Source organism: Brevibacillus sp. RS1.1, assembly GCF_013284365.1.
Lineage (GTDB): Bacteria > Bacillota > Bacilli > Brevibacillales > Brevibacillaceae > Brevibacillus > Brevibacillus brevis_D.
The window spans coordinates 576,715-625,602 of record NZ_JABSVA010000004.1; the positions used below are offsets into that span (position 1 = coordinate 576,715).

Below are 48,888 nucleotides of genomic sequence, written 5' to 3' on the forward strand. Positions count from 1 at the left end.
CCCTGGATTTCTTTTTCTTTGCGCGTGATAATCTCGAGAACCTGTTCCTTGGTTTCTGCGCGCGTCAGCTCCTGACGAAATGCTTCATCCATGAGCATCTGAGAAAGCAATGCCAATGTTTCGAGATGGGCCTGGTTGGCGTTCTCAGTAGCCGCAATCATGAAGAAAAGATGTGCTTTTTGGTTATCCAACGAGTCAAAATCAACGCCCTCTTTGGAAAAACCGTACGCAATGCTAGGTGTTTTGACCGCTGCTGTCTTGGCATGCGGGATGGCGATTCCTTCTCCAATTCCGGTGGAGCCTTGTGCCTCGCGGGCGAGAATGGCCTGCTTCATCTCTTCCTTGCTGTTGAGCCGTCCAGCTTCGTCCAATTTTTCAATCAACTCATCTAAGACCGCTTCCTTGGAGGAAGCAGACAGAGGGAAAAGAATCGTTTCAGCTTTTAGCAAATCGACAATGCGAATCTCGTTATTCATCGTTGAACCCCCTTTATCAAATGGCGGTTATTGTGATTTCCGGAAGAAATGCTTTTATCTTTTCATGTGTACAGAAGTCTTCCGACAGGGCAGTCGTGCTCCCCGCGGCGACGGCAAAACGAAACGACGCTTCCGTATCCATTCCCTGCCTATAGCCATAAAGGAATCCGGCAACCATCGAGTCTCCGGCACCGATCGAATTGACTGGTTTGCGCTGCGGAATCTGGGCGACATAGGCCGCTTGCCGATTGACAAATACAGCACCCTGACCAGCCATCGACACGATGACGTTCTGTGCGCCCATTTGCAAAGACTTACGCGCCATCTCGATCGCCTCTGCTGGTGTGGCAATCGTCACCCCAAACAGTTCCCCCAGCTCATGATGATTGGGCTTGATGAGAAACGGCTCTTCCGACAAACCGGTTTCAAGCGCTTTTCCCTTTGCGTCGAGGAAAATACGGACGCCCTTGCCACGCAGCCGCTTCATGATCGTCTGATACATGTCAGACGGCAAGCTTTTCGGCACGCTTCCCGCGAGTACCAGATAATCGCCGCTCTGCAAGCTGTCGATCTGTTGCATCAGCCTTTGGAGCGCTTCCTCCGGGATGTCCGGTGAGACTCCGCTGATATCCGTTTCGGTCTGCGCCTTTATTTTTAAATTGATTCTGGAATCCTGTCCGATTTGAATCAAGTCATGAGAGATGTCGGCTTGCTCGATCTGCTGTTGAATAAACGCTCCCGTAAACCCACCGACAAACCCCAGCGCCGTGCTGTTTTCCCCGAGTATGCGGAGAACCTTTGATACATTTATGCCTTTTCCGCCAGCGACCTTCCACTCTTTTTGGGCCTGATGAATAGTTCCTTGCGACAGAGCAGTAATCCACAAGTGGTAGTCAATCGATGGGTTCAGGGTTACTGTGTAAATCATGCTTTCACCACTTTAAGAGTTGATAATCTGCCGTAAACTTGTTGTTCCTCTTCGCTCAAACCGTCATCCGTGATTACCGTGATGCCTTGCAGGTCTCCCACTTTGGCAAAGGTGACCCTGGAAAACTTGTCAGAGTCGGTCAAGACAAATCGCTCGTCAGAAAATTGCAAGGCCAGTTGCTTGACGTATGCCTCATCCGGGTCAGGTGTGGTCAGACCGTGATGTTGGTCAATGCCGTTGGTCCCGAGAAAGCATTTGTCGAATCGGTATTGACTGAGCGCAGTGATCGCATCACGCCCCACCATCGACAGTGTAGCCGCTTTCAATTCTCCGCCCAGCAGGATCGTCCTGATGTTTCGCTTGATAAGCTGAAGGGCAATGTCCACCCCGTTGGTAACGACCATGATATTTTCGTAAGGTAAATAGGGCAGCATCTGATACGTCGTAGTTCCCGCATCGATGAAAATAGAGTCGTGTGGTTTTATCAAACTGGCGGCATATTTGGCGATCGCCAGTTTCTCCCGCTCATGTTTGACCGACTTTTCCAGAATCGTCGGCTCTTCGATTTTGCTCTGTAGCACAGACGCCCCTCCGTGCACGCGTTTAAGCAAGCGCTGTTCTTCCAATTCGCTTAAATCTCGCCGAATCGTCGATTCCGATGCCCCAGTCGCTTCCACAAGCTCATGAATGCGCACAATATCTTTTTCTTTCACTAAAGCTACTATCAGTTGATGACGTTCAGGGGTTAGCATCGTGATCCTCCCTTCTCCTAGTTGCACCAGGATTGATTTTGATTATACATTCAAACTCAATCAAAAACAATCATTAATAGTCATAATCAGTCAGTGATCGTTCACTCCTTCGGATAACAGACAAAGCCACCCCAACTCATCGGAGTGGCTTCCATATGAATCTATGCCTAAACTTAGCTTGCCGAATGAACGCGGCCGCGACTTACTCTGCCTTCATTTTTTCAAGGACAGGCGCTATCGATTTCTCCTTGATGTGGGGGAAATCACTGATGATCCAGTGAGGAACGACATATACATGATTGTTTTTGACTGCTTTTAACTGCTGCCATAAAGTGCTGTTAGTTAACTCTTGGAATCTCTTATCGGATTCTTCGTTTGGACCCTTGGCTGGATTTCCAACCTGAATGAAAATATGATCTGGATTCAACTCCGGCAATTTTTCCATAGAAATAACTTCAAACTTTTTCATAGCTTCCACTTGAGGGAGCGGCTTCAATCCCAAATCGCGGGCAATCGTCGCGGCAAACAGCTGATTCGGACCATGAACCCGATATTCTTTTGCCATGGCATAGGGCTTGATGCCAAGAGAGTAACGTGAGTCAGCCAGCCGATAATCAAGCACTGCAATTTTCTTCGGCTCCCCTTTTATGGTGGTTTTTCCGGAATAGTGTTCAATGACCCGCTGTGCGGATGATTGATTGTTACCGGCAGTAGACATTTGTTCCTGGCTAGCACCGCAGCCGATGAGGAACAAGCAGTTTACCAGAATGAAAGAAAGAACCTCCAATCCAAAAACGGATCGAAGGTTCACTGTAAGATTGCCATTAACTAATTAACTATAAGCCAGTTCCTTCTCGCTTAGACCCAGCGCCTCGTCAGTCGAACGTTGAATCTCGTGGAGAAGCTCTTGGTTTTGCATGAGTGACACGCCATAAGAAGGAATCATTTCTTTGATTTTCGGTTCCCACTCTGCCATACGTTGTGGGAAGCATTTTTCTAATACCTCAAGCATAACCTGAACAGCTGTAGAAGCACCTGGAGATGCGCCGAGCAATGCAGCTACGGAGCCATCAGCAGCACTAACCACTTCTGTACCAAATTGAAGGGTACCTTTTCCTGCTGGTGTATCCTTGATAACTTGCACGCGTTGGCCCGCTACCACGATACCCCAATCCTCGCTTTTCGCATTCGGAATGAACTCCCGTAGTTCTTCCATACGTTTTTCATGCGATAGCATAACTTGCTCGATCAGGTATTTGGTCAATGCCATTTCTTTTACGCCTGCCGCCAACATCGTGATGACGTTGTTCGGCTTTACGGAAGTGATCAAATCCATATTGGACCCTGTTTTTAAGAACTTTGGAGAGAATCCCGCAAAAGGTCCAAACAGCAAGGATTTTTTGTTGTCGATGTATCTGGTATCCAGATGCGGTACCGACATTGGAGGAGCGCCGACCTTTGCTTTACCGTACACTTTTGCATGGTGCTGCTCAACCACTTCCTGATTTTTACAAACCATGAACAATCCACTTACCGGGAAACCACCGATATGTTTGGACTCTGGAATACCGGTTTTTTGGAGCAGATGCAAGCTTCCGCCGCCACCGCCGATAAAGACGAATTTGGCAATATGCTCTTCGATGTTACCAGTGCCCATATTGTACACTTTCAATTTCCACATGCCGTCGCTCGTACGTTTGATATCCTCAACAGCATGATTGTAGTTAATCGCGACGTCTTTCGTCTTCAAGTATTCAAACAACATACGTGTCAAAGCACCAAAATTGACATCCGTACCAGAGTCGATTTTGGTTGCAGCTATTGGTTCATTCGATGCGCGGCCTTCCATGATAAGCGGAATCCATTCCTTCAGTTTTTCAGGGTCATCGGAGTATTCCATACCTTGAAAGAGAGGATTGTTTGCCAGCGCTTCAAAACGCTTCTTCAAAAAGCTTACATTCTTTTCACCTTGCACCATACTCATATGAGGTATTGGCATGATGAAGTCTTGCGGATTTTGGATGAGATTGTTTTTTACAAGGTAAGCCCAGAATTGTCTGGACAGCTGAAAATGTTCATTGATTTTAATCGCTTTGCTAATATCTATAGACCCGTCAGCTTTCTCGGATGTATAGTTCAGCTCACAGAGTGCCGCGTGGCCAGTACCCGCATTATTCCATTCGTTCGAGCTTTCTTCGCCTGCTTTTGCGAGTTTCTCAAAAACTTTGATTTCCAACTCCGGTGCCAATTCTTTTAGTAATGCTCCCAGAGTTGCGCTCATGACACCTGCACCAATCAAAATAACGTCTGTTTTTTGCTGTATGGAGCTCATATTACCCTTCCTTATCTACTGTTTTTGTAAAAAAGAAGTAGTAGCTCCTTGCCCCGTTGCAAGACGCTACGAAAACATCTTACCTTTCACAACTATAACTATATCATAGAAATTATTTATTGATTCAATTATCTATTATAATTAGAGGATTAATAACTATTTAATGTTGGTAAAACAGGGAGGATTCCGCAAACGGTACCTGACGAACCCATAAAAACCATTGTCTTATCTCAATTTCTTGCAGGGATGAAGGGTTTGGTTTGTTATTACCAGTGAGGAGATTAGCATATAAATTCCGTTGTGACCATGGTATATACTGGAAATATCTCATATCTAAGGAGAGATGGAGATGAACTCTTTGACCCACCTGACAAACAACATTCCGTGGCAGCGTCTGACGACAGCCTATGGCAGAGGAACGGACATTCCGCAGCTTATACAGACCGGGCAATATGAGGAATTGGCCAATCTAATCGAGCACCAAAGCACCTTGTGGCAGACCACACCGTGGGTGCTGCTGATACTCCTGCAGAAGCTTTCCAAACAAAAACCAGAGCAAGTCTCTTTGCAGGAAATTCAGTTGTACATGGCTGTAGCTTCTGCTATAAACGTGGACGAAATGGATTTACAAAATGCGGTTGAGACCATGAACGAGCTATTGGACGAAAAGTACTTATGGCCAGAGGACGAGGAAGACGATGAATTATGGTGGGAAGAAGAGGAGCCGCGGGGCTACGAGCAGGAAGCATTTTTCAGCTATTATTCCTTCAGTTATTTGCTGCTAAAAGACGCCATTCCCGTTTTCACTGCGATTATGGAAGAGAATGAGAAGCTCGCTCCCGCTATTCAAGAGCTGCTGCTTATGCTCCAGTCAGAAGGGGAACGTGCTGTCGAATAGGCATCGGTGTCTCCTATGATAGTCCGTACCCACCCACGTCTCCTTATGACGGGGTGGGTATTCCCAACTGCTGTACGTAATATCGATGGGCAACTTCTGCAATGCGATCCTGGTCTTCCCAGAAGCTCTGATCAAGCTTATCCAGCCGTTCTGCCTCTTCCTCGGTAAGAAACTGTGGAATGTCCCAGAGTTGGGTGAGGCGGTTGTCTTCTGACAAATGCTCGATGCAGGCATATCCAGACTGGACGATTTCGAGTGCATGGACTGCCCCGATGGCTTGTAAAGCCCGTACTGCGTAGATATATGCCTCTTCTCCCCAGTTGCAAAAAAACTGCAAAAACCCGCCGTTATATACATCAGCTTCCAACAACCATAAGGCGGCAATCTCTTGTTCCTGTGAGGTCAGTGTGTTCCAGCCAGAAGCATTCTTTTTCTGTACAAAGGCTGCAGCAAAATCGAACCATACATCATGGATATCCATCTTACTCAATCCCCTTCTAGATCAGCTATGCACAAACAACACGAAATAAATTAATCTTATATGAATATATAATCGTTTGGTAGATGGTGGTAGCTCCGCGTGGCTGGCATCTAAGAAAAAGAATCGTTTAGGAGGTTTGCAATGGATCAGGTACTTATCGAACAATTGAATCGCTGGCATGAAGAAGACGAACAGCAGCGAATTGTGGACTTGCTGTTAACCGTTCCCGAGGAGGAACGAGAGTATGAGGCAATCAGCCGACTGGGCAGAGCTTATAACAACCTGGGGCTATATGAAGAAGCGCTCAACCAATTGAAGAAAATTGCTGAAGCAGGTCAACAAGACCCAGTCTGGCACTTTCGAGTAGGTTATGCCCTCTATTATTTGAAAAGATATGAAGAGGCGACTCAGGCATTCCGCACCTCAGACAAATTAGAAACCGGCAATCAGAATACTGAATCATGGCTAAAGTGGAGCTTGCAAAAAGCGGAAAAGCAGCAAAGACAGGAGCTTCGGATGGCAGCCAAAAGGGCAGCGGCTGTTGAGGGTTCAGCATCGGAGGAAGTCCCTTTTTCGAACATGTCACTTGAAGACTTTTGGGACGACAGCGAGTACGCGAAAAAGTCATATCAATCCGCGCCACCCACGGATGAACTGATCGCATCGATCGAGGAAGAGCTAGGATACAAGCTCCCTGCCTCCTATCTCGCACTCATGAAGCAGCAGAATGGCGGCATTCCGAAGAACACGTGCTTCCCAACAGAGGACCCTACCTCCTGGGCTGAGGATCACATTGCCATTACGGGTATTTTAGGCATTGGCCGTGAGAAAAGCTATTCGCTCTGCGGGGATCTCGGCAGTCAATTTATGATTGAAGACTGGGGCTATCCCGACATTGGAGTGGTCATCTGCGACTGTCCTTCAGCAGGTCATGACGTAGTGATGCTAGATTATCGGGCATGCGGGAGAGATGGTGAACCCGAAGTCATTCACGTCGATCAGGAAAGCGATTATGAAATTACTTTCCTGGCTGAAAATTTCGAGGAGTTTATCAGAGGCTTGGTGAGCGAAGAAGAATACGATACCTCCGAGGAGGACAAGGAAGTGGCGCTTTATAAAGTAGCCCACGGGAAATTCTCTTCCTTGCTGGAGGAGCTGTGCACGCCCGTATCGGAAGTGGAACAAATCGATCAGAAAATACGCAGCATTTGTACACGGATTGTAGAGGAAAAAGGCTTTTTTTCTTTCCATGCGGATGAACTCTCGTATCTGATGTATGATGTGCAGTTTTGGCTTTACACGAAGTCATATCCCGATACCACTCGCGAACAGTACCTGGCTGTCTATGAGAAAATGATCGCCTTTGGCGGAGAATTCGGGCAAGGCGGATATGCTCCAGGATGGATCAGCGAATGGCTGGATCGTCGCAAGGAGGAAGGTCGGATCGTACAGGAAAATGGACACATCCGGTTTACAGATCAGTTCGCAGCACAAGTGATTCAACAGCTTCGAGAAGCCTAAAAAGCATGCAAGCAACAAAGAGCCCACGTCGTCGCGGGCTCTTCTTTTATTCAATTGACTGCTAGGCCTTACTACTCATGGAAATCGAGTCCCGATCTGACTTCTTTCACATACTCTGCCCGAATGACGAAATCTCCGAAGTGTTCGCCTTCTTCGCGTTCCTTCGCATACCGATTTAAAATTGGCCGCAGTTCATTCAGTATTTCTGCTTCTCCGATGTTTTCACGATACAGCTTGTTCAATCGATTGCCGGAGAAACCGCCGCCCAAATACATGTTGTATTTACCGACAGCCTTCCCAATAAAAGAAATTTCTGCGAGTGCAGGTCTTGCGCATCCATTTGGGCACCCTGTCATGCGAATGACGATCTCCTCATCGCGCAAACCCGCCTCATCCAAGATCAACTCGATCTCATCCAGCAGTGTAGGCAAATAGCGTTCTGCCTCAGCCATCGCGAGTCCGCAAGTCGGCAACGAAACACAAGCCATGGAGTTTCTCCGGAGTGCAGAATAGGTAGCTCCATCGGTGAGCCCGTATGCTTGAATGATCTGTTCAATTTCTGGCTTCCTTTCACTGGTGACATTCCCAATGAGGAGATTTTGATTCGGCGTCAGGCGGAAGTCACCTGTATGCACCTTGGCAATCTCCCGCAGGCCGGACTTCAGGAGGTAGTTGTCCTCGTCTTTTACACGGCCATTCTGAATGAAAAGGGTAAAATGCCAGTTATCGTCGCTCCCTTTTACCCAACCGTAGCGATCGCCATTATGCTCAAAGTGATAAGGTCGTACCTGCTCCAATTCCCAGCCCAGTCGCTGCTCCAGTTCATGGATAAACCATTCGATTCCGCGGTCGTCGATCGTATATTTGAAGCGAGCATGCTTCCGCACCGCACGATCTCCATAATCTCTCTGGATCATGACCGTTTTCTCGGCGACTTCCAGTACTTGTTCCGGTGTAACGAAGCCGATCACCCGCGCCACCTGCGGATACGTCTTCGGATCACCGTGGGTCATTCCCATTCCACCCCCGACCGCTACGTTGAAGCCCAGCAGTCGACCTTCCTCATGAATGGCGATAAAGCCCAAATCCTGCGAAAAAACGTCAACATCGTTGGCAGGCGGGACGGCGATGCCGATTTTAAACTTGCGCGGCAAATAGACAGGCCCATAGATCGGTTCTTGCTCTACCCCATCCCGACTGTCGACGACTTTTTCTTCATCCAACCAGATTTCATGATAGGCGCGAGTCCGGGGATCCAGATGATTGCTTATTTTTTTGGCCCATTCGTACACCTCTTGATGAACTTCCGACTCGTACGGGTTCGGGTTGCACATGACGTTGCGGTTGACGTCCCCACAAGCAGCTAGTGTACTTAGCAAGGCTTCGTTTACTTCTTGAATCACCTGCTTCATATTCCACTTAATCACGCCATGCAGTTGAAAAGACTGACGAGTCGTCAGGCGAATCGTTCCATTCGCAAACTGCTGGGCGATATCGTCCATCATCAGCCATTGTTCTGGTGTGACAACGCCACCAGCGGCACGCACGCGGACCATGAATTGATAGGCCGGCTCCAGCTTCTGTTTGCTCCGTTCGTTGCGAAGATCCCGATCGTCCTGCATGTAGCTGCCATGAAATTTCATCAGGCGGTTATCATCCTCAGGAATGGACCCAGAGATCCTGTCTTCCAGCGTTTCCGCCAGGCTTCCCCGCAAATAATCGCTTTTGCGTTTAATATCCTCTACGTCGCTGTGAGGAGCACTGTTTGGCGAAAGCAAATGATTTTCTGACATGGTTCCTATCTCCCCTCTCATTCTTTCACGAAAATCAGTAGACATCTCGCTGATAGCGTTTTTCCTGCTGCAACCGTTTCAAGTACGCAACGGCCTCCTCTGAATCAAGTCCACCCTCTTGTTGGAGAATGGTGACCAGAGCTGCGTGAACGTCATGCGCCATCTTCTTCTCATCTCCGCATACGTATACGTGCGCCCCATCCTGTAGCCATTGATAAAGCTCCTTACTCTTCTCAAGCATCCGGTGCTGAACATACACTTTTTCGCTCGTATCTCGAGAGAACGCGACATCCATATGCGTCAGTACGCCCTGTTTGAGCCAACGCTGCCATTCGAGCTGATAGAGAAAATCTGTGGAGAAATGCTGGTCGCCAAAGAAAAGCCATGTCTTGCCCGTCGCCCCAAGCTCCTCCCGTTCTCCCAAAAACGCACGGAATGGAGCGACACCCGTTCCGGGACCAATCATGATCAACGGGGTGTCCGGGTTGGCTGGAAGCTTAAAGTTGGGGTTATGCTGCACAAATACTGGCAGCGTACCCCCCGCCTCCAAACGATCCGCGATATAGCCCGAACAAACGCCGTATCGATCTCGACCATGAGCCTGATAGTGAACATTGCGAATTGTCAGATGAACTTCGTCTGGGTAGGACTTCAAACTGCTTGAGATCGAATAGAGACGAGGCGGCAGCTTTCTAAGGATGGAAACAAATTCTTTGGAAGACACGCCCTTCAAATCGTAGTCCTCCACCAGGTCTAGCAAATCCCGATTTCGAACATACTCGCGAAGCTTTTGCTCCTGTCCTTCCGCAAGCAGTTCCCGCAACCCGTTTCCTGATGATAGCTTTACGGCTTGTTCCAAGAGAGGCTTGGTGAGAACCGTGATTTCAAAATGACTGGATAAGGCCTCTTCCAACGTGCGCTCTTCCCCGCTTTTATGAATGGGAACGAATTCTTCCGGCTTCCAGCCCATCGCGTCTATCAGCTCACGGACAAGGTCAGGATGATTTTTAGGATAGATCCCCAAACAGTCACCCGGTTCATACTCGAGACTGGAACCCTCAAGGGAGATTTCCAGGTGGCGAGTTTCCTTATCTGATCCCCGTCCGTTCAGATTCAAGTTCTCCAAGACCACAGCCTGAAAGGGATTCGACCGTGAATATTCGGTCTGTGACGCTGACCCGATCACTGGGCCGTCCACGATTGCGCTTGCCGCAGCAACCTGAGTTGCCGAAGTTTCACTGAGAGAAGCCAGGACCTGATTCATCCATTCGGAGGCGTGCTCGTCGTAATCCACATCGCAATCAACCCGGGGAGTAAGACGCTTGCCGCCTAGCTCTTCCAACCGCTTGTCGAACTCCTTGCCAGTTTGGCAGAACCATTCATAAGAGGTATCGCCTAATGCCAGCACGGAAAAACGCAGGCCCTCCAATTGCGGTGCTCTTTTGCTGTGTAAGAATTCGTGGAAGGAAATGGCGTTGTCCGGTGGTTCACCATCCCCGTGTGTGCTTACCACAACAAGCAGGTTTTCAACCTTTTTCAACGCATTCGTCTTGAAGTCGCTCATAGAAGAAAGAGTTACGTGGAAGCCGTGCTCCTGAAGCTTTCCGGTCAGCACCTTGGCAAGCTTTTGGCTGTTCCCGGACTGAGACCCGAAAAGCACTGTCACCTCTTTGGAAATGACTGGCCCATTCGTAGCTGAAGTGGCTTGAAACCCAGCAGCTATCGGTGCTTCCACTTTGTGAAGAGCTGCAAGATATCCGCTCAGCCAAACCTTTTGCACCTCCGAAAGCGTGGGCAGCAACTGATTTAGGAGCTCTACTTGTTCCTGACTAAAAGGACTGTCTGTCACCTTAAGTACCAACGATATGCACCTCACACGAGAAAAAATTAATTCCGAGTAATCTTATATGATTATTTACTTTAAGCTACCACAGTGAGTAGAACCCGAGCAATTGGAATTCGTTATTGTCATCATAAGTTTTACTAATCGTTGAAAAACAACAAAGAACCCCGATCCTACGATAAGGAATCGGGGTATTTTTCACTCAAATTCTTGCTATTCAACTTGTTGCGTACATGAAAAGTTACCTTTGTCCCTGTACCTAGCGTACTTTCGATATGAAGCCCTGTTCCAAAGTGCCGTTTTAACCGCTGATCGGTATTGATCAACCCGACTCCTGACCTGCTATCTGCTTTTCTTTCTAACAGTCGTTGTATTTGATCTTCGTCCATTCCGATCCCATCGTCTTCAACGGTTATTTCCACATGCGTTTCCTGAACAGAAATCCGAATCGTAATTTCCCCCCCACGAATGCGGTTCATCACACCATGTTTGATCGCATTTTCAACGAGAGGCTGGATCGTAAGAAAGGGGATTTTTACATCCTCACAGTCATCTATCTCCCAAACAACTTGCAGTCTTTCTTCAAACCGAACCTTTTCAATATACAAGTAAGAGCGCACCAGACTTAGCTCCGTTTCGATCGGAACAAGCCCGTCCATATCTTCAAATTTGAATTTATTCCTCAAAAAATTGCTAAACTCGTAAAGCAAATCGCGCATCTTATCCAAATTAATGTCACTTAAAGCTGTTACCGCGCTCAACGCATTAAATAAAAAATGAGGCTGGATTTGCGCTTGCAGCCATGCAGCTTCTAATCGCAGTTGTTCCCGGACGGAATGTTTAATCGTAGTGAGCGCCTCGATCCGCGATTTTATTTCCATTCCCTCTATTGGTTTGGTCACGTAATCGTTTGCTCCCGCTAAAAAACCACTTTGAATATCTTTTGGTTGGCTTCTCGCAGTAAGGAGCAAAACAGGGAGCTCTGTGAGTGTAAACCGCTCGCGGATCATTCTTGTCAGCTCATAACCGGACATCTGCGGCATCATAATATCGGAGATGAGCAGATCCCATTCCCCTGTATCCAATATGGCTAATGCTTCCTTCCCACTGGTCACCATTGTTACCTCATATTCGTCTGGAGGTAGTATGGCTTCCAGCACCTGAAGGTTAACAGGGTCATCATCCACAATTAACAGGCGCGGACGATCGCGATTTACTTCCAATAAAGTTGTTGGTTTCGTAGCCCAAGAGCTCTCCGCTTTTTCCTGAATCGGCATAGGTTGTACGACTGACGGTTCGAATGACCGAGAAACAGCTACCTCTTCCTCCGCTTCCATATGTGCCAATTGTAACGAAAAGGTAAATGTCGAGCCTTCCCCTAAAACGGAGGACACATCCAACGTACCTCCATGGAGCTCAACCAGCTGCTTGCTTATACTAAGACCCAACCCAAAGCCACCTTCAATCATGGTCTCGCTCGTGCTGGCTTGTTCATACGGGTGGAACAGGCGCTTTTTCATGTCCTCGTCCATTCCGATTCCTGTATCATGAATCTCAATAAAAGCTCTTCCGTCCTTGGCAAACGCTTGAATGGAAACGATCCCTTCATTCGTATATTTCATAGCATTGTGAAGTAAATTGAAAACGATTTGAATCACCCGGTTCTCATCCGCGTGTACGGGCGGAAAATCTTCTGGGATTTGATTTACGATTTTTACAGACTTCACGTCTGCGTTAAATTGCAGCATATCAAGTACCCCGGTCACGATGGGCTGAATCCATATGGCTTTTTTCTGTAAGCGCGGGTTGCCTTCCTGTAAACTCATCACATCAATCAAATCATTTAATATCAAGGTCAGCCGTCTTCCTACAGATAAAACCGTTTCAAGCTCTTTGATACTCCTTTCCTGCAACAAATGTCGCTCCCGATTCAAAACGGATTGTGACATGTTCAGAATGCTATGGAGTGGATTTTTAAATTCATGTGAAGTGTTGGCCAGAAATTGATCCTTATGGTCATTCATTCTTTGCAAGGTTGCAGCAATTTCTTTTGTGTTGGCATGCATGATGAAATAACCCTTAAACCATACCGTTGCTAAGCACCCCATCGAAATAATCAGATCAAATGGATAGTAGACAAGACTCATACCGCTTTCCCGCCAGATTAACGACCAAACAAAATGGTGAAGCAACGCAAGAAATGAAAAAAGCAGTAAAAGATTGCCCTTGATGTCTTTGATCAATTTCCTAAGGATGGTTATCAACGTGATCACTGCAGCAATACCGGCCACCAGAAAATAAACTGGAAATAACATCGTCACCTGATCAGGGTCTAAAAACAACGTAATGCCAGCAATCCCAAAATTCATCACCCTGTATACAGGATACACCCTGCTCCAATAAGGAAGTTCGCGATGATTCATACACTCCAACAAAGCATAGGCCCCAATGACGAGGGCGAAATTCGCTAATCGAAAATCCCACTCAATGCCGATGTAAAATAATTGGTGGAACAGCTTCTCATCATTGCTTAACACGCTAGTAAGCGCTATACAAAATGTCAGCAAAGAAAAATACAGCAGATTCTTTTTCTTATCTCCCAGTAAAAATAAAATAAACGCATAAGCAGAATGTATGAGAAATATCATGGCTGCCAGAAGCTGGGTAGAAACGGAGACTTTTATTTCCTTTGCTATGGCTTCTTCTGAACCAAATTTAATGGATCGAACAATGCCGCTGCTTCGACCATCCACATAATTTGCCGCCTGAATGACGATGTCGATTACGCCGTTTTCGTCTGCCGTAAAGGTTGAAGAATAAGGAAGATTCTTCGCAATATATTCATCCTCCGACTCCCCCACCTGCCCGGATTTCGCAAGCAAACGACCGTTTACATATAATTCCGATGCCGTGCGCACGCTGGGTACACGAAGGCTATAATTCAGGTCCTTGTCTGGATTTACATACAGCCGCAAGCGATAAGAACCAAATCCATAGGGAGTTGACTTGTCTGTATGTAAAGCTTCATTCCATCTTCCCGGAACCTGAATAAGCGATGGCCCCTTCTCGTTTACACCTTGTTGCCGTCTGCCATCCATCAGCCATTGAGAGGGATAAAACTCCCACTCTCCATCTAGCAAGAGAGTGTCGCCACTTTCTGCATTCCAATCACGCAAATCGAATTGCCCATTCTTAATGTCCGCTTGTTGATCACGAAACGATTCCATCCACAAAATCCGCGCACCGGATAGGATGATAAGTAATAACCCGAGTAATAGTAGGATATGGCTCTTTTTTATTTGGTATTTGGGTGAATGATTTGCCAAGAAGTATTCCTCTCCTAGTCAGTTTCTTCTCTGACATTCAAATAGAATCTTTCCATAATTTAGCATACAGATTATGACCGAGAAATACAGTTGCCATAGAAAAAGCTACGTTTATCTGAAAGACAACGTAGCTTATCAATAGAAGATATCACTCTATGTAGTGGCTATCAGGAATTCTTCTCCGCTTGGCAACGAAAGACCATCGGTGCGGCCGTTAAAGTAGCGCTGGTTAAGTTCTGCCGAGGATACATGCTGGACTTTTCGGAAACCAGCTTCGCGGGCCAATGACAGCATCTCCGGCGGTGTGAAAAAGCTGATGAAAGGCGTGCCGCTTGACCTCGCTCCCTTTTCTGCCTCTTCAACTTCGGGACGTTTCTTCGTTTCTGTAAAGGTAAAGGGCAGCAAAAACGTCATAGCCAGCGTGGAGCCTGGAGCAAGCGTCGCTACTTGGCGCAGCGTAGCCAAAATCGCATCCTTCGTAAGGTACTGGGTGACGCCAGTGGATGCTACCACCGCTGGACGGCTAGCATCAAAACCGGAGTCCTTTAGTTGCTCCCACCAGGACCAGCCTGCCTCGAAGTCAACAGGTACGAGTCGTAACCACTCGGGGATGCCAAAGCCCAGCTCGTTCAAGCGTTGCTTCTTCCAACCCTGCGTGTCTGGCTGATCGACCTCGAAAATCCGCATCTGAGAGGCGATTTCCGGTCGTCGCTGAGCAAAGGTGTCGAGGCCAGCGCCGAGGATAACGTATTGGGTGACGCCTTGTCCGAGCTGTTCGGTGACCAAATCTTCAATAAAGCGAGCACGAGCCACGATAGATGCTCGAAACCCGCTGGTGCTCTTTGGGTCCATGTCGGGACGTTGGCGCCAGTCGTCCTCCGGAGCCACCAGTCGCAGACCGATCTCGTCTTCTAGTACATGCGGTGGAGAATCGATCTGTGCGTGCAACGCCCGCCACAACGCGACCCGCACCGCCGTGTGGTCTGGCACCGTAGTTTGCTTATCATGCATGGCTACTCTCTCTCCTATCGATTCGTTTCCTTCTCGTTTTCGATACAAAATGACTTCATTTTAATATGCTCCCATTTAATAGGACCATCCTGACAAATAGCAATTCAATACTTCCAGACCACTCTCCTCCCAAGACTTAGCTTCATGAACGTATCGACAAAAATGTAAAAAGGAGTACGCCACAGCATGCTCCTTTTGTTGATTCCCTTATCATTTTTCTCTCTTCTTCCCCACCGGAATACTCTGGGCAAAACGAAACACATTATGCGGATCGTACTTTCGTTTCACCTGCTTCAATCTGGCAAAGTTCACACCATAATACGCCTCAGGCCAGTTCTTGATCTGCAAATCAGGGAAGTTCACATAATCTCCTACGACAAAGGGACGTAGCGCTCTACGGAACCTTTTCACCCACTGGATACTCCGCTGCTGCTCGCTGTCGTTCCTCCATCGCGCCGACAGCTCATAGATCGTCTCTGCCTTCCGATGAGGATAGGCCGTTGCTATCGGGGATACCCGGCTCACCGCGCTTCCTGCACCACCCAAGCTCTGACTCCACACGGTAGAATGCCTATTGGGTGCCTTCGACAGGAAATTGCGGATGATCCTTACTCCTTGGCGAGGCAAAGGATTAAAACCAAAAGCCCCGGTTATTTTAAACTTCGGCTCCAGATTCAGATCCGCTGCGGCAAAAAATTTGGTTGCTTCGATGAAAGGCACTGTCCGCACCATCACCTTCACTGGAGTTCCCGCTTGTAGCAAAGGTATGATCAATCGCCGTAGCTCCTTTGCGCCGCCCAGCAATTGCCCGGTAGACACGATGGTTCCCACTTGCCTAGCAGCCACCTCGATGGTTGAGGTTAGGCGGTTTGTGACAGACGGTGCCCAGCGCTGCCAAGTCGGGAATACCTTCTCCAGATCGCGCCATTTCCAGGTAATGCTGTAGATGGAGACATCCTGGATAGGGTGAACCCGAAACGTAAAGTCTGTCGCAATGCCAAAGTTCCCTCCCCCACCACCTTGTGATGCCCAGAGCAGATCGGAATGCTTCTTCTTATTTGCGATGATCGTCTTCGCCCCACGCCGTCCCGATGCTACCGCCATCTTCACCTGTTTCAGGCTATCGCAGGTAAGGCCATATTTACGCGACAAAAGTCCAATCCCACCACCCGTGGTAAGGCCCGCAACGCCCACGTCAGGCGCAGTCCCAGCCGGGAGTGCCACGCGCTCATTCCACAGCTTCCTGTACACCCGGGCAAGCGGATTTCCTGACTGTACGTGGGCCACCATTTTCTTGCGATCCACCTTTACCTTATTCATCTCGCTCACATCAATGATAATTCCGCCATTTACAGCTGAAAAAGCCTCATAGCTGTGCCGTCCGCTCCGCGCTCGCAGCCGTACGCCCCGCTCACGAGCCCATTTGACTGCGTTGATCACATCCTGCGTTCGTCTGCAAAAAACGATGACCCGTGGAAACTTGGAAAAGCGCCTGTTGAACTCCATTCTGGCCGCATTGTAAGACCGGTCACCCGGCAACACGATCCTTCCGGTCAATCGGGTACCTGCTTTTTTCCGTTTTTGTGCCATCGAATGTTCACCAACCTCGTCCATGGAGTAAGCTTTTCTCATCTGCTTATTCCTATGTGGGGACACTAGACCTGGTAACGGCACATGCCTTGTAGGGGGGCGGGTACAAAATAACGGCTTTAAACGCCCTTATCCGCTTGATCCAGCTTCCTTGAACACTCTCAGGCATAGTTCGCATCATAAACTATAAGCTTCTTAAATAGTCTTTCGTCCCTGTTAATTCTGACCATCTGGCTGAAAGAAACTTCGCATAGTTTAAAGGAGCGATTCCATAGGTCCCTAAAGAATGACCATCATTAATCTCTACCAGCTTCATATTCCCATCTCGATCAATTCCAAAATCTAAACCATAGGCAGCTGGCGCATCAATATAATCCTTAACCGCACTTTTTATAATACGTAGATCTAATTTTGAATCCCAGGCACCTTTATACTGCCTGCAATCAAGTATTTCTCCATATCGTATAAAGCAACGCCATTCCGTCACAAAATCAACGATTTCCGAACACCAAATCTTCGTATCCTCATCCTGTTCAATCAATCCTATAAAATCTTTATATTCTTTTACCACTTTTCCAGCAAATTTTTTTGTTATGTCTTTCGGTTTTACAAAAACGTTCCAATCCTGTTTATTCTCAAAAAGCTGTTGAATAGTTGTAGTCCATATTTTCCTGCCAAAATAACTAGATAAGGAATCTGGATAATCTATCTCTCCTTGGCTTCTTTCTATCCCCAATATTTCAAGACGTTTTCTCACGTTGCCAATACCGCCAACTACTATGTCTTCTGGATTCTTTTCTTTTATTTCATGAACATCATGGAACTTGATGATCTCCCATCCTAATGAAGTGAAACCTTCAAAAGCAATAAATGCATTTACATTGTAGAATTCTCCACTTTTGTTTGCCTGTATATACGCTCTCATCTATATCACTCCATCATTTCAAACGGGTTTTTCTTTCTCCATCGCCTGCTTGAGCCATCCATCGATTCGATCCTTAGGCAGCAGGATGTTTCCTCCATAAGCATTATTCTTATGAAAGCCCCAATCTCCATATACGAGCATATGGTACTGACTATCTATTCGCTTTACGAGTCCCCATACGCCGATATTCCCCTGCGAACCAGCACTAATAAATAGCCAGTTCTCGTAGTTGAATATGTAACGATCTCCAAACATATCAAAACTCTCTAAATAACCTTCTCTTCCATCTCTTTCTGGAAATCTCTCATTGTAATCCTTAATCATCCATACATCTAAAATCTTTACGCACAGCCAAGCTGTAAACTCATTCCGCTCAATGACACGTTCAATGGAACACTGTACAAAAGAAGATTGTTCAATCTCTTCGGGATGAGAATCCCAGCCATTAAAACTGGAAAGTACCGGCGTGTACATGATCCAAAAGGGTTCTCCCATCCTCATATGAAAAGGATGGGAGACCTTCACCGTTCTAACCTGACCGCGCTCAGGCGGGCGATTGGAACGCAGCCAATGTCGCTCATCCAACAGGGGAACTTCGTTTTCAAAATCTGACCATTCCATAATGTCATTTTCGAAGCCAGCAATATCAAACAGCTCACTTTCCATCCTAATGCGCTCTGATACGCCTTTGCATACTCCGCACGTTAAAGCAACGAGCTTTTGCTCCATTTGCTTCACCCCTTCATCTTGCCAATCCAGTCTCTATTAAATAGCGTTGCTTTATGCTAAACGAGACTCGCCTATTAGATCTTTTAACTGTTCATCAGTTCCCGTGTTCTCGATTGGTGTATATACCCTCATCACGAAGTCACCACTTTCGGGCACGGCAAAAGAATGGTAACGAAAACTCAACAGGCCAGCTTTAGGATGCTGTATCACTTTTTCCCCTTTCGAGGTCCCGGATACATCATGTCTTCGCCACCACACTCTAAACTCCTCACTCTGTTCACTCAATTTGTCAACTAATTCCCGATACCACGAATCATTCATGTACAAGGCGTATCGGCTTCTAAAATGAGCCAACAGCATCGTGGCGACGTTTTCCCAATTCACAATGCGAGCCTCGTTATCCTTCATCATGAAGACCCTCCAAAGTATATTTCTCTCGATCTCTGCTATCTGATTAAAGTCGCCACAAAGCGTACTTGACATTTTGTTCCACGCTGTTACGTTCCAGTGTCTATCGATGACATAGGCAGGGTAGCTCCCCATCCTGTCGAGAATTTGTTGCAGGGCTGGAGAATTTGATTCGCCTACTGTGACGTATGGATCTACAGAACAATTTGCCAATACAAACAAATGATTGCGTTCGTCATGGCTGAGTTGGAGCGTCCGCACCAAGCTCTCCAGCACTTGTTCCGACACCTGAATATCCCTCCCCTGCTCCAGTGCCGTGTACCAAGGCAAAGAAATCCCTGACAGAGTCGCCACTTCTTCCCGCCTAAGACCAGGCGTACGACGACGTGCATTTTCAACAGGTATTCCCGCCTCTTGCGGGGAAAGGCGGGAACGACGGGTCCGGAGAAAATCAGCTAGCTCCCTTCGCCTTCTTTCATCATTCATACGATCATACACCTCAATATCCTACTAGGATTTATACTACTTTTCCGAATCGTACTGTAAATACTGAGCTGTTTGTCAATTTATGAAGCTGATTATAATCGACTCATCACCTACAGAGAAGGAGAACGATCTTATGGGAAATCTTGAACTTTGCAGTAGTTTGAAAGGCAAGCGTGTTATCCTGCTCGGAGGAACTTCTGGAATGGGATTTGCGACAGCGGAAGCCGCTGCGCGGGAAGGGGCCTATGTTGTTGTAGTATCCAGTCGAAAAGAGAGAGTGGACGATGCTGTCTCGCGTCTCCCCCATGGTACAGAAGGATATGTGGTTGATCTATCAAATGAGGAGCAGATTCGCGTATTTTTCAGCCGTATTGGTGAATTCGATCACTTGGTTTTCACCGCTGGAGAGCCATTTCAGCCCGAAAATCTCAACACGGTAGACATGGACAAGGCACGCCAATTCTTTACCATCAGGTACTGGGGTGCAGTTATGGCAGCGAAATATGGCTCAGAGAAAATCAGGCAGAATGGTTCCATGATTTTTGTTTCCGGCACCGCTTCAGTTCGGCCTCCAAAAGGATTGATGATCGCAGCCAGCATTTGTGGTGCTATCGAGTCCATGACAAGGGCGCTAGCCGTCGAACTGAGTCCACTTCGTGTCAACGCCATACGTTTCGGATTCATGCGTACTGAGTTATGGGACAATATTCCTGAGAAAGAACGAAACACCATGTACGAGACTGTCGGGAAATCCCTCCCCGTTGGCCGAGTGGGCGAACCCGAGGACGCGGCCGAAGCGTTTCTCTATTTAATGCGTGAGAAATACTCCACCGGTCAGGTCATCGTCGTAGATGGCGGTTCTACACTGGTATGACAACGAATCCAATCAGCTTTCATCGGCGAAATGCCCTCTTATCGAGGGCATTTTCCATGTCGGTCATCCCTCCCTTATGATATGGCTCACTGGGTTGTCTGTAACAACAGCGCTTGAAAAAAAGAGTCTCCGGTTTGGAGACCTCTTTTCGCTTCCCATACTTTTCTCGGGTCCAATTATTCGCTTCTCAAAATGTGCTCGATTCGCTTTTCTGGCACGACCCAAATCGCGGCAACGAGTACGTAAAAGAAGCCGGATACCCATGGACCCACATACGCGGTCAATATCGCGAGCAAATAGAGAACAGGAGATATTTTCACCTTCCAGTCCCTGCCCATTGACTTTACGAATGCAGAATCTCCAGAATGCTGGCTAATGATTGCTAGCTGAAGCATTCTGTAAGAAATCGCTGCAAGCAGAAGGATAATCCCGTACAATGCCATCGGAGTGGGCGCAAACTGGCTTTCCCCCATCCACGCGGTCGTGAATGGAATAAGGGATAGCCAGAAGAGCAATTTCAAATTCAGCCACATGAGCCGCCCGTTCATTGTGCGAACCATATGCAGCAGATGATGATGGTTGTTCCAGTAAATGCCGACATAAACGAAACTGAAGATATAACTAAGAACTTTTGGGCCTAGTTCGATTAACGAATGCCAGTCGTGGCCTTCTGGTACTTTGAATTCCAGTACCATAATCGTAATGATAATTGCCAGCACGCCATCGCTAAACGCTTCCATCCGGTTTGCTCTCATTTGGTGATCACCTATTTCCCGCTTCTCGCGCTGAATTCATCGAATAGATATCCATAGTTTATTCTAACTTTTCTTCATACTGTCAAGCACAACCTTTCCCTCATTCGGGATCGTTTTAACGGACCTAATGGCGATCCATTTATTATGGGAACTAGAACATTTACATATTATGTATCTCTTTTGCCAAAATATATCTATTGATGTAAGATTGTAGAATAAACGTATAAGTGAGAAATTTGTCGATGGAGGTAATAGAATGTCATTTTCTGGCACATTTACGAATTGGCTTAAAAACACACAAGCATCCTTGCGAGACCAGGTAAAGAAGTTTCAGAATCGTGACTTCATGGATGCAGTCGTTGCCGGATGCGCATTGGTTGCCGCCGCTGATGGACACATTGAATCCTCTGAAAAGCAAAAGATGGCCTCTTATATCAATCGAAGTGAAGAATTGAAAGTTTTTGATATGAACGATGTAATTAGCCGCTTCAACCATTTTGTCAGTGGATTTGAATTTGACCACGGCGTCGGGAAGATGGAAGCACTCAAGGCAATCGGCAAATTAAAAAATAACCCAGAAGCAGCGCGAATTCTTATCGGCGTCTGTTGCGCAATCGGTGCCGCTGACGGTGATTTTGACGAAAAAGAGAAAATAATCGTTCGGGAAATCTGCCAAACCGTTAATTTGAATCCAGCTGATTTCCAGTTGTAACAAGCGAGATTGCCTCGGGCCAAGGGGGCAGTCTTGTTTTTTATCAATGGCGAGTTGGGATGAAGAGGGGAGCCGTTTCTTTTATGAGGCATTTTGATTACTTGCTCGAGAACGAAAAAGAAGAATTATTCAGTGTACACCCCCTTCCTATCAATCGAAACACCGAGAAGGAAGTGCTAGCCCACGCGTTGGGAGCTACACTCTACATGCCCGCCATACGAACCACCATCTCTCATGATGTAATGACGCAAAAGCACGAGGGCTTGGTCTCCATGGTCATCTGCCTGGAAGACGCTATCGGCGATCATGAGGTTTCCGAGGCAGAGCAATCGCTGATTCGGCAGGTCCGTGATATTTCCAGTCGTCTACGAAACGGCTTGATCCAGCAGGACGATATACCGATCATGTTCGTGCGTGTCCGGGATGTCCACCAAATGAACCGACTTGTGGAAGAACTGCAAGAGGATTTGATCAGCCTGACTGGGTTTGTGTTCCCGAAGTTTACAAGCCGCAACGCTGAGGAGTATCTAGAAGCGCTGCAATCGTGCAACCGATACGTTCCTTTCCCTGTGTACGGCATGCCGATTCTGGAGTCCGCCGACATTATTTACAGAGAATCCCGAACAGCCGAGCTGCTGTCTATCAAAAAAATTTTGGACAAATACCGGCACCTCGTCCTGAACGTGCGCATGGGAGCAACCGATTTTTCCAGCCTGTTCGGATTGCGCCGTGGACCAGATGTGTCTATTTATGAGATTTCCACGATTCGCGATTGCATCGGCGACATTGTGAACATGTTTACACGACAGGGCAGTGAATACGTCGTATCTGGTCCAGTCTGGGAGTATTTCAGCAACGGCGAAAGGTTGCTCAAACCACAGCTCCGCCAGTCTCCATTTGAACAAAAGCTGGGCGGCGCATCAGGGCGCAGACTTCGCCAGCAATTGTTGAATCAATGGCAAGATGGGCTGATCAAAGAAGTATTGCTGGACAAGGAAAACGGCCTGACTGGCAAAACGATCATCCACCCAAGCCATATCAAAATTGTCCACTCACTTGCCGTGATTACACGCGAAGAGTACGAGGACGCCAGGGCAATCCTGCAAAGCCAAACAAACGGAGTAACGAAAAGTCACTACGCTAACAAGATGAATGAAATCAAACCTCATACGAGCTGGGCGAAAAAAATAATGATCAAATCAAAAGTGTACGGGGTGTTCCATGAGCATAACAACTTTATCAACCTGCTCGCTCGAACAGCAAATATCCAGTTTCAATATTCTCGGTGATTTAAATATCACCATCCACGTTCGACAAAATCCGTACCATCTTCCATTGGAAGCACTATTCCAAATGGCTGCCCGAATCAATAAGAAACGGAGCTTCCTGTTTGTCAGCAAGGTTCTGGGAAAGCATTTGCCCGTGCAGCCGTCAGCGTCTGTGCTAAGCGGTATGGCATTGGCGGCACGTCTCCTTGAAGAGTTTTATTCTTATGAAGTCAGTGATCTTCCGGAGATCGTGCAAGGTATCATTCAGCAGGAGAAGAGCGAAGAGATTCTTCACAAACTGCTACAACATCCCCTCGAATTACCCGAGCCCTTGTTGTTCATCGGATTTGCCGAGACTGCCACTGCGCTTGGACACAGCATGTTCAGCGCTTTTGGCAGCAAGGCAGAATACATCCATACAACAAGAGAGCTGATCAAAGAGATTCCGTCCACGATTGCTTTTGAAGAAGAGCATTCTCACGCAGTAGCCCATCATTTTTATCCTTTGGATAAAAACTTGCTACATTCTGCGTGTCCTATCGTATTAGTAGATGATGAGATTACAACAGGCAAAACAGCGCTTAACATCATTCGCGAGATTCAGCAGCATTTTCCGAGAAAGCAATACATCGTTGCTTCCTTATTGGATTGGCGCTCGCCTGACGATCACCGCAAGTTTCTGGAGCTTGAAGCCGAGCTGGGTATCGAGATCACAGCCATCTCGCTAATTAAGGGAGAGATTGAGGTGAACGGCGTTCTTGGCGAACTGCAGGCTGAGTCGACGAAGCCTGCCTTTGTCCAACCAGAAGCTGAGCCGACTGTCATCACGCTGGAGACTGCTGCGCTAACCAAACTGTCCTTTTCTTCCATCGATCAGACAGGCTTTGTGAATACCTTGCCGTATTTACAACAAACTGGACGCTTTGGCATGAATTCGGAGCAACAGCGTCAATTGCATGACACGCTTCGCGAGCTGGGCCAGTTTTTGCAGCAATATCGTAAGGGTACGACCTTGTGTATGGGAACAGGCGAGTTTATGTACGTGCCGATGATGATCGCCGCTTCTATGGGCGATGGGGTTTGGTATCAATCAACGACGAGAAGCCCGATTCATCCGGCAACAAAGGAAACATATGCCGTTCAAAATGCATTTGCGTACGAAAGTCCGGATGATCCCACTGTTCGCAACTTTATGTACAATATCCCGGAGCAACAGTATGACGAGCTGTTCCTGTTCCTTGAACGCGGGACAAGCGTGGAGCGGCTCAATAGTCTTTATGCGGCCTTGGCCCAACTGCCGATTCCGAACAAGTATCTCGTAATGTTTCGCTAACTGCAGAGAGGGGTAAACCGAATGGAGCAAGGCTCATTATACACAGCAGAACTCATGCAGCCGATTAAAATGGGGAGCTACCCTGCAGAGGATGTTACATTCCTGTTGAAAGAAATCAGCGGATTGATGGAAGAAACCAACACGGAGGACCGGGAAGAATTGATTCAGGCGGGGACACATTACTCCGAGATGCTGCCTGTTGAGTATCAGCCCTCCGCCGAGTACATCTCATTGTTTCATCAGGCCTTGCAGACGACAGCACGAAAAGTGGCGCTGGCGTCAGGAGTAGTGGCTGAATCCATCCTTGCACGCAAAGGCAAGGGGGTTGTGCTTGCCTCGCTTGCAAGAGCAGGAACGCCGATCGGTGTTTTGATCCGCCGCTATTTGAGACAAATTCACCAGCTGGATACGCCGCATTACAGCATCTCCATCATTCGCGGCAAAGGTATTGACGAGAATGCCCTGCGCTATATTCTCGAGCATCATCCAGGCAAAGGAATTCAGTTCGTAGATGGTTGGACAGGCAAGGGCGCTATTACATCGGTCTTGCACGAGTCGATCTCCCGCTTTAACCAGAAATTCCATACGCGGCTTGATGCCGATTTGGCTGTTCTCGCTGACCCAGGGCATTGCGTGCAGACGTTTGGCACTCGCGAAGACTTTTTGATTCCGAGCGCTTGCCTGAACTCGACCGTGTCCGGTTTGATCAGTCGTACCGTGCACCGTGACGACCTCATTGCGGCTGGTGAATTTCACGGAGCCAAATTTTATCGGGAATGGGCTGACGAAGATGTTTCCAACCTGTTCGTCAATACGATTTCGGCGTATTTTACGGATATTGCCGACGAGGCAAAGGCAAAAGCAGCTGAATTGATCAGCCACGAGGACGACCACGTGCCGACCTGGAAGGGAATGCGCGATATTGGGCGGATTCAGCAAGAGCTGCAAATTGATGATGTGAATCTAATTAAACCGGGAGTTGGCGAAACAACACGCGTGCTTTTGCGCAGAGTTCCCTGGAAAATCCTTGTCGATTCAGTCGAAAATCCTAACCTTGCTCATATCATCATGCTCGCCAAGGATCGTGGTGTATTCGTGGAGGAACGTTCGGATATGAGCTATTCCTGCTGTGGTATTATCCGATCGATGGGAGGGGAAAAACAATGATTTTTGCAAGTGACCTGGACCAGACCCTCCTATACGGGAAACGATTTCTCACGGACGAAATGCAGTCGTTTCAGGTAGTCGAAGTGCTTGAAGGCGAACCAATCTCGCACATGTCTGACAGGGCAATCCAACTTCTTCATGAAGTTCATCAACAGTCTCTGTTTATACCCGTGACAACAAGAACGATTGAGCAGTATCAGCGAATTTTGATTTTCCAGAATGAGCTTTTACCTCGCTATGCAATTACCAGCAACGGCGGCAATGTAATCCGTGACGGACGAATAGACGAGCAGTGGAGTCGTCAGGTACATAGCCGAATGGTCAACGAATGCGCGCCGTTTCCCGACATGCTAGCCGGCTTCGCCCAGATCAGCAATGACAGTTGGGTGATTCGGGAGAGAATGGCAGAGGATCTGTTCTTCTACAGCATCATTGATCGAGAAAAAATGCCTGTCGACGAACTGCGCGACTTCGAGCGCTGGGTGACGCAACAAAACTGGAGCATGTCCATTCAGGGCCGAAAGCTCTACCTCGTGCCCCAGGCGGTCAACAAGCGCGATGCGACCTTGTACGTGTGCGAGCTGGAGCAGGATGAGCAGCTGATTGCAGCTGGTGATTCGCTACTGGACCTTCCTCTGCTGGAAGCAGCGCAACTGGCGATCGTTCCTCCGCATGGGGAGATTTATCAGATTCGTAATCACGGTGGCGCTGTGGGCAACTTCCACTTTACGCAGGCGGCGGGAATCAGCGCTGCAGAAGAGATTTTGCAAACCGTTCTGTCATGGTATCGCCAACTGGTCAAAGCAACATAAAACGAGTGGAGAACCTGCGGCACTTTGATCCTGAGAAATGAAAAAACACTCCCACTCATAAAAAGACACAAAACTGATGTAATTTGTTGTTTTTTGCAAAAAAATGTAGATTTTATTGGATAGCAATGGAATAATCGAATTGTAATCTGCAAAATACTGGGGTATAGCCCGGACAGAGTAGGAGGGTGACATGTCAGTTATCAGTTTGCAAAAAGGGCAAAAAATTGACCTGACCAAAGGAAATGCCGGCTTGAGCAAAGTGCTGGTTGGACTTGGCTGGGACCCGGTAAAAAAATCCGGCGGACTACTTGGTGGACTGTTTGGTGGTGGACAAGCCAACATCGATTGCGATGCGTCCGTAATCATGCTAAACGAAAATGGAAAATTTACAAAAGAAACAAATCTCGTCTATTTCGGAAATAAGCGAAGCGGTTGCGGAAGCGTCAATCACTCGGGGGACAATCTTACCGGTGAAGGGGAAGGCGACGATGAGCAGATATCTGTCGAGCTTTCACGTGTCCCTTCCGATGTTCACAAGCTGATTTTCGTGGTCAATATCTACGATTGTGTCAGTCGTCGTCAGGATTTCGGAATGATTGGCAACGCATATATCCGCATCATGAATCCATCTTCTCGTCAGGAACTGTGCAAATTCAATCTGACGGAGAATTACTCAGGGAAAACCTCACTGATCGTGGGTGAACTGTATCGTCACTCAGGTGAATGGAAGTTTGCTGCTATTGGTGAAGGAACAACCGATACGTCGATTTCCCAGCTAGTCAGACGCTACACATAGCACCTATCAGATTATCCTTACTACAATAAAAAATCCAAACTTCGGGAGGAATAACACATGGCAGTATCTTTGCAAAAAGGACAAAAGGTTGATTTGACAAAAACGAACCCTGGCTTGACCCAAATCAAGGTAGGTCTTGGCTGGGATACCAACAAGTATGATGGCGGCGGCGAATTCGACCTGGATGTGTCCGTATTCCTGCTGAACGACCAAGGCAAAGTGGAAGACGACAAACATTTCGTATTTTTCAACAATCCGTCCAGCCCTGACGGCTCCGTTGTTCACTCCGGTGACAACCGCACTGGTGATGGCGACGGCGATGACGAAGTGATCGAAATCGACTTGTCCAAAGTTTCCGCGAATATCCAAAAGGTTGCTTTCACCATCACGATCTACGATGCGGCTACCCGCAACCAAAACTTTGGTCAAGTTTCCAATGCGTATGCGCGTGTACTGAGCGCAGGCACTGGCGAAGAACTCATTCGCTACGACCTTGGAGAAGATTTCTCCATTGAAACCGCTGTTGTAGTTGGCGAACTGTATCGTCACGGCAGTGAGTGGAAATTCAGCGCAATCGGATCAGGCTACAAAGACGGTCTTGCTGGTCTGGCGCGTGATTTTGGTGTTAACATCGGCTAATTAACCAGTACGATTCATGGAAAGGATGAACTTGCCATGTCAGTAATCAGCTTATCCAAAGGTCAAAAAATTGATCTGACGAAAGGCAATCCGAATCTGACCAAACTGATCGTTGGACTCGGTTGGGATACGAACAAATATAATGGTGGATTTGATTTTGACCTCGATGCAGCGGCGTTTTTGCTCCACGCAGACGGCAAAGCAACCAACATTCAGCACTTTGTTTTCTATAACAACCTACAAGGCGGAAACGGTTCCGTTATTCATACTGGTGACAATCTGACGGGTGAAGGCGATGGCGATGATGAGCAGATCAAGATCGACCTGACCAAAGTACCGTCCGAGATTGAAAAAATCGCCATTACGATTACGATTCACGATGCAGAAAATAGACGCCAAAATTTTGGACAAGTCTCCAACGCATTCGTTCGTGTCGTTGATGAAAATACGAACCAAGAAGTTCTTCGTTACGACTTGGGCGAGGATTTCTCCGTTGAAACTGCTATCGTCGTATGCGAATTGTATCGCTATCAGGGTGAGTGGAAGTTTGCTGCGGTGGGCAGTGGTTTTTCCGGCGGCCTCCAAGCGCTTTGCAATAACTTCGGATTACAAGCAGGTTAATTCGTACCAGCCAAAGGATGCTAGTTTGATAGTAGGGACTAGCATCCTTCCTTCATTTTTTCGGCAAGACGCAACCAAGGCAACGCCACGGACTTGGCGGAACCGAGTTTTCTGAAATAGGTGATAGTGATGACGATGATGGTTGTTAAGGGACAAAAGGTTGATGTAACGAAGCAGTTTCCAGGGCTGACCAAGGTGATTGTCGGTCTTGGCTGGCATACCGGCAGCGAACTTGACCTGGATGCATCCGCATTTCAGTTGGGCGCAACCGGGAAAGTGAATCGTGAGGAGGATTTCATATTCTACGGAAATCCTAAATCAACGAACGGAGCTGTCTCCCTGCGGGACGGCACTGGAGATAAACAGCAATTCGAACTGGAACTTTCCGCAATTCCGCTTAACGTAGAAAAGATCGCCTTTACGATTACCATTTACGACGCCATTTCACGTGGCCAAACGTTTCGACAGGTTTCCGATCTTTATTTGCGAATCTTGCATCCTGTCACATTTGCTGAAATGATCCGGTTTCCATTAGTTGATTTTTCTACAGAAAATTCGATCGTGACAGGTGAATTATACCGCTACAATGGCGAATGGAAGTTTAATGCGATTGGAAGCGGCTTTAACGGTGGACTAACTGCCTTATGCGGTAATTTCGGCGTAGAGGTGGCACAGGAGCAATCCTCTTCACCACAACCGTCTCCAACCATTCCGGCGCCACCTCCAAAAGTTGAGCAACCACCGGCACCGCCGATCAATCTATCCAAGGTTGAGCTGACGAAAAAAGGTGAAACGATCAGCTTGCGAAAGTCAAGCGGGGCGTTGGGGCAAATCAGTGTGAACCTAAACTGGAATAGAAAAGTCAAGAAATCAAGCGGTTTTTTGGGCTTTAATAAATCCGATGGCATCGACCTTGATCTTGGATGTTTGTATGAGATGTCAGACGGGAATAAAGGTTGTATCCAAGCGCTGGGCCGGCATTTTGGTGAATATCTCCATTTCCCGTTTATCGAGCTGGACGGAGATGACCGTACAGGATCCAGAACTGATGGGGAAAATCTCCGCATTAACGGCAACCATGTGAGGGAGTTTAATCGTGTGCTGATCTATGCCTATATCTATGAAGGTGTAGCGAAATGGGCCGAAACGGATGGCGTTGTCACGATCAAACAGGCCGACAACCCGGAAATTGTGGTCCGCATGGACGTGCACGACCCTCGGAATATTATGTGTGCCATTGCCATGATAGAGAGAAAAGGAGATACCTTTGAGATCAAGCGTCTCGTTGAATATTTCAACGGACATAAACCGATGGATCGCTACTACGGTTGGAACATGCGTTGGTCCGCAGGCAGCAAATAACCTAGGAGGACGAAGAAATGGAGTTTTTGAATGGGCTGATTGAAACCTATTCAAGTTTTTTTTCATGGGAGGTTTTGCAGGGGGTACTGACCAATCCTGCTAACTGGACAATTATTCTCTCATTGGTCATCCTGGAAGGATTACTTTCAGCTGACAATGCACTGGTATTAGCAGTAATGGTAAATCATTTGCCAGAAAAGCAAAAGAAACGCGCATTGTTTTACGGCTTGCTCGGCGCCTATTTATTCCGTTTCCTGGCAATCGGTTTAGGCGTTTTCCTGGTCAAGATGACCGCGATCAAAGTAATGGGTGCACTCTACCTGCTCAAGATTGCAGCAGACCACTTCTTTGGCCATAATGAAAAAGCGCAAAAAGCAATTGATTTGCTGCTCTATCTGGGAATGGCAGCGTGCTTGTACTTTATCCCAATCCCGGTTGTACAAATTCTCGGTGGATTGCTCATCGTCTGGCTGCTCTATCGCTTATTCAAGTCTGGTGGGGAAGAAGAAAACGAGACCGAGAACAAAGGAAAAGGCTTCTGGCAAACTGTACTTGCAGTTGAAATGATGGATATTGCCTTCTCCATCGACTCCGTTTTAGCTGCATTTGGTGTCAGCAACCAAGTCTGGGTTCTGTTCCTGGGCGGAATTCTAGGTGTTCTGATGATGCGGGGGGTTGCTCAAATCTTCCTGAAACTGATCGAGCGAATTCCGGAATTCGAAACAACCGCATTCGTACTTATTGCGCTCATCTCCGTGAAAATGTTCTTGGGCGCAGCAGGCATCCACATCGAGTCATACCTCTTCTTCGGCGTTCTGGTTCTCACCTTCCTTGGTACCTTCATCGTGCATAAGATGAAAAAAGGAAAACATGGGGAACAAGAAGACTCGAAGGAAAACGTTGCGTAAATAGCATGAGGTAAAGGAAAGCGAGGTCGAACAGACACTCGCTTTTCTTTTCGAATAAAGGAGGGCAACCAATGAGAAAACGGATTTGGTTCAATCGAACGTTCGCTACGGCTTATCCAATCGTCGAAATGATTCGCAATAACCCGGATAACTTCACTTTCGAGATTTATGTGACTCACCCAAAGCGTCATAGTGTGATGCTACAAATCGCCGACTATGCTGAACTGGAGCCCACGCTGGATGTGCCAGAATACATCGACTATTGCCTGTCGTTTTGTAAAAAACACCGGATCGACGTATTTCTCCCCAACTATCGATTGGTGGAAATCTCCAGGCATATCAAAGAGTTTGAGCGGCAGGGCACGCAGGTTATGATTGCTCAGGAACATCAGTTGCTGGAGGATATTTCGGATAAGGGGAAGCTGTTTCAACTGTTTCAGGACGTACCGGAAGTACCGTTACCCGCTTATGCGATTGTGAATACAGCTGAACAATTCCAAATCGCATATGAACAACTGAAACAAGACGGAAACAAGGTTTGCTTCAAGCCCGCCCGAGGCGAAGGCGGAGCAGGCTTTTATATTGTGGAGGAGCAGCTTGATCCGATTGACCGACTGTTTCGATCAACCCACCAGCAAATCACGATAGAAGAAGTAGTCCGCACACTGTCCACACGGGAGACGTTTGAGGATATAATGGTCATGGAGTATTTGGACTCGTATGAGTACAGCATCGATTGCCTCGCCTATGAAGGGCAGTTGCTGGCAGCGGTGCCCCGCAAGAAAGTAGAAGGGCGTATTCGCGAGCTTGAGGACAACGATGAACTGCTACGAATTGCCGAAGCCGTGCAGCAGCGATTGCAGCTTTCCTATTTGTTTAATGTGCAAATCAAATACAAGGAAGGTATCCCCAAGCTGCTGGAAATCAATCCGCGAGCTTCCGGTGGCATGTATATCTCTTGCCGGTCCGGAGTGAATTTTCCTTACTTGGCACTGAAACTGCTTTTGACTGGAAAGGCGGACGTTCCTGTTCCAAAGCTTGATATTTTAATGACCCACGTTGAACGAGAGAGAGACTTGACGAGGGTATTGTAAAATATAGGAAAAACCAAAATTTATCAAGGGAGAAACCCTCCCTGCCCATGTGTGGGGAAAGTACAAAAAACGTTGCCTAGTATATTATGAAGGGGTAGGGTTTCGTTGAAAACAGCGAGTGAGATACTTTCGATAATCAGGAATGACAGTTTCTTAGAGAATGTCTTCCATAAAGATGTTGATTGGGATGCTAAATTAGACGCTAGGGATGCTGTTGAATTTGATGTAGCCTGGATTTCTAGTTACAAAACAGTTGATGAAATTGCCCCCTCTGAAAATACCGTGATCAGAGAAATTAGGGAATTTGTGTTCAAAGAAACTTTTCGGATAACCCAGAATTCGGAAGTAGCAGGGTATGCATCGGACGACTTTGGCCTCATTTCCAAGGCGTTTGAAAACAAGATCAATATTGAGTTTATTAATAAACTATGGGATTCCTACCTGCAAGGGGAATTCCCGATTTCTAGTATATGTGAATGAATCTTCATACATAGCGATTATGAGAGTAGTCGAAAAAGACCGGAGAAGCATATAAAATATGCACTCCGGTCTTTTTGGATTAGGAAAGAGAGTTCCCTTTACTTTTTGGTTGCTGCTTCAATATCTTTGTACGCCCAATGGGTTGGAGGTACATCCGGCCAGCTTTGTCCAGTTACCGGACTTAACTGTTCATGGTTCAGCAAACGATTGATAATAGTGACTGTTTCTGCTCGAGTCAATGTCTTTTGGGGATGGAATGTACCATCTGGATAGCCGGCTAAGTAGCCATCTTTACTTACTGCCGCAATAATCTGAGTTGCCCAGTGATCTGCTGGTACATCGTAGAAGTTGTTCGGCATACCGTCTCCATTTAATCCCAAATACTTGTATACAATGGTCGCCATTTCCGCGCGCGTGATTCCGCCTCCCGGATTGAACGTGCCATTCGCATAACCGTTCATCAGACCTGCTTCATTCTCTCTTCTAATCGCATCTGCCGCCCAATGCTGGTCGGCTACGTCCATAAACATTCCGCTTGCGGATGTAGTCTTGACCATTCCTGTGTTTACAAGAATCATGGCCATTTCTGCACGAGTCACTTGGCGATTTGGATCGAAGTTTCCGGTTGGATAGCCGTTCATGTAGCCTGTTTGGTCGTTTTTCTCTTTTGCTGGCTCACTTGGCTTCGATTCTACATTACTGGAGCCGCCTCCAGTAAAGAACGGATTTTGAACTTGATTCGTGTTTTTTCGGTCTTTTTTCCGTTCTTTATCCCGGTCTCTGTCCCGTTTATCGACAGATTCTAAATCTCTTCTTGCTTTTTTAAGCTCAGCCAGTGCTTCGTCTACCTCGTCTTGGGTTGCGTCAGGATCTTCTAGTACGTCTTTTGCTCGCTTCAATGCTTTTTCGAGCTTTCTCCAACTTGAAGATGTATAGTCATCTTCATCCAAATCTTCATCGTCGATTTCTTCTACTTTTGCTTGCAGCTTTGATTTGTCGACTGTAGGTGTAGGCTCAAGAATCAACCGCCTGCAGGCATTCTACTTGCACTAGCGCTAACAAAAGCATGAGCGCCAGTGGGACGCTTCCACCAATTTTGTAGCTTCGCAATTTTTTATAGCTCTTTCTTCCTCTCCCCTCGGATTCTGGATATTTTGTTGAAACTATCTATTTTTCAATAGACTTCATCCAATATGTCATCTTAACAGGGACACCTCTACATAACCTCTACAGCTTCCCTAGTCTACCTTGATATATTCTTTTTAAGAGGTGTCCTGAATATCTTGTCGAAGAGTATTCATTATGAAAAAATTGATATTCTTCGGATTTGGGAACTAACAATCTTCTTACTACTATTCATTGAGGGTAATCATTAATATGAAAACAGTCGCCTGGAAATGGACGAAAATGATCGTTGTTGCTCTACTAGTGGTAACAGCCGTTCGCTTACTCTGGATGAGTTTCCTTACCACCTTTGACTACGCTGAAAAACCAGTGGCTGTACAAGGTGTGCTTGATTTACGCGGATGGGAATTCTCGGAATACCAAACATTACGGTTGGATGGGGAGTGGGAGTTCTTCCCTTCTCAGTTCATAGAGGGAAACGGCCTAAAGAAACCTGAGGGACAGACATACCTTCAAGTACCCAATAAGTGGGATGAGGCATTTGTTCATGAGCAGGGTGTATCGGACTCTTTCCACTTCGGCACGTATCGACTACGCATCTTGCTTGATCCGGAACAGGAACACACACTTGGTTTCAGGATCAATGAGCTTCGAACTGCCTCGACCGTCTATGCCAATGGGAAATTAGTGGCCCAGGTGGGACAACCGGCAACCAGCAACATAGAGCATCAAGCACGCAATATTCCCTATACTATCAAACTGACACCAGAGCAAGGCCAAGTAGAGTTGCTTATCCATGTTTCCAATGATGTCGGGGCAGGAGGAATTACAAAACCGATTCGCTTCGGTACGATAGAAGCTGTACAGATGCGGACGATCCTCTCCATCAGTTTGCAGTTATTATTACTCGTCGTGTTTCTGATCCATAGTTTATATGCCTTGCTCCTGTACTTCTTGGGTGCCAGAAATAAAGGCTTGGTATATTTCTCATTGGTCATGGTTTGTGGAATATTTACCGTGGTGACAGCCGATGACAAGTTATTATTTGTCTGGTTGCAGTTCGATTATGATTGGACAGTTAAGTTGACGTATCTCGTCTATGTTGGTGCAGTCGCCTTCATCCCTCCCTTGTTTCATCATCTGCTTCCTGCTTATCTAAACAGAAGGATTTTACAAGGTTTCAGTGGCTTGTGCAGCTTATACGCCATCTTCATCCTCCTTGTACCTGCTGGAACTATCTTAGCGATGATCAGAATGCTCTCTATCGTGCTGCTCCTATCCGTCATTATTTCTGCTTACATACTCTGGAAGGCCATTCGGGACAAGGAAGACATTATATTTCTCCTGCTAGCTTGCTTGTTTGTAGGGGTGAATGTGATCTGGACGATCGCTTATGGCATATTAGGATTGGAATTTATTCACTACCCCTTCAACCTGATCTTTGCCGTACTTGCTTTTGCAGCATATTGGTTTAGACGATTTTTCCGGGCAACGACTGAGACGAAACATCTTGCTGAGAAATTGCGGCAAGAGGATAAGCGCAAGGACGAATTTTTGGTGAATACTTCCCATGAACTGAGAAATCCATTACATGGCATCATCAATATCACACAAGCGATTATCGAGGATACAAACAATCCCCTTCATGAAGAACACAAAAAGCGTCTGGATATTCTCCTGCATGTCAGCAGACGTCTGACACTCATGCTAGATGATTTGCTGGATGTAACCCGATTAAAGGAGAACAGCATTCGCCTGCATGAGAAAAAATTAAACCTGCAGTCTATCTTCGCTGGTGTTTTCGATATGGCGAAACTAATGCTTGACGGAAAACCGATTGCTTTAAAAGTGGAAATAGACGATTCGTTTCCTGCTGTTCGGGGAGATGAAAACCGGCTGATTCAAATTCTTTTTAATTTGGTGCATAATGCCATTAAATTTACAGATGAGGGAACTATCACGATTCGCGCGACAACGTCTAACGGATTTGCGCAGATCCAAGTAGAGGATACTGGGGTCGGTATCGAGGAAAAGGCTCTACAAACTATTTTTCAACCTTATGAACAAGCGGAACTGAATGCAATCAGAGCAAGTGGCGGATTCGGACTTGGCTTACATATTTCCAAACAATTGGTTGAGCTGCACGGCGGTACTCTATCGGTTCAGTCCACCCAGGGAAAAGGCTCTGCCTTTACTTTTACACTCCCACTAGCTACAGATTCCGTTCCCTTAGAAGAAAGCAGCGCTCAGACATTCATGCAGACTTCACTAGAAATGGCCGCTGCAACGACTGATCGAATCACTACATCGACAGAAACCGTTTCTTCTATGAATAGAAGAGCAAGAATTATCGTTGTAGATGACGACAGTATTAACCTGAACATCCTTAGCAAAATGCTTGAATCAGATCAATACGAAGTAAGCACGGCAACCAGCGCTCAGCAAGCCCTGTCCATACTGGAACGTAACCCGGTCGATCTGGTCATCTCAGACGTCATGATGCCTCACGTATCCGGCTATGAATTAACACGCATCATCCGGGAACGATTCTCTGTTTTAGAACTGCCTGTCCTGCTCTTGACCGCGCGCAGTCGTTCCGAGGATATTATAGCCGGCTTACAAGCAGGGGCGAACGACTATGTTAAGAAACCCGTCGATGCTTGGGAATTAAAAGCAAGGGTAAAAGCCTTAACAGAATTTAAAATATCCTTCGATGAACGTTTGCGTATGGAAGGAGCATGGTTACAATCACAAATTGAACCTCATTTTTTGTTTAACGCATTAAATTCAATTGCCGCCTTGGGACTCCAGGACTTCACGAAAATGCAGACACTGCTTGAGGAGTTTAGCAACTATTTGCGTTTGAGCTTTGACTTTCATAATTCTGAACCCGTTATTTCGCTTCACGATGAACTTGATCTTGTTCGATCTTATTTGTATATCGAGAAGCAACGATTTGGCGATCGCTTGCAAGTGGAATGGGATCTGGACCCTGATCTCGATTTTTGTTTACCACCCTTATCCATACAACCGCTAGTCGAAAATGCCATCAAACACGGCTTAATGCAACGCACAAGTGGGGGAACTGTCTGGATTCACATCAAAGACAAAGAGGAGTATTTCGAAATCTCAATCCAAGACGATGGGGAAGGCATAGCAGAGGAAGATCTGAATCAACTATTCAGCCAAACAAGGCATGGCAAGAAAAAAGCAAGCGTAGGTCTGCGAAATATTGAACGGCGACTAAGACAACTATATAACCAGGGATTAACGATTAATAGCTCACCTGAACAAGGTACGATCGTCACTTTTGGAATCACCAAATAAGGAATAAGCCACTTGGTTTATTCCTTATTTTTCTGCTTCCAAAGTTGATACCATTCTGTAATTGCCGGATTAGGCTGTTCTTGCAATTCGTTCCATAACACACTCGTTAAATGATCGTATTGCTTATGAACCGAAGAGTGCCTACCCATGTCAGCAAATATTTTCATAAGGAAAAAACAGGCTTCTTCCTCGAGCGGATAACGCTGACAAATGTCCAAACATAGCGTGATGGCTTTGTCCCATTCATCATTGGCGTAATACCAATCCACCATTTTCAAAGCGGTTTGCACCCATTGCAGTTGTAATCTTTGACGCTCGCTTTCTGCCCATATGTAATTATGCTCTTGCAAGTAATCTCCCTTACACAGAGCTATGGCTTGTTCATACTCGTCAATCGTCTCCGCAGATAAAGATAAGTCAGAGCGAAAAAAACGCTCAAACTGATCTACATCTAAGATGGTTTGTTCTAGTTTTACCTTATACCCTTCTGATGTATTGCTGATTTGAAAATATTTGCTAAATGGCGCCAAGGTTTTGCGAATATGATAGATAGCCGTATACAATTGATGATTGGCTTTTTCCGATTCAAGCTCTGGCCAAAGCAACTCAATGATCGCCGTTTTATTAACCGTAGTTCCCCTGTGTTGAACCAAATATAAGAACAACTGCTGCACCTTGGCAGTTCGCCAACGAAGTGGGATTTCCTGGCCTCCATCTACAAACGTTACTTGTTGAAACAGACTCATTTGTAAATTCTCCGATTTCTGAGGGGAGAAGGTCTTATGTTCCTCCATCATCGATTGAATTCGTTTCATGGTATTTTGCAGACGTTTCTTGCCAACCGGCTTTAATACATAGTCAAGGGCGTTCAGCTCAAATGCTTTAATCGCATATCTCTCATATGCGGTGACGAAGACAATTTGTAATTGAGGTTTCACTTCCAAAAGCTGTTCGGCTAACTCGATACCGTTTAGCTTTGGTGTTTGAATATCCAAAAAGACAATATCAATCTCATTTTTTTCAATCTCTCGTTTGCCGATCATCGGATCCGTAAACTTGCCAACAATTTCAAAATCGCCGATATTTAATAACTGATGCTCCAAATAATTTAATGCCAACTCTTCATCGTCGATTAAGATCGCTTTCATACTGTTCCCCACTTTAATATTCTATCTATTCTCTAAACTATTCCCTCCCTGAAAATTTACTCAAACATTCCCGCTCCACTACTTAGGTTACTACTCAACTTACCTTTAACTCTGCTCCCCTTGTATCGTTAGATTTTCATTTAGCCGCTCTTTATAAGACTCGCCCCATACTTTCATTGACATAATGATCGGTTCGAGAGTCCTTCCGAAATCAGTAAGGGAGTATTCCACTCTTGGAGGAACCTCTTTATATATTTCGCGATGAATGATGCCATCCCGTTCAAGCTCTCTTAACTGCAAGGTGAGCATAAACTGCGTGATTCCCGGATTGAGGCGCCTGAATTCATTGAATCTTTTCGTTCCGTTCAGGAGCTGATAGAGAATGATCCCCTTCCACTTTCCACCGATAACATCCAGCGTTGTTTCAACCGGACATGCTTGCATATCTGGACTCACTCCATATTTCTTTCTTCGGTCTCCCATCAGCTTATCCCCCAATGGTTTGATTTTTAATACTATACCATAAAAATATGCGTACTTACTTAAAGTAATTGAATCGTTTTACAATGCAACTGTACAACATTTCCTATTTGAGAGGATGGATACCCATGAATACTCACCAAAAGATGAAAGCTGTCGGTGCTTACCGATACCTCCCTATATCCAATCCAGAAAGCCTTATTGATCTGCACTTGGATAAACCGGAGCCTACAGGCCGTGATTTGCTTGTACGTGTAAAAGCAATCTCCGTCAACCCTGCAGATGTAGGCGTCCGCGAAAGTCATAACTACGAAGCCGATTCACCGAAAATTCTTGGTTGGGATGCTGCTGGAATCGTAGAACAAGTTGGTCCTGACTGCCAGTTGTTTAAACCTGGGGACAAGATCTATTATGCGGGCAGTGTGTCTCGACCAGGCAGTAACAGTGAATTTCACTTAGTTGATGAACGAATTGTGGGAAATATGCCGCGAAGCTTGGATTTCGCTGCCGCCGCCGCATTACCGCTTACCTCGATAACTGCATGGGAGGGCCTTTTTGATCGCTTAGGAATTAGCGTAAATAATACAGGTGAAAACAAAAGCATACTGATTATCGGTGCAGCCGGAGGAGTTGGCTCGATTGCTATTCAACTTGCAAAATTAGCAGGTTTGACCGTTATCGGTACTGCTTCACGTCCAGAGTCAATTCAATGGGCTAAAGGTCTCGGCGCGGATTTTATCATAAACCACAACAACCCTTTTCTCCCTCAACTCAAGGAAGTTGGTATTGACGCCGTCGATTATATCCTTTGCTTGAATGATACGGTTCAACATCTTGAAAATATGGCGGAAGTCATTGTCCCCCAAGGTAAAATTTGCGCTATCGTTCCTGCAAATAAAACTACCTGGGCAGGGAGCTTGAAAATGGACTTGCTGTTTTCTAAAAGTGTAACGTTTGTATGGGAGTTCATGTTTACACGGTCCTTGCTTCAAACCAATGACATGATCAAACAACACGAATTGTTGAATGAACTGGCGGATTTAATCGATGATGGAAAAATAAAGAGTACGCTGACTGAACGACTGGAGCCCATCAATGCAGCAAACCTGCGTCTCGCGCATGAGAAGTTGGAATCTGGGCGGACCATTGGAAAAATCGTTTTAGAAAACTTCTGATACGATGAAAGCGAAGTAGGGACGTTTGGTTCCAAAATGCGATGATGTGAATAGACAACTCAAAGGCCCCTTGCTACTATGGGGCTTTTTTGAGTACAACGGTATGTGCTTTGAAGCAAATACTCCCCACATTCTGTAAAAACCTGCCTTTAGTTGTGAGACGGCTCAGCTTAACGGGTCTATCGGCGAATTTATTAGGAGAACCTGACAGACTCCAACCCTCTGAGCAAGCATCGTCGGGAAATTTAGCCTTTTCACATTTACATATCCATAAAAATAGATATAATAATCCATATGGAACCTTTATTGATTTATAAAGCTTTGTCTAACGAGACTCGTAGTCAAATTATGCAATGGTTAAAGAATCCAGAGGAATTCTTTGATGAAAAGCTCTATTTACAACAAGGCCTCAATTTTCGGATTGGTGTATGCGTGGGAGATATTCAGGCAAAATCGGGACTTGCACAATCTGTTATCTCGAGTTATTTGTTGACTATGCAAAAAGCTGGTTTGCTAGAATCTGAGCGAATTGGGAAGTGGACGTACTATCGTCGGAACGAAAAGATAATACAGGAATTTTCCGAGTACATCAAAACGAAACTATAAACGGAAAGGAGCTCTTTTTTTGTTTGTTTATATCTATAATTCTGTATATATGAATATAATCGGAGGCTTACATTTAACATGAAACAGGTTAACCCTTTGCTTATTATGATTCTGGCTTTAGGCGTATTCGGCATTATTACAACGGAAATGGGAATTATAGGTGTTTTACCCCAGGTCACTCAAAAATTCAATATTTCGACTGCGCAGGCCGGATGGCTTGTAAGTATATTTGCGTTAGTTGTTGCCATTTCAGGTCCATTCCTGACATTACTCGTTTCTGGTATTAATCGTAAAGTCATTTTATTAACCGCTGTGCTTATTTTTGCGATTTCAAATATTGTTTATGCCTTCACAACTAGGTTCGATGTGATGCTAGTTTTCCGTATTCTCCCTGCTATTTTTCATCCCGTCTTTTTCTCGATTGCCCTTGTGACCGCAGCCAAACTTGTCCCTCCGGAAAAAAGCAGCAAAGCGGTCACAAAGGTTTTCGCCGGAATAACGGTCGGATTTGCTTTTGGCGTGCCTTTGACTTCTTATCTCGCGGACAAGATATCGTTAGAAGCTGCTTTCCTATTTGGAGCTGTTGTAAGCATGATTGCCTTTGTAGGAATACTAGCTTGGCTTCCTTCCATGCCTGTTACGGAAAAAATGTCTTACGACCAGCAGCTTGGTATATTACGCAAACCTCAATTGTGGTTAACGATCGCGACCGTTATTTTTATCTTTGCAGCTATGTTTTCTGTGTACAGCTACTTTGCTGAATATTTAGGACAAGTAACACATATGAACGGGGCATGGATTAGTATCATGTTGATGGCCTTTGGAATCATCATGATTTTCGGAAATTTTTTATTTGGGGGCTTTTTGCATAAAAGCATTACAAAGACCGTTATCTTGTATCCTCTGCTCTATGTGGTCATTTACTTATTCACTTATTATTTAGGTTCTTCTTTCTTTCCAATGGCTGTTATCGTATTCCTTTGGGGGACAGTGCATTCCGGAGGGCTTATTGTCAGTCAAGCATGGTTAACGATTGAGGCAAAAGAAGCTCCCGAATTCGGCAACAGCTTGTTTGTCTCATTTTCCAATCTTGGAATTACTGTAGGGACTTTTATCGGCGGTTGGTTTATTTCTCACTTGGGCATACATCAACTCATGTGGAGCGGCATTACGTTTTCACTTCTAGCTTTCTTATTGATCATGGTAAAAATAAAAATTTCCAAATCGAACGCAGAGGAAGTAAACGTACGTTAAACGAACGGAATCGATCGATCAATATAATGTGGCAGTCTAGAACATTGTTTCCGTGTTCAGGACTGCCACTATGTTGTTAGCTCGTCTTCGATGCCCTTATTTATGATAGGGCTCAGCTTAACGAGGGTGTATCAGCGAAAAATCCGTCACACACTTGGCTACCGCATGAAAACCCAGTCAATTTTGACAAATAAAGTGAGTGAATGGTAGATTCTTCTTATATTAAATTCTTTCATTTGGGTGGGCTTATGAGAAAAAAATTACAAATATACATATCGTCTACTTATTACGATCTTATTGAAGAAAGACACACCGCTGTTGAAGCCGTACTTCAAGCCGGTCATATCCCTGCTGGAATCGAGCAATTTTTCAAGGAAAGTCCAATGAAAATGAGGAAGAGATGGATAGACGAGTCCGATGTATATATCCTGATTCTCGGAGGATTCTATGGTTTAACACTTCCTGATGAATCCATGAGCTATACGCATTGGGAATATGAGTATGCCGGAGAAGCGGGCAAACCTAGATTTGCTTTTGTTGTCACAGATGAAGCATTAAGACAAAAGCCATACGACTTCGCAGCAATTGAATACTATCAGGAGTTTCAAGAGTTTAAGCAATCGGTCATGGAACAAGTTCCTACCTATTATGTTGAAGATGTACGGCACATTAAAATGGTACTTCGTGATCAATTGCCGGAGTATGCAGCAAGAGACGATTTGTATGGCTGGTTTTCCGGCAAGGATGTCCCGGACGTTCAAAAGCTGTTGAAAGAGAATGCAAGATTAAAGGCGGAGTTAGAGAAAAAGAAATGAAAGAGGGGCTGGCACAACCAGTCCCTTTCTTCCGTCTTCCATTAATATTCTCCTTGAATGACAATATTGCGGGTTTTTGGGGTAGTGGATATAATTACCGATCAACCTGCTAACGAGACGATACGGTACACCATGAATAGGGACTTAGATTAGATTTCAAGCAATTCCGCTATCGTTTCACCGAGCACTCTTCTCTCGACCTCTTTGCTCGGTGCACAACGTTGAACTGCGATTTTTGCCAAGTAAGGATCGCCGTATGGATGGTCCGAACTAAACAACGTTCTGTCAGGAAGCTCTTTCATCGCAAGGCTCAAGGCAAAAACCGTATATACCGCTGAGGTATCCAAATAAGCATTGTCTATGTCCTTCGTTAAGTTGATTGTATCCAACCAGTTCAAGCCACCCAAATGTCCGAAAATGACTGGCACATTCGGATTCTTTTGAACAAGATAGGCAAGGTCCCGAATATCTACCATTTTTAATGGTTCGAACGTATGAACCCAAATCGGAAGGCCACGCCACTCGTTCGCAGCCTTGAATACGGGGTCGAGCAATCCGATCTGGCCTGACCCCAACGTAAATTCACCAAACCCTCTCAACCCGTTGTTGACGATTTTGGTTTCCACCCATTCCATCGTTTCCGTCTCGGAAAAACCGAGCGGTATGCTTCCGAAACCGATAAAGCGATCGGGATATTGCCGCACCGTCCGAATCAATTCGTCCATTGCCTTTATACGTGCCTCTGAGCTATTTATCCGATTGGCCAATATGTTTGACAATTTTCCCATCTCTTCAACAAACTCAGAATACGACTCGTTTTTTTCCGGATGAACAAGCGTCGAGAACAAAACTGTTTTATCGATGTTCGATTCGTCCATGATATTCAAGTGAGATTCTACCGACGAATGAACGTGTGAGTGGCTGTCAATAATCATTCGGAGCCCCCCTTATTTGATTTTGTTTTTCGTTCTGCAAACACTTCTGCAGCAACGGTCAGAATCGAATTTAAAGCTACAGGAAAACCAGCGTAAATTAACATTTGCATCATGCACTCCACAATCTCTTCTTCCGTCCATCCAAGGTTTAAAGCTCCGTTAATATAAAACCTCAACTGCTGCGTATTTCCCATCGCCGTCAGACCTGCCACTGTAGCGAGAAGCCTAGATTTCAAATCGAGACCTGGACGGGAAAATATTTGGCCGTAATTGAATTCTACAGCGAGCTGTCCCAAATCTGGGGCCACTGTGTCTTTAAAACTGTCAACAATGCTCTGGTAATGCTCGCTATCTATTTTTTTCAAAATTTCCATTCCTTTATTATAGGTATCATCATGAATTTGCATTTGTATTTTTCACCCTTTCAATTTTCGTATCGTTTACATTTTTTATGCCCGCCGATGTACTCATTCCGACAAAGACCATGATCAATCCAACCACGCAAACACCGGACCACTGCCAGTTGCTCCATGCCCACACTCCCACATAGGACCCAAGTGCACCCCCTATAAAGGTGAAAACCATATACAACCCGTTCAATCTGCTTCTAGCGGTAGCAGAAAGTTCGAATATTTTTGCTTGACAGGCAACCTGATTTGCTTGTGTGGAAACCGTTAGCAACAATGCGCTGCCAATCAATCCCGGCAGCCAATAAGCGGCAACCGCGGAGATCAGGAACGAAGTCATAGCTGCAAGCATGCAAATTTTATTGGCGAGTGCTGCCCCTTTCCTGTCAATGATCAGTCCAATCAATGGAGTGGCGACAGCGCCTCCGATTCCGACCAACCCAACCAATCCAACAACGGCACTGCCGTATTCGTACGGGGGTGATTGAAGCAAGAATCCTATAGTAGTAAAAAAGACACTAAACGATCCAAACACCATACCTTGACTCAAACAGGCACTCTGGAGTGCTTTTTGCTTCACGAACAGAGGCCCCAACGAAAGCAACAACTGGCGGTATGGTAATGCTGTCTCACCTTGGCTTTGGGGAAGCCGAAACCGAATAAGGAGAGTAAGCAACAACATGAAGCCAAAGGAAATCCAATACATCACTCTCCAGCCCCATATGCTATCAACAATGCCGCTAACTATCCTCGCCCCCAATATTCCGCAGACAAGACCGATCGCCACCGTCCCTAGTAACTTCCCCCGATTGCGATCATTTGCCATACTGGCAGCTAAAGGAACGATAAGCTGCGGTATAATCGTCGTTATGCCTATCGCAAAATGACTTGCGATTAACCACGTTAAAGAACTAGATAGTGCGGCCGATAAGAGCGACAATGAAACCGCCAACAACAAGAAAACAATCATTCGACGTCTTTCAAACATGTCTCCCAATGGCACTAACAGGAGGTTCCCGATTGCATAGCCTACCTGGGTAAGAGTCGTCACACCTCCTATCTCTGCTACGGTTGAGTCGAATGTTTTCGCCATATCGACTAGTAAGGTCTGGTTTAAATAAACGTTTGCCACGGTAAACCCGCAGGTTATTACCATAAGAGCGATCAGACCTTTCGATGGACCAGATCTGATTAAGTCCTCCAGAATGATCACCTCCTTGTCTTTATTCGTAAACCTTACAGCTGTAAGATTAAAGTACGAACAAACCTACAAATAGAAGCCTATTAATCATAGTATTAAAAGTAACAGGATTAGGCGGAGGGATTAGATGAACAGCGATAAGGACAAACGAAAAGAATTGGGGTTGTTTTTAAAATCGCGGCGTTCCCGGCTTTCTCCAGAGCAATTTGGCTTGTCCAAAGGTCCAAGAAGGAAGGTCCAAGGCTTACGGAGAGAAGAATTAGCGCAGATTGCTGGGATCGGGCTTACATGGTATACGTGGCTGGAGCAGGGAAAAGACATTCAAGTGTCGACCCAGGTGCTTGATAGTCTTGTGACGGTAATGAAGCTCGATACTGAGGAGCGAAATCATTTGTTTATGCTCGCCCACGGGCAACTGCCTGTTGAACAAACAACCTCATTTGAAGCAGGAATTACAAAGATCATGCAAAACTTCATGAACGATTTCGAAATGTGTCCGGCTTATGCAACGGATCAGCGGTGGGACATATTGATGTGGAATAAAGCTGCACAGTTGGTGTTCGGGGATTTTGAAAAAATGAATAAGAAAGAACGTAACGCAGTTTGGCGATGTTTCGCGTCAACCGACTATCGAAAACTTATGGGCGATTGGGAAAGCCACGCCAAACGTCTTCTAGGGCAATTTCGTTCTACCAGTACACCGTTCGTCGGAGAGGACTGGTTTAAAGAGCTCGTCGGCGAACTGATGGAACTCAGTCCTGAATTCAGAGAATGGTGGCCGCGTTACGATATACAGGGTACTCCCATCGGGACAAAACAGATCAATCATCCGACTGCGGGTACGATGACGATGGAGCATATGACATTTCGGGTGTACGATGCCCCCGAGTTGAAATTAACCATTTATCGCCCTTTGAAAGAGAACGATTCAATAAAAAAATTGAACCTCTTGATGAATGGTGGGTAAAATCTTGCCTCACCAAAAGATCGGTGAGGACATCCAATTTGGTACATTGTAACAATTTATTCAAGTTTCACACAAAAAAGTCTAATTTTTGTAAACTCTTATACCGATACACTGAAATATAAAGATAAATAAACAAATCTGGATGGAGAGAATTCATTATGGCTGGAGTGGACATTAAAAAAGGGTTTCAGTGGAAAATCGGTCAAAAATTATTTGCGGTTTTTCTCATTTTGGTTTTGGTCCCAAGTATTCTGATTGGCTACTTCTCGTATCGTTCAGCTACTCAAACATTAGATGTTCAACTACTCAATTCAGCTAATAAACAGGTCGAAAACCTCAGCACGATTATTGATCGTGTAGTTGTGCCCATCATGAAAGACACAGATGTTCTGGCAAGATCACTGCCTCAAAGCGTTTATCAAGACATGATAAAGGATGAAAAGACGAATTTGGCGTCAAATCAACAGGTGCAATCGACCCTTAAGCAGTTTAAAGCTGTGCATACCGATGATACCGAAGTGATTGGACTTGCCACCGAAGATGGACGCTTTGCGATGGAGCCGCAAAGTCCATTATCAAAAGAGTATGATGCTCGCACGCGAGAATGGTACACAAAAGCGATGGAACAGAAGGGTCAAGTGATTATTTCCAAACCCTATGTATCAGCCGCCTCTAAAAATATTGTGGTATCGGTAGCAAAAACTACGGACGATGGCCATGGAGTTGCCGTAGTAAATTTATCGTTGAAAAAGTATGTGACTGATACCGTTAATGCGGCAAAAGTAGGGACGCAAGGTTTCGCGTTTATCCTGGATGAGAGTCAGAAGGTTATTACCCATCCAACCATTGCTGCTGGAGAAGTGCCCCAAGATGACAGCTACAAATCATTTTATGAACAGCAATCGGGAGTACTGTCAGCCCAAATCGACGGAAAACCTTCCCGGATCGTCTTTACCACGAACAAGATAACCGGCTGGAAAATCGCCGGCGTGCTTTATGACAGCGAACTGGACGAGCTGAAGAAGCCAATTATTACACAAACAGTTGGGATGATTATCAGCTCCGTTTTATTGTCGCTTGTCATTTTGTACGTGATCAACCGGATTTTTGTACACCCGTTAAAACAAATGACGCGTTTATCCAAGCAATTGGCAGCAGGGAACCTTACAGAGACCCACATTACTGTGAAAAACAGAGATGAGTTGGGAGATTTGGCGCAAGCCTTCAACTCTCTTGCCCTCCAATTGCGCCAACTCATCGAAGACCTGCTGAAAAATGCGCAAAATCTTAATCAAGTCACGGACGTGTTAAATTCGGAAGTGACTGAGGTAGCCAATGCCTCCTCAAAAATCGCTGAAATGAACAGCCGGGTTACCAAGGGTTCGATGGATCAGGCCCAGGGAATTTCGGAGATATCCCGGACGATGCAAGAAAGCGTGCTTGCTGTGAGCAATTTTGCTGAAGTAGCTTCAGAAATCGGGGAAATTACGGAACAAACGCATCAGAGAGCAAAAGAAGGAACTTCGATTGTCTCAGATTCACTGAATCAAATGAGGACGATCAATTCCGCTGTTTTGCACTCTTCCAATCTCGTGGAAACACTCATGCAAAAAACAATGGAAATTGATAATTTTGCCACTGTCATTAATGAAATCGCCAATCAAACCAATCTCTTGTCTCTCAACGCCAGCATAGAAGCAGCGCGTGCGGGAGAACATGGCAGAGGTTTTGCCGTTGTTGCTGAAGAAGTGAAAAAGCTTGCCGTACAATCCGCTGATTCTGCTACACAAATTACCAATCTGATTTTGGAGATCAATAAAGAAACCCGAAAATCTGTGGAATCGTTGACGATGGTGCAGCAGGAAGTTGAAGACGGATTGACTCTAAGCTCCAAAGTGGAAACCCTGCTTTCCGATATCATTGAAGATATGGCTAAAATCAATGATGAAATACAAAATCTCAGCAGCATTTCGGAAGAGGTTGCAGCGGGTTCCGAGGAAGTGAGCGCATCGGTTGAAGATCTTTCGAATATTGCCAATTCCAACTCCAGAGATTCCAGCGATACTCTGTCCAATATTGAAAAACAACAAGAATCTTTGCATGAATTAATGGAACAAGTGAAAATTGTCCTGGATACCGCACAACAAATCAGGAATAATGTGCAAAACTATAAACTTCGTTAGCAACAAATTTTATATATAAAGGTGGAGTGAAAAACATGAAAAAAAATATCATCACTTCTATCACATCTCTGGCTCTTGTTGCCGGGCTGTCTTTGACTGCTTTTGCAGCTACAACGGCTACTGTACCAGCACCACCTGCCAAGCAGGAATCCAAACCTGCGGTTGCCGCCAATCCGGCACCAAAAAATGTACTGTTTCAATACTCAACGATCAATGCACTCATGCTTGGACAGTTTGAAGGGGACTTGACTTTGAAAGACCTGAAGCTGCGAGGCGATATGGGGCTTGGTACCATCAATGATCTCGATGGAGAGATGATTCAGATGGGTACAAAATTCTACCAGATCGACAGCACCGGAAAATTATCGGAGCTGCCAGAAAGTGTGAAAACTCCATTTGCGGTTACTACACATTTCGAGCCGAAAGAAAAAACTACATTAACCAATGTGCAAGATTACAATCAATTAACAAAAATGCTTGAGGAGAAATTTGAAAACAAGAACGTCTTTTATGCCGTAAAGCTGACCGGTACCTTTAAGATGGTAAAGGCTAGAACAGTTCCAAAACAAACCAGACCTTATCCGCAGCTGACTGAAGTAACCAAAAAACAATCCGAGTTTGAATTTAAAAATGTTAAGGGAACCCTGATTGGCTTCTATACGCCAAATTATGCAGCAGCCCTGAATGTTCCCGGATTCCATCTCCACTTCATCACAGAGGATAAAACAAGTGGCGGACACGTATTAAATCTGCAATTTGACAACGCGAATTTGGAAATTTCTCCGATCCATGAGTTTGATGTACAATTGCCGCACACAGATGATTTTGCCCACTCTGATCTGACACAAGTTACTACTAGCCAAGTACACCAAGCTGAGTCAGAAAGAAAATAAAGCAGCCTCATGCGAGAAATTTAGCGAGGACATGAAAAAGCTGGCCTATTAT

44 protein-coding genes (1 of these 44 only partly in view) are annotated in these 48,888 nt (G+C 45.9%); 23 read left to right on the plus strand and 21 right to left on the minus strand.

Annotation, left to right across the window (positions count from 1 at the left end):
* From HP570_RS16890 to HP570_RS16910, 5 genes are all read right to left on the minus strand, one after another.
* Positions 1–476: the 5' end (the start) of a PTS fructose transporter subunit IIABC gene (locus tag HP570_RS16890; protein WP_173626469.1), read on the minus strand. 1,465 nt of this gene lie to the left of the window's left edge; the window shows 476 of its 1,941 coding nt (coding positions 1–476); it begins with the start codon at positions 474–476; its stop codon lies beyond the left edge, outside the window.
* Positions 477–492: 16 nt separating this feature from the next.
* The gene (gene pfkB, locus HP570_RS16895; RefSeq protein WP_173626470.1) at positions 493–1,404 is read right to left on the minus strand and encodes a 1-phosphofructokinase; all 912 of its coding nucleotides are present in this window, start codon (positions 1,402–1,404) and stop codon (positions 493–495) included.
* Entirely contained in the window at positions 1,401–2,156 is a 756-nt protein-coding gene (locus tag HP570_RS16900) for a DeoR/GlpR family DNA-binding transcription regulator (RefSeq protein WP_142497324.1), read from the minus strand. Before HP570_RS16900 ends, pfkB begins: the two co-directional genes overlap by 4 nt.
* 202 nt (positions 2,157–2,358) lie before the next feature.
* Entirely contained in the window at positions 2,359–2,967 is a 609-nt protein-coding gene (locus HP570_RS29960) for an ABC transporter substrate-binding protein (protein ID WP_173626471.1), read from the minus strand.
* Between the two features lie 21 nt (positions 2,968–2,988).
* Complete coding sequence (locus HP570_RS16910; protein WP_173626472.1) at positions 2,989–4,488, minus strand: malate:quinone oxidoreductase; 1,500 nt, start codon at positions 4,486–4,488, stop codon at positions 2,989–2,991.
* A 349-nt stretch (positions 4,489–4,837) separates the two neighbouring features.
* Here HP570_RS16910 and HP570_RS16915 point away from each other — a divergent pair, with 349 nt between their 5' ends.
* Positions 4,838–5,386: a hypothetical protein gene (locus HP570_RS16915; RefSeq protein ID WP_173626473.1), complete on the plus strand. Its 549-nt coding sequence runs from the start codon at positions 4,838–4,840 to the stop codon at positions 5,384–5,386.
* A 43-nt stretch (positions 5,387–5,429) separates the two neighbouring features.
* On the opposite strand, the gene HP570_RS16920 is transcribed toward HP570_RS16915, so the two are convergent.
* Positions 5,430–5,876 carry a DMP19 family protein gene (locus tag HP570_RS16920; protein ID WP_172139685.1) on the minus strand — a complete coding sequence of 149 codons (447 nt, stop codon included), beginning with the start codon at positions 5,874–5,876 and terminating at the stop codon, positions 5,430–5,432.
* Between the two features lie 132 nt (positions 5,877–6,008).
* On the opposite strand from HP570_RS16920, the gene HP570_RS16925 reads away from it, so the two are divergent.
* Positions 6,009–7,388, plus strand: coding sequence for an SMI1/KNR4 family protein (locus HP570_RS16925; RefSeq protein WP_173626474.1), 1,380 nt, complete (start codon positions 6,009–6,011; stop codon positions 7,386–7,388).
* Positions 7,389–7,459: 71 nt separating this feature from the next.
* Here the strand turns inward: HP570_RS16925 and cysI are convergent, their stop codons facing one another.
* The 8 genes from cysI to HP570_RS16965 all read right to left on the minus strand — a co-directional run bounded on the left by cysI (position 7,460) and on the right by HP570_RS16965 (position 19,499).
* Positions 7,460–9,181, minus strand: coding sequence for an assimilatory sulfite reductase (NADPH) hemoprotein subunit (gene cysI / locus HP570_RS16930; RefSeq protein WP_173626475.1), 1,722 nt, complete (start codon positions 9,179–9,181; stop codon positions 7,460–7,462).
* Between the two features lie 34 nt (positions 9,182–9,215).
* Positions 9,216–11,042, minus strand: coding sequence for an assimilatory sulfite reductase (NADPH) flavoprotein subunit (locus HP570_RS16935; protein ID WP_173626476.1), 1,827 nt, complete (start codon positions 11,040–11,042; stop codon positions 9,216–9,218).
* Positions 11,043–11,197: 155 nt separating this feature from the next.
* Positions 11,198–14,350 carry a hybrid sensor histidine kinase/response regulator gene (locus tag HP570_RS16940; protein ID WP_173626477.1) on the minus strand — a complete coding sequence of 1,051 codons (3,153 nt, stop codon included), beginning with the start codon at positions 14,348–14,350 and terminating at the stop codon, positions 11,198–11,200.
* Positions 14,351–14,503: 153 nt separating this feature from the next.
* A complete protein-coding gene (locus tag HP570_RS16945; RefSeq protein WP_254495314.1) occupies positions 14,504–15,409 on the minus strand; it encodes a class I SAM-dependent methyltransferase in 906 nt (301 codons plus the stop codon).
* A 162-nt stretch (positions 15,410–15,571) separates the two neighbouring features.
* The gene (locus HP570_RS16950; protein WP_173626512.1) at positions 15,572–16,951 is read right to left on the minus strand and encodes an FAD-binding oxidoreductase; all 1,380 of its coding nucleotides are present in this window, start codon (positions 16,949–16,951) and stop codon (positions 15,572–15,574) included.
* Between the two features lie 184 nt (positions 16,952–17,135).
* A complete protein-coding gene (locus HP570_RS16955; RefSeq protein ID WP_173626478.1) occupies positions 17,136–17,876 on the minus strand; it encodes an ATP-grasp domain-containing protein in 741 nt (246 codons plus the stop codon).
* 18 nt (positions 17,877–17,894) lie between these two features.
* Positions 17,895–18,605, minus strand: a complete 711-nt coding sequence (locus HP570_RS16960) for a hypothetical protein (protein WP_173626479.1) — start codon at positions 18,603–18,605, stop codon at positions 17,895–17,897.
* 51 nt (positions 18,606–18,656) lie between these two features.
* The gene (locus HP570_RS16965) at positions 18,657–19,499 is read right to left on the minus strand and encodes a helix-turn-helix transcriptional regulator (RefSeq protein WP_173626480.1); all 843 of its coding nucleotides are present in this window, start codon (positions 19,497–19,499) and stop codon (positions 18,657–18,659) included.
* A gap of 133 nt (positions 19,500–19,632) precedes the next feature.
* On the opposite strand from HP570_RS16965, the gene HP570_RS16970 reads away from it, so the two are divergent.
* On the plus strand, positions 19,633–20,373 hold the full coding sequence (locus tag HP570_RS16970; protein WP_173626481.1) for an SDR family oxidoreductase: 741 nt from the start codon (positions 19,633–19,635) through the stop codon (positions 20,371–20,373).
* Positions 20,374–20,549: 176 nt separating this feature from the next.
* Here HP570_RS16970 and HP570_RS16975 read toward each other — a convergent pair whose 3' ends face one another.
* Complete coding sequence (locus tag HP570_RS16975) at positions 20,550–21,128, minus strand: TMEM175 family protein (protein ID WP_015894021.1); 579 nt, start codon at positions 21,126–21,128, stop codon at positions 20,550–20,552.
* Positions 21,129–21,384: 256 nt separating this feature from the next.
* On the opposite strand from HP570_RS16975, the gene HP570_RS16980 reads away from it, so the two are divergent.
* The 12 genes from HP570_RS16980 (at position 21,385) to HP570_RS17035 (ending at position 32,320) form a co-directional block, all read left to right on the plus strand.
* Complete coding sequence (locus tag HP570_RS16980) at positions 21,385–21,840, plus strand: tellurite resistance TerB family protein (protein WP_015894022.1); 456 nt, start codon at positions 21,385–21,387, stop codon at positions 21,838–21,840.
* 83 nt (positions 21,841–21,923) lie between these two features.
* Positions 21,924–23,129, plus strand: coding sequence for an HpcH/HpaI aldolase/citrate lyase family protein (locus tag HP570_RS16985; RefSeq protein ID WP_064200263.1), 1,206 nt, complete (start codon positions 21,924–21,926; stop codon positions 23,127–23,129).
* A complete protein-coding gene (locus HP570_RS16990; RefSeq protein WP_254495315.1) occupies positions 23,062–24,441 on the plus strand; it encodes a phosphoribosyltransferase family protein in 1,380 nt (459 codons plus the stop codon). The genes HP570_RS16985 and HP570_RS16990 overlap by 68 nt, the downstream gene beginning before the upstream one ends.
* Before the next feature lie 21 nt (positions 24,442–24,462).
* Positions 24,463–25,608 (plus strand): cysteine protease StiP family protein, encoded by a 1,146-nt coding sequence (locus HP570_RS16995; RefSeq protein ID WP_173626482.1) that lies wholly within the window; start codon positions 24,463–24,465, stop codon positions 25,606–25,608.
* Entirely contained in the window at positions 25,605–26,420 is an 816-nt protein-coding gene (locus HP570_RS17000; RefSeq protein ID WP_173626483.1) for an HAD family hydrolase, read from the plus strand. Before HP570_RS16995 ends, HP570_RS17000 begins: the two co-directional genes overlap by 4 nt.
* 190 nt (positions 26,421–26,610) lie before the next feature.
* Positions 26,611–27,216 carry a TerD family protein gene (locus HP570_RS17005; RefSeq protein WP_015894027.1) on the plus strand — a complete coding sequence of 202 codons (606 nt, stop codon included), beginning with the start codon at positions 26,611–26,613 and terminating at the stop codon, positions 27,214–27,216.
* Positions 27,217–27,273: 57 nt separating this feature from the next.
* Positions 27,274–27,855 (plus strand): TerD family protein, encoded by a 582-nt coding sequence (locus HP570_RS17010; RefSeq protein ID WP_173626484.1) that lies wholly within the window; start codon positions 27,274–27,276, stop codon positions 27,853–27,855.
* A gap of 36 nt (positions 27,856–27,891) precedes the next feature.
* Positions 27,892–28,476, plus strand: coding sequence for a TerD family protein (locus HP570_RS17015; RefSeq protein ID WP_015894029.1), 585 nt, complete (start codon positions 27,892–27,894; stop codon positions 28,474–28,476).
* 129 nt (positions 28,477–28,605) lie between these two features.
* Positions 28,606–29,838, plus strand: coding sequence for a TerD family protein (locus HP570_RS17020; RefSeq protein ID WP_173626485.1), 1,233 nt, complete (start codon positions 28,606–28,608; stop codon positions 29,836–29,838).
* Between the two features lie 17 nt (positions 29,839–29,855).
* Positions 29,856–30,746: a TerC family protein gene (locus HP570_RS17025; protein ID WP_015894031.1), complete on the plus strand. Its 891-nt coding sequence runs from the start codon at positions 29,856–29,858 to the stop codon at positions 30,744–30,746.
* Positions 30,747–30,817: 71 nt separating this feature from the next.
* Positions 30,818–31,840 (plus strand): ATP-grasp domain-containing protein, encoded by a 1,023-nt coding sequence (locus HP570_RS17030; RefSeq protein WP_173626486.1) that lies wholly within the window; start codon positions 30,818–30,820, stop codon positions 31,838–31,840.
* Between the two features lie 105 nt (positions 31,841–31,945).
* Entirely contained in the window at positions 31,946–32,320 is a 375-nt protein-coding gene (locus HP570_RS17035) for a hypothetical protein (RefSeq protein WP_173626487.1), read from the plus strand.
* Between the two features lie 98 nt (positions 32,321–32,418).
* Here HP570_RS17035 and HP570_RS17040 read toward each other — a convergent pair whose 3' ends face one another.
* Positions 32,419–33,345 (minus strand): S-layer homology domain-containing protein, encoded by a 927-nt coding sequence (locus HP570_RS17040; RefSeq protein WP_173626488.1) that lies wholly within the window; start codon positions 33,343–33,345, stop codon positions 32,419–32,421.
* A 352-nt stretch (positions 33,346–33,697) separates the two neighbouring features.
* On the opposite strand from HP570_RS17040, the gene HP570_RS17045 reads away from it, so the two are divergent.
* The gene (locus HP570_RS17045) at positions 33,698–36,772 is read left to right on the plus strand and encodes a hybrid sensor histidine kinase/response regulator (protein ID WP_173626489.1); all 3,075 of its coding nucleotides are present in this window, start codon (positions 33,698–33,700) and stop codon (positions 36,770–36,772) included.
* Positions 36,773–36,789: 17 nt separating this feature from the next.
* Here HP570_RS17045 and HP570_RS17050 read toward each other — a convergent pair whose 3' ends face one another.
* Together HP570_RS17050 and HP570_RS17055 are read right to left on the minus strand one after the other, a co-directional pair.
* Positions 36,790–37,920: a response regulator gene (locus tag HP570_RS17050; protein WP_173626490.1), complete on the minus strand. Its 1,131-nt coding sequence runs from the start codon at positions 37,918–37,920 to the stop codon at positions 36,790–36,792.
* Positions 37,921–38,025: 105 nt separating this feature from the next.
* Complete coding sequence (locus tag HP570_RS17055) at positions 38,026–38,403, minus strand: winged helix-turn-helix transcriptional regulator (RefSeq protein ID WP_173626491.1); 378 nt, start codon at positions 38,401–38,403, stop codon at positions 38,026–38,028.
* Positions 38,404–38,528: 125 nt separating this feature from the next.
* Between HP570_RS17055 and HP570_RS17060 the strand changes: the two genes are divergently transcribed.
* The 4 genes from HP570_RS17060 (at position 38,529) to HP570_RS17070 (ending at position 42,250) form a co-directional block, all read left to right on the plus strand.
* Entirely contained in the window at positions 38,529–39,575 is a 1,047-nt protein-coding gene (locus HP570_RS17060; protein WP_173626492.1) for a zinc-binding alcohol dehydrogenase family protein, read from the plus strand.
* Positions 39,576–39,869: 294 nt separating this feature from the next.
* Positions 39,870–40,181: an ArsR/SmtB family transcription factor gene (locus HP570_RS29665; protein ID WP_254495316.1), complete on the plus strand. Its 312-nt coding sequence runs from the start codon at positions 39,870–39,872 to the stop codon at positions 40,179–40,181.
* 78 nt (positions 40,182–40,259) lie between these two features.
* The gene (locus tag HP570_RS17065; RefSeq protein WP_173626493.1) at positions 40,260–41,435 is read left to right on the plus strand and encodes an MFS transporter; all 1,176 of its coding nucleotides are present in this window, start codon (positions 40,260–40,262) and stop codon (positions 41,433–41,435) included.
* Positions 41,436–41,683: 248 nt separating this feature from the next.
* A complete protein-coding gene (locus HP570_RS17070; RefSeq protein WP_173626494.1) occupies positions 41,684–42,250 on the plus strand; it encodes a DUF4062 domain-containing protein in 567 nt (188 codons plus the stop codon).
* Positions 42,251–42,399: 149 nt separating this feature from the next.
* On the opposite strand, the gene HP570_RS17075 is transcribed toward HP570_RS17070, so the two are convergent.
* The 3 genes from HP570_RS17075 to HP570_RS17085 are packed head-to-tail and all read right to left on the minus strand — an operon-like array spanning position 42,400 to position 44,748.
* Positions 42,400–43,185, minus strand: coding sequence for an amidohydrolase family protein (locus HP570_RS17075; RefSeq protein ID WP_173626495.1), 786 nt, complete (start codon positions 43,183–43,185; stop codon positions 42,400–42,402).
* Positions 43,182–43,592 carry a carboxymuconolactone decarboxylase family protein gene (locus HP570_RS17080; RefSeq protein WP_015894048.1) on the minus strand — a complete coding sequence of 137 codons (411 nt, stop codon included), beginning with the start codon at positions 43,590–43,592 and terminating at the stop codon, positions 43,182–43,184. Before HP570_RS17080 ends, HP570_RS17075 begins: the two co-directional genes overlap by 4 nt.
* Positions 43,579–44,748 carry an MFS transporter gene (locus HP570_RS17085; RefSeq protein WP_217364677.1) on the minus strand — a complete coding sequence of 390 codons (1,170 nt, stop codon included), beginning with the start codon at positions 44,746–44,748 and terminating at the stop codon, positions 43,579–43,581. Before HP570_RS17085 ends, HP570_RS17080 begins: the two co-directional genes overlap by 14 nt.
* A gap of 172 nt (positions 44,749–44,920) precedes the next feature.
* On the opposite strand from HP570_RS17085, the gene HP570_RS17090 reads away from it, so the two are divergent.
* The 3 genes from HP570_RS17090 to budA all read left to right on the plus strand — a co-directional run bounded on the left by HP570_RS17090 (position 44,921) and on the right by budA (position 48,836).
* Complete coding sequence (locus HP570_RS17090) at positions 44,921–45,760, plus strand: helix-turn-helix transcriptional regulator (protein WP_064202793.1); 840 nt, start codon at positions 44,921–44,923, stop codon at positions 45,758–45,760.
* Between the two features lie 167 nt (positions 45,761–45,927).
* Complete coding sequence (locus HP570_RS17095) at positions 45,928–47,943, plus strand: methyl-accepting chemotaxis protein (protein WP_173626497.1); 2,016 nt, start codon at positions 45,928–45,930, stop codon at positions 47,941–47,943.
* Positions 47,944–47,978: 35 nt separating this feature from the next.
* Positions 47,979–48,836, plus strand: a complete 858-nt coding sequence (gene budA, locus HP570_RS17100; RefSeq protein WP_064202791.1) for an acetolactate decarboxylase — start codon at positions 47,979–47,981, stop codon at positions 48,834–48,836.
* Positions 48,837–48,888: the final 52 nt, after the last annotated feature.

Bases quoted from the DNA above. Each gene is read 5' to 3' on its own strand.
- pfkB (WP_173626470.1), bottom strand. From the start codon at position 1,404: ATGATTTACACAGTAACCCTGAACCCATCGATTGACTACCACTTGTGG.
- HP570_RS16900 (WP_142497324.1), bottom strand. From the start codon at position 2,156: ATGCTAACCCCTGAACGTCATCAACTGATAGTAGCTTTAGTGAAAGAA.
- HP570_RS16910 (WP_173626472.1), bottom strand. From the start codon at position 4,488: ATGAGCTCCATACAGCAAAAAACAGACGTTATTTTGATTGGTGCAGGT.
- HP570_RS16915 (WP_173626473.1), top strand. From the start codon at position 4,838: ATGAACTCTTTGACCCACCTGACAAACAACATTCCGTGGCAGCGTCTG.
- HP570_RS16925 (WP_173626474.1), top strand. From the start codon at position 6,009: ATGGATCAGGTACTTATCGAACAATTGAATCGCTGGCATGAAGAAGAC.
- cysI (WP_173626475.1), bottom strand. From the start codon at position 9,181: ATGTCAGAAAATCATTTGCTTTCGCCAAACAGTGCTCCTCACAGCGAC.
- HP570_RS16950 (WP_173626512.1), bottom strand. From the start codon at position 16,951: ATGGCACAAAAACGGAAAAAAGCAGGTACCCGATTGACCGGAAGGATC.
- HP570_RS16955 (WP_173626478.1), bottom strand. From the start codon at position 17,876: ATGAGAGCGTATATACAGGCAAACAAAAGTGGAGAATTCTACAATGTA.
- HP570_RS16960 (WP_173626479.1), bottom strand. From the start codon at position 18,605: ATGGAGCAAAAGCTCGTTGCTTTAACGTGCGGAGTATGCAAAGGCGTA.
- HP570_RS16965 (WP_173626480.1), bottom strand. From the start codon at position 19,499: ATGAATGATGAAAGAAGGCGAAGGGAGCTAGCTGATTTTCTCCGGACC.
- HP570_RS16970 (WP_173626481.1), top strand. From the start codon at position 19,633: ATGGGAAATCTTGAACTTTGCAGTAGTTTGAAAGGCAAGCGTGTTATC.
- HP570_RS16975 (WP_015894021.1), bottom strand. From the start codon at position 21,128: ATGAGAGCAAACCGGATGGAAGCGTTTAGCGATGGCGTGCTGGCAATT.
- HP570_RS16980 (WP_015894022.1), top strand. From the start codon at position 21,385: ATGTCATTTTCTGGCACATTTACGAATTGGCTTAAAAACACACAAGCA.
- HP570_RS16985 (WP_064200263.1), top strand. From the start codon at position 21,924: ATGAGGCATTTTGATTACTTGCTCGAGAACGAAAAAGAAGAATTATTC.
- HP570_RS16990 (WP_254495315.1), top strand. From the start codon at position 23,062: ATGAGCATAACAACTTTATCAACCTGCTCGCTCGAACAGCAAATATCC.
- HP570_RS16995 (WP_173626482.1), top strand. From the start codon at position 24,463: ATGGAGCAAGGCTCATTATACACAGCAGAACTCATGCAGCCGATTAAA.
- HP570_RS17000 (WP_173626483.1), top strand. From the start codon at position 25,605: ATGATTTTTGCAAGTGACCTGGACCAGACCCTCCTATACGGGAAACGA.
- HP570_RS17005 (WP_015894027.1), top strand. From the start codon at position 26,611: ATGTCAGTTATCAGTTTGCAAAAAGGGCAAAAAATTGACCTGACCAAA.
- HP570_RS17010 (WP_173626484.1), top strand. From the start codon at position 27,274: ATGGCAGTATCTTTGCAAAAAGGACAAAAGGTTGATTTGACAAAAACG.
- HP570_RS17015 (WP_015894029.1), top strand. From the start codon at position 27,892: ATGTCAGTAATCAGCTTATCCAAAGGTCAAAAAATTGATCTGACGAAA.
- HP570_RS17020 (WP_173626485.1), top strand. From the start codon at position 28,606: ATGACGATGATGGTTGTTAAGGGACAAAAGGTTGATGTAACGAAGCAG.
- HP570_RS17025 (WP_015894031.1), top strand. From the start codon at position 29,856: ATGGAGTTTTTGAATGGGCTGATTGAAACCTATTCAAGTTTTTTTTCA.
- HP570_RS17030 (WP_173626486.1), top strand. From the start codon at position 30,818: ATGAGAAAACGGATTTGGTTCAATCGAACGTTCGCTACGGCTTATCCA.
- HP570_RS17045 (WP_173626489.1), top strand. From the start codon at position 33,698: ATGAAAACAGTCGCCTGGAAATGGACGAAAATGATCGTTGTTGCTCTA.
- HP570_RS17050 (WP_173626490.1), bottom strand. From the start codon at position 37,920: ATGAAAGCGATCTTAATCGACGATGAAGAGTTGGCATTAAATTATTTG.
- HP570_RS17055 (WP_173626491.1), bottom strand. From the start codon at position 38,403: ATGGGAGACCGAAGAAAGAAATATGGAGTGAGTCCAGATATGCAAGCA.
- HP570_RS17060 (WP_173626492.1), top strand. From the start codon at position 38,529: ATGAATACTCACCAAAAGATGAAAGCTGTCGGTGCTTACCGATACCTC.
- HP570_RS29665 (WP_254495316.1), top strand. From the start codon at position 39,870: ATGGAACCTTTATTGATTTATAAAGCTTTGTCTAACGAGACTCGTAGT.
- HP570_RS17065 (WP_173626493.1), top strand. From the start codon at position 40,260: ATGAAACAGGTTAACCCTTTGCTTATTATGATTCTGGCTTTAGGCGTA.
- HP570_RS17070 (WP_173626494.1), top strand. From the start codon at position 41,684: ATGAGAAAAAAATTACAAATATACATATCGTCTACTTATTACGATCTT.
- HP570_RS17075 (WP_173626495.1), bottom strand. From the start codon at position 43,185: ATGATTATTGACAGCCACTCACACGTTCATTCGTCGGTAGAATCTCAC.
- HP570_RS17080 (WP_015894048.1), bottom strand. From the start codon at position 43,592: ATGCAAATTCATGATGATACCTATAATAAAGGAATGGAAATTTTGAAA.
- HP570_RS17085 (WP_217364677.1), bottom strand. From the start codon at position 44,748: ATGGTAATAACCTGCGGGTTTACCGTGGCAAACGTTTATTTAAACCAG.
- HP570_RS17090 (WP_064202793.1), top strand. From the start codon at position 44,921: ATGAACAGCGATAAGGACAAACGAAAAGAATTGGGGTTGTTTTTAAAA.
- budA (WP_064202791.1), top strand. From the start codon at position 47,979: ATGAAAAAAAATATCATCACTTCTATCACATCTCTGGCTCTTGTTGCC.